The 49,800-nt window shown below is 68.3% G+C and carries 49 protein-coding genes, 2 tRNA genes and 1 riboswitch (1 of these 52 cut by a window edge); of the genes, 32 read left to right on the plus strand and 19 right to left on the minus strand.

All coding sequences use genetic code 11. The features are described 5' to 3' along the window. A protein-coding gene (locus E3O47_RS15960) for a hypothetical protein (protein WP_174722139.1) crosses the window boundary here: on the plus strand, nucleotides 1-1,189 show its 3' portion. 614 nt of this gene lie to the left of the window's left edge; the window shows 1,189 of its 1,803 coding nt (coding positions 615-1,803); its start codon lies beyond the left edge, outside the window; the stop codon is at nucleotides 1,187-1,189. Next, nucleotides 1,186-2,187: a tetratricopeptide repeat protein gene (locus E3O47_RS07730; protein WP_104103201.1), complete on the plus strand. Its 1,002-nt coding sequence runs from the start codon at nucleotides 1,186-1,188 to the stop codon at nucleotides 2,185-2,187. The genes E3O47_RS15960 and E3O47_RS07730 overlap by 4 nt, the downstream gene beginning before the upstream one ends. A gap of 126 nt (nucleotides 2,188-2,313) precedes the next feature. Here the strand turns inward: E3O47_RS07730 and glgB are convergent, their stop codons facing one another. After that, entirely contained in the window at nucleotides 2,314-4,659 is a 2,346-nt protein-coding gene (gene glgB / locus E3O47_RS07735) for a 1,4-alpha-glucan branching protein GlgB (protein WP_134420097.1), read from the minus strand. Beyond that, nucleotides 4,656-6,605, minus strand: a complete 1,950-nt coding sequence (locus tag E3O47_RS07740) for a maltotransferase domain-containing protein (protein WP_241986124.1) — start codon at nucleotides 6,603-6,605, stop codon at nucleotides 4,656-4,658. The genes glgB and E3O47_RS07740 overlap by 4 nt, the downstream gene beginning before the upstream one ends. A gap of 206 nt (nucleotides 6,606-6,811) precedes the next feature. On the opposite strand from E3O47_RS07740, the gene glgP reads away from it, so the two are divergent. Continuing rightward, nucleotides 6,812-9,385 (plus strand): alpha-glucan family phosphorylase, encoded by a 2,574-nt coding sequence (gene glgP / locus E3O47_RS07745; RefSeq protein ID WP_134400917.1) that lies wholly within the window; start codon nucleotides 6,812-6,814, stop codon nucleotides 9,383-9,385. Nucleotides 9,386-9,443: 58 nt separating this feature from the next. On the opposite strand, the gene ybaK is transcribed toward glgP, so the two are convergent. Beyond that, nucleotides 9,444-9,959, minus strand: a complete 516-nt coding sequence (ybaK, locus tag E3O47_RS07750; protein WP_241973148.1) for a Cys-tRNA(Pro) deacylase — start codon at nucleotides 9,957-9,959, stop codon at nucleotides 9,444-9,446. A 40-nt stretch (nucleotides 9,960-9,999) separates the two neighbouring features. Further along, the gene (gene glgX, locus E3O47_RS07755; RefSeq protein WP_104103214.1) at nucleotides 10,000-12,042 is read right to left on the minus strand and encodes a glycogen debranching protein GlgX; all 2,043 of its coding nucleotides are present in this window, start codon (nucleotides 12,040-12,042) and stop codon (nucleotides 10,000-10,002) included. A gap of 95 nt (nucleotides 12,043-12,137) precedes the next feature. Here glgX and E3O47_RS07760 point away from each other — a divergent pair, with 95 nt between their 5' ends. From E3O47_RS07760 to ligA, 5 genes are all read left to right on the plus strand, one after another. Continuing rightward, complete coding sequence (locus E3O47_RS07760) at nucleotides 12,138-13,322, plus strand: cysteine desulfurase family protein (protein ID WP_134420099.1); 1,185 nt, start codon at nucleotides 12,138-12,140, stop codon at nucleotides 13,320-13,322. Between the two features lie 127 nt (nucleotides 13,323-13,449). Beyond that, a complete protein-coding gene (locus E3O47_RS07765) occupies nucleotides 13,450-13,782 on the plus strand; it encodes a winged helix-turn-helix domain-containing protein (RefSeq protein WP_233191536.1) in 333 nt (110 codons plus the stop codon). Continuing rightward, nucleotides 13,782-14,021, plus strand: coding sequence for a hypothetical protein (locus E3O47_RS07770; RefSeq protein WP_104103220.1), 240 nt, complete (start codon nucleotides 13,782-13,784; stop codon nucleotides 14,019-14,021). The genes E3O47_RS07765 and E3O47_RS07770 overlap by 1 nt, the downstream gene beginning before the upstream one ends. Before the next feature lie 155 nt (nucleotides 14,022-14,176). After that, a complete protein-coding gene (gene mnmA / locus E3O47_RS07775; RefSeq protein WP_174722141.1) occupies nucleotides 14,177-15,346 on the plus strand; it encodes a tRNA 2-thiouridine(34) synthase MnmA in 1,170 nt (389 codons plus the stop codon). Further along, a complete protein-coding gene (ligA, locus tag E3O47_RS07780; RefSeq protein ID WP_134420103.1) occupies nucleotides 15,339-17,630 on the plus strand; it encodes an NAD-dependent DNA ligase LigA in 2,292 nt (763 codons plus the stop codon). Before mnmA ends, ligA begins: the two co-directional genes overlap by 8 nt. A gap of 1 nt (nucleotide 17,631) precedes the next feature. On the opposite strand, the gene E3O47_RS07785 is transcribed toward ligA, so the two are convergent. Continuing rightward, complete coding sequence (locus E3O47_RS07785) at nucleotides 17,632-18,426, minus strand: alpha/beta hydrolase (RefSeq protein WP_134420105.1); 795 nt, start codon at nucleotides 18,424-18,426, stop codon at nucleotides 17,632-17,634. Then, nucleotides 18,423-18,968 carry a PadR family transcriptional regulator gene (locus E3O47_RS07790; protein WP_134420107.1) on the minus strand — a complete coding sequence of 182 codons (546 nt, stop codon included), beginning with the start codon at nucleotides 18,966-18,968 and terminating at the stop codon, nucleotides 18,423-18,425. Before E3O47_RS07790 ends, E3O47_RS07785 begins: the two co-directional genes overlap by 4 nt. A gap of 298 nt (nucleotides 18,969-19,266) precedes the next feature. Between E3O47_RS07790 and E3O47_RS07795 the strand changes: the two genes are divergently transcribed. The 8 genes from E3O47_RS07795 (at nucleotide 19,267) to E3O47_RS07830 (ending at nucleotide 26,652) form a co-directional block, all read left to right on the plus strand. After that, a complete protein-coding gene (locus E3O47_RS07795) occupies nucleotides 19,267-20,595 on the plus strand; it encodes an alpha/beta hydrolase (protein ID WP_134420109.1) in 1,329 nt (442 codons plus the stop codon). 38 nt (nucleotides 20,596-20,633) lie between these two features. Continuing rightward, a complete protein-coding gene (gene gatC / locus E3O47_RS07800) occupies nucleotides 20,634-20,930 on the plus strand; it encodes an Asp-tRNA(Asn)/Glu-tRNA(Gln) amidotransferase subunit GatC (RefSeq protein ID WP_166784587.1) in 297 nt (98 codons plus the stop codon). 3 nt (nucleotides 20,931-20,933) lie between these two features. Continuing rightward, nucleotides 20,934-22,508 carry an Asp-tRNA(Asn)/Glu-tRNA(Gln) amidotransferase subunit GatA gene (gene gatA / locus E3O47_RS07805; protein WP_134420111.1) on the plus strand — a complete coding sequence of 525 codons (1,575 nt, stop codon included), beginning with the start codon at nucleotides 20,934-20,936 and terminating at the stop codon, nucleotides 22,506-22,508. Next, nucleotides 22,508-24,013, plus strand: a complete 1,506-nt coding sequence (gene gatB / locus E3O47_RS07810) for an Asp-tRNA(Asn)/Glu-tRNA(Gln) amidotransferase subunit GatB (protein WP_134420113.1) — start codon at nucleotides 22,508-22,510, stop codon at nucleotides 24,011-24,013. The genes gatA and gatB overlap by 1 nt, the downstream gene beginning before the upstream one ends. Then, on the plus strand, nucleotides 24,013-24,327 hold the full coding sequence (locus E3O47_RS07815) for a hypothetical protein (protein ID WP_134420115.1): 315 nt from the start codon (nucleotides 24,013-24,015) through the stop codon (nucleotides 24,325-24,327). The genes gatB and E3O47_RS07815 overlap by 1 nt, the downstream gene beginning before the upstream one ends. Nucleotides 24,328-24,332: 5 nt before the next feature. After that, nucleotides 24,333-25,430, plus strand: coding sequence for a VIT1/CCC1 transporter family protein (locus tag E3O47_RS07820; RefSeq protein ID WP_233191537.1), 1,098 nt, complete (start codon nucleotides 24,333-24,335; stop codon nucleotides 25,428-25,430). Nucleotides 25,431-25,964: 534 nt separating this feature from the next. Then, nucleotides 25,965-26,129 carry a hypothetical protein gene (locus E3O47_RS07825; RefSeq protein WP_198411617.1) on the plus strand — a complete coding sequence of 55 codons (165 nt, stop codon included), beginning with the start codon at nucleotides 25,965-25,967 and terminating at the stop codon, nucleotides 26,127-26,129. Between the two features lie 337 nt (nucleotides 26,130-26,466). Continuing rightward, nucleotides 26,467-26,652 carry a hypothetical protein gene (locus E3O47_RS07830; RefSeq protein ID WP_174722142.1) on the plus strand — a complete coding sequence of 62 codons (186 nt, stop codon included), beginning with the start codon at nucleotides 26,467-26,469 and terminating at the stop codon, nucleotides 26,650-26,652. Nucleotides 26,653-26,681: 29 nt separating this feature from the next. On the opposite strand, the gene E3O47_RS07835 is transcribed toward E3O47_RS07830, so the two are convergent. Continuing rightward, nucleotides 26,682-27,245 carry a TIGR03086 family metal-binding protein gene (locus tag E3O47_RS07835; RefSeq protein WP_104103241.1) on the minus strand — a complete coding sequence of 188 codons (564 nt, stop codon included), beginning with the start codon at nucleotides 27,243-27,245 and terminating at the stop codon, nucleotides 26,682-26,684. A 197-nt stretch (nucleotides 27,246-27,442) separates the two neighbouring features. On the opposite strand from E3O47_RS07835, the gene E3O47_RS07840 reads away from it, so the two are divergent. Together E3O47_RS07840 and E3O47_RS07845 are read left to right on the plus strand one after the other, a co-directional pair. Next, nucleotides 27,443-28,663 (plus strand): DNA polymerase IV, encoded by a 1,221-nt coding sequence (locus E3O47_RS07840; RefSeq protein ID WP_134343104.1) that lies wholly within the window; start codon nucleotides 27,443-27,445, stop codon nucleotides 28,661-28,663. A gap of 54 nt (nucleotides 28,664-28,717) precedes the next feature. Continuing rightward, nucleotides 28,718-29,050, plus strand: coding sequence for a hypothetical protein (locus E3O47_RS07845; protein WP_134343105.1), 333 nt, complete (start codon nucleotides 28,718-28,720; stop codon nucleotides 29,048-29,050). 438 nt (nucleotides 29,051-29,488) lie between these two features. On the opposite strand, the gene nhaA is transcribed toward E3O47_RS07845, so the two are convergent. Further along, nucleotides 29,489-30,862: a Na+/H+ antiporter NhaA gene (gene nhaA, locus E3O47_RS07850; protein WP_104103249.1), complete on the minus strand. Its 1,374-nt coding sequence runs from the start codon at nucleotides 30,860-30,862 to the stop codon at nucleotides 29,489-29,491. A gap of 360 nt (nucleotides 30,863-31,222) precedes the next feature. Continuing rightward, nucleotides 31,223-31,332: riboswitch (TPP riboswitch) on the plus strand. 37 nt (nucleotides 31,333-31,369) lie between these two features. Between nhaA and E3O47_RS07855 the strand changes: the two genes are divergently transcribed. The 5 genes from E3O47_RS07855 to E3O47_RS07875 are packed head-to-tail and all read left to right on the plus strand — an operon-like array spanning nucleotide 31,370 to nucleotide 35,213. Next, nucleotides 31,370-32,002 (plus strand): ECF transporter S component, encoded by a 633-nt coding sequence (locus E3O47_RS07855; RefSeq protein ID WP_104103251.1) that lies wholly within the window; start codon nucleotides 31,370-31,372, stop codon nucleotides 32,000-32,002. Nucleotides 32,003-32,012: 10 nt separating this feature from the next. Beyond that, nucleotides 32,013-33,536 carry an ABC transporter ATP-binding protein gene (locus tag E3O47_RS07860; RefSeq protein WP_134420119.1) on the plus strand — a complete coding sequence of 508 codons (1,524 nt, stop codon included), beginning with the start codon at nucleotides 32,013-32,015 and terminating at the stop codon, nucleotides 33,534-33,536. Beyond that, the gene (locus E3O47_RS07865) at nucleotides 33,533-34,315 is read left to right on the plus strand and encodes an energy-coupling factor transporter transmembrane component T (RefSeq protein WP_134343107.1); all 783 of its coding nucleotides are present in this window, start codon (nucleotides 33,533-33,535) and stop codon (nucleotides 34,313-34,315) included. The genes E3O47_RS07860 and E3O47_RS07865 overlap by 4 nt, the downstream gene beginning before the upstream one ends. Next, nucleotides 34,302-34,925: an ATP-binding protein gene (locus tag E3O47_RS07870; RefSeq protein WP_233191538.1), complete on the plus strand. Its 624-nt coding sequence runs from the start codon at nucleotides 34,302-34,304 to the stop codon at nucleotides 34,923-34,925. Before E3O47_RS07865 ends, E3O47_RS07870 begins: the two co-directional genes overlap by 14 nt. Nucleotides 34,926-34,952: 27 nt before the next feature. Beyond that, nucleotides 34,953-35,213, plus strand: coding sequence for a hypothetical protein (locus E3O47_RS07875; RefSeq protein WP_104103259.1), 261 nt, complete (start codon nucleotides 34,953-34,955; stop codon nucleotides 35,211-35,213). A gap of 44 nt (nucleotides 35,214-35,257) precedes the next feature. Here the strand turns inward: E3O47_RS07875 and E3O47_RS07880 are convergent, their stop codons facing one another. The 5 genes from E3O47_RS07880 to orn form a co-directional block, all read right to left on the minus strand. Further along, nucleotides 35,258-36,559 (minus strand): hypothetical protein, encoded by a 1,302-nt coding sequence (locus E3O47_RS07880; RefSeq protein ID WP_104103261.1) that lies wholly within the window; start codon nucleotides 36,557-36,559, stop codon nucleotides 35,258-35,260. Nucleotides 36,560-36,582: 23 nt separating this feature from the next. Further along, the gene (locus E3O47_RS07885; RefSeq protein ID WP_134420121.1) at nucleotides 36,583-36,933 is read right to left on the minus strand and encodes a metallopeptidase family protein; all 351 of its coding nucleotides are present in this window, start codon (nucleotides 36,931-36,933) and stop codon (nucleotides 36,583-36,585) included. A gap of 42 nt (nucleotides 36,934-36,975) precedes the next feature. Then, on the minus strand, nucleotides 36,976-37,860 hold the full coding sequence (locus E3O47_RS07890) for an ABC transporter substrate-binding protein (RefSeq protein WP_158250309.1): 885 nt from the start codon (nucleotides 37,858-37,860) through the stop codon (nucleotides 36,976-36,978). A gap of 160 nt (nucleotides 37,861-38,020) precedes the next feature. Next, nucleotides 38,021-38,096 (minus strand) — tRNA-His (locus E3O47_RS07895). Nucleotides 38,097-38,138: 42 nt separating this feature from the next. Beyond that, on the minus strand, nucleotides 38,139-38,759 hold the full coding sequence (orn, locus tag E3O47_RS07900) for an oligoribonuclease (protein WP_104103271.1): 621 nt from the start codon (nucleotides 38,757-38,759) through the stop codon (nucleotides 38,139-38,141). Between the two features lie 91 nt (nucleotides 38,760-38,850). Between orn and E3O47_RS07905 the strand changes: the two genes are divergently transcribed. The 3 genes from E3O47_RS07905 (at nucleotide 38,851) to nadE (ending at nucleotide 40,102) form a co-directional block, all read left to right on the plus strand. Further along, nucleotides 38,851-39,111: a thioredoxin family protein gene (locus tag E3O47_RS07905; RefSeq protein ID WP_104103273.1), complete on the plus strand. Its 261-nt coding sequence runs from the start codon at nucleotides 38,851-38,853 to the stop codon at nucleotides 39,109-39,111. Nucleotides 39,112-39,152: 41 nt separating this feature from the next. Then, nucleotides 39,153-39,225 (plus strand) — tRNA-Arg (locus E3O47_RS07910). 55 nt (nucleotides 39,226-39,280) lie between these two features. After that, complete coding sequence (gene nadE / locus E3O47_RS07915) at nucleotides 39,281-40,102, plus strand: ammonia-dependent NAD(+) synthetase (RefSeq protein WP_104103276.1); 822 nt, start codon at nucleotides 39,281-39,283, stop codon at nucleotides 40,100-40,102. Nucleotides 40,103-40,166: 64 nt separating this feature from the next. On the opposite strand, the gene E3O47_RS07920 is transcribed toward nadE, so the two are convergent. The 4 genes from E3O47_RS07920 to E3O47_RS07935 form a co-directional block, all read right to left on the minus strand. Then, entirely contained in the window at nucleotides 40,167-40,865 is a 699-nt protein-coding gene (locus E3O47_RS07920) for a hypothetical protein (RefSeq protein WP_104103279.1), read from the minus strand. A gap of 73 nt (nucleotides 40,866-40,938) precedes the next feature. Then, the gene (locus E3O47_RS07925; protein ID WP_104103281.1) at nucleotides 40,939-41,178 is read right to left on the minus strand and encodes a DNA mismatch repair protein; all 240 of its coding nucleotides are present in this window, start codon (nucleotides 41,176-41,178) and stop codon (nucleotides 40,939-40,941) included. 76 nt (nucleotides 41,179-41,254) lie between these two features. Then, on the minus strand, nucleotides 41,255-42,211 hold the full coding sequence (locus E3O47_RS07930; protein WP_134420123.1) for a DMT family transporter: 957 nt from the start codon (nucleotides 42,209-42,211) through the stop codon (nucleotides 41,255-41,257). 5 nt (nucleotides 42,212-42,216) lie between these two features. Beyond that, on the minus strand, nucleotides 42,217-43,224 hold the full coding sequence (locus tag E3O47_RS07935) for an aldo/keto reductase (protein ID WP_134343112.1): 1,008 nt from the start codon (nucleotides 43,222-43,224) through the stop codon (nucleotides 42,217-42,219). Nucleotides 43,225-43,241: 17 nt separating this feature from the next. On the opposite strand from E3O47_RS07935, the gene msrA reads away from it, so the two are divergent. The 5 genes from msrA (at nucleotide 43,242) to E3O47_RS07960 (ending at nucleotide 47,526) form a co-directional block, all read left to right on the plus strand. Next, nucleotides 43,242-43,763, plus strand: a complete 522-nt coding sequence (gene msrA / locus E3O47_RS07940; RefSeq protein WP_134343113.1) for a peptide-methionine (S)-S-oxide reductase MsrA — start codon at nucleotides 43,242-43,244, stop codon at nucleotides 43,761-43,763. Nucleotides 43,764-44,195: 432 nt separating this feature from the next. Next, entirely contained in the window at nucleotides 44,196-44,678 is a 483-nt protein-coding gene (locus tag E3O47_RS07945) for a single-stranded DNA-binding protein (RefSeq protein ID WP_134416598.1), read from the plus strand. 123 nt (nucleotides 44,679-44,801) lie between these two features. Further along, entirely contained in the window at nucleotides 44,802-45,335 is a 534-nt protein-coding gene (locus tag E3O47_RS07950) for a hypothetical protein (protein ID WP_241986123.1), read from the plus strand. Nucleotides 45,336-45,340: 5 nt separating this feature from the next. Then, complete coding sequence (ettA, locus tag E3O47_RS07955; protein ID WP_104103296.1) at nucleotides 45,341-47,023, plus strand: energy-dependent translational throttle protein EttA; 1,683 nt, start codon at nucleotides 45,341-45,343, stop codon at nucleotides 47,021-47,023. A gap of 8 nt (nucleotides 47,024-47,031) precedes the next feature. Next, the gene (locus E3O47_RS07960) at nucleotides 47,032-47,526 is read left to right on the plus strand and encodes a thioesterase family protein (protein ID WP_134420125.1); all 495 of its coding nucleotides are present in this window, start codon (nucleotides 47,032-47,034) and stop codon (nucleotides 47,524-47,526) included. Between the two features lie 22 nt (nucleotides 47,527-47,548). Here the strand turns inward: E3O47_RS07960 and E3O47_RS07965 are convergent, their stop codons facing one another. Together E3O47_RS07965 and E3O47_RS07970 are read right to left on the minus strand one after the other, a co-directional pair. Continuing rightward, nucleotides 47,549-47,968 carry a Rieske (2Fe-2S) protein gene (locus E3O47_RS07965; RefSeq protein WP_134420127.1) on the minus strand — a complete coding sequence of 140 codons (420 nt, stop codon included), beginning with the start codon at nucleotides 47,966-47,968 and terminating at the stop codon, nucleotides 47,549-47,551. A 63-nt stretch (nucleotides 47,969-48,031) separates the two neighbouring features. Further along, complete coding sequence (locus E3O47_RS07970; RefSeq protein WP_233191540.1) at nucleotides 48,032-48,907, minus strand: acyl-CoA thioesterase II; 876 nt, start codon at nucleotides 48,905-48,907, stop codon at nucleotides 48,032-48,034. A gap of 78 nt (nucleotides 48,908-48,985) precedes the next feature. Here E3O47_RS07970 and E3O47_RS07975 point away from each other — a divergent pair, with 78 nt between their 5' ends. Then, on the plus strand, nucleotides 48,986-49,663 hold the full coding sequence (locus E3O47_RS07975; RefSeq protein ID WP_104103304.1) for a hypothetical protein: 678 nt from the start codon (nucleotides 48,986-48,988) through the stop codon (nucleotides 49,661-49,663). Nucleotides 49,664-49,800: the final 137 nt, after the last annotated feature.

Here is a 49,800-nt window from a genome sequence, read left to right on the forward strand (position 1 = left end):
GGCGCTCCTGCACCTGCGCCGCTCCCGCGGCCCCCGCCGCAATCTGCCCCGCGGGCCACGGATGCCCCGGCTCCCGCGCGTGCCCCGTCCGAAGGCCATCAAGCCGAGCCAGATCAACGGATCCGGTAAGTCGATCGCTCGGTCCATGGTCGCCATGCCCCTGATCCTGGTCAGCGGTTTGGTGCTCAGCGGTTGCTCGGCCGATTTCTGGCCGGCCACGTCCGCTCCCGACGCCGCCACCAGCGGGACGCCGACTCCGACCGACACCGCCGGCCCGGCCCAGGACGTGCCGCCGCCCGCCGTGACGGTGCCGCAGCTCGAACGCATCGTGGCCGATATCGCCTCGCTGACCGCGGATGCCGATGCGAACCTCAACGCCGACATCCTCGCCACCCGGTTCACCGGCCCGGCACTGGAGAAGCGACTGGCGAACTACAAGATCCGGGGGGCCGACCCGGCCATCGCCGCGCTGCCGGCGCTGCCCACGTCACCCCTCCGGCTCACGCTGCCGCAGCAGTCCTCCACCTGGCCGCGCGTCGTCATGACGGTCCTCCAGGACGAGGCTGACACTGCCGCCGCGCCGACGGCCCTCGTGCTGCGACAGGAGTCGCCGCGGGCCGACTACCTGGTCGAATACATGATTCAGCTTGAAGCGGCCGCCACGGTTCCCAAGGTCGCCCCGGCGACCATCGGCGCCCCGATCATTGCACCCGACTCCACGTTCCTCCTGCTCTCACCCGACCAGGTCGCCGCGGCCTACGCCGACGTGCTCCAGCTGGGGGAGGCCAGCCCCTCCTACGCCCTGTTCGAGGCGGAGGGCGACAGCTTCCGCACCCAGGTCACCGAACTGAAGACCTCACGCCAGGCCGGCCTGCCCTCGACGGCGTCGATCGAATTCGGTGCGGCCGCCGGCACCGGGCGCACCGTGGCATTGGCGACCAACGACTCCGGCAGTATCGTCGCCGTGAGCCTGACCGAGACCGAGACGGTGAAACCGGTGGATGCCGGCGCGACCGTGAGCCCCGAGGGTGCCAGCAAGGCCCTCTCCGGCATCACCGCCACGGCCAAGGGCATCACCAGCACCTACGGCGACCAGCTCCTGTTCCATGTTCCGGCCGCCGGTTCGAACGAAAAAATCGTCTTCCTTGGTTTCTCCCAGGGTCTGATCTCATCAACGGAGCTTCCATGAGTGTTGTCCCCCCGTCCCTGTCCGGCATGAACCTGCGCGGAGCCGTCGACCTGTCTACGCTGGTGAACCGTCCACCGGCGCCGGCCGCGGGCGCACCGCCGGCGCCGGGCGCACCGCCGGCGCCGGGCGTGCCCGGTACACCCGCGGCGGGTCCGGTCGCGGTACCCAGCCTCGTGCTCGAGGGCACGGATGCGAATTTCGGCGAAATACTGGAACTCTCGATGAGTGTTCCGGTCATCGTGGACCTCTGGGCCGAATGGTGTGAGCCGTGCAAGCAGCTCACGCCGATCCTGGAAAAGCTCGTCCTGGAATACGCCGGCCAGTTCGTGCTGGCCAAGGTCGACGTGGACTCGAACCCGCAGCTCACCCAGGCCTTCCAGGCGCAATCGATCCCGACCGTGGCCGCCGTGATCGGCGGTCAGCCGGTGCAGCTGTTCAGTGGCGCACTGCCTGAGGGCCAGGTGCGCGAGGTTCTGCACCGGGTCTTCGAGCTCGCGGCGCAGCACGGCGTCACCGCCATGGCCGCCGCCCCGGAGGCCTCCGGCGACGCCGAAGCGGAGGCGCCGGCCTCCGGAGAACCCGAGCTGCCGCCGCTGCACCAAGAGGCCTACGACGCCATCGACCGCGGAGACTATGACGCGGCGATCGCTCTCTACAAGACCGCGCTGGCGCGGGACCCCCGGGACCAGATGGCCGTCGCCGGCCTGGCCCAGGTGAGCCTCCTGGCCCGGTTGCACGGCAAGACCATGGCCGAGATCCGCTCAGCCGCCGCGGCCGCGCCCGACGACCTGCTAACGCAGCTCGCGGTCGCCGACCTCGACCTCTCCGGCGGTCACATCGAGGATGCCTTCGATCGGCTGCTCGCCCTCTTTCCCGCGCAGGAGCCGGCCGGCCGCAACCTGATCCGCGAGCGCATCCTGGAGATGTTCGAGGTCATCGGCCAAGACGACCCGCGGGTGCCGCCCACCCGCTCCCGCCTCACCGCGCTGCTGTACTAGACGACGGCGTCGAATTCGTTTGGAATGGAGTCGCTCAGGCCCACGCGTCCGAAGTGGCAAAAAAATGGCCCCGTCGGCGTTTTGACGGGGCCATTTCCGCGCTCTCGCGAACTGGGGCGAAGCGGGTCAGCGTTGCAGGCGCAGCCAGAGACCGGCCAGCGGGGGCAGGGTCACCACAGCGGATGCCGGGCGTCCGGCCCACGGCACGTCGAGCGCGGTCACGGCACCCAGGTTTCCGACCCCGGAGCCGCCGAAGTCCGCGGCATCCGTGTTCAGAATCTCCTCCCACACCCCGGCGAACGGCAGGCCGACCTGGTAACCGTTGTGCGGCGCCCCGGAGAAGTTGAACAGGCAGGCAATGGGGTTGCCGTCGGCGTCCCAGCGCAGGAACGAGACCACGTTCTGGGCGGCCGCGCCGCCCTCGAGCAGCTCGAAGCCGCTCGGGTCGTTGTCCTTAGCCCAAAGGCTCGGGTTCGACCGGTACACCCGGTTCAGTTGACCGACAAGCGTGAACAGGCCGCGGTGAGCCGGCTGGTCGAGGGTCCACCAGTCCAGGCCGCGCTCTTCGCTCCACTCAGAGCGCTGCCCGAATTCCTGGCCCATGAACAGAAGTTGCTTGCCGGGGTGCGCCCACATGAAGGCGAGGTAGGCGCGCACGTTGGCGAGCTGCTGCCAGGAGTCACCGGGCATCTTCGCGACCAGCGAGCCCTTGCCGTGCACGACCTCGTCGTGGCTGATCGGCAACAGGAAATTCTCGCTGAACGCGTAGACGAATGAGAACGTGATCTGGTTGTGGTGGTGCGCCCGGTACATCGGGTCGACCTGCATGTACTCAAGCGTGTCGTGCATCCAGCCCATGTTCCATTTGAAACCGAACCCGAGACCACCGGCACTGGTCTGCGCCGTGACCCCACCCCAGTTAGTGGACTCTTCGGCGATCATGACCGCTCCGGGATTGCGCTTGTAGGCGGTGGCCGTGATCTCCTGCAACAGGCTGATCGCCTCGAGGTTCTCGTTGCCGCCGTGGATGTTCGGCTCCCACTGACCGTCCTCGCGGGAGTAGTCCAGGTAGAGCATCGAGGCCACGGCGTCGACCCGCAGCCCGTCGATGTGGAACTCCTCGAGCCAGTAGAGGGCGTTCGCGACCAGAAAGTTGCGAACCTGCTTCTGGCCGAAGTCGAAGACGTAGGTGCCCCAGTCCATCTGCTCGCCGCGGCGAGGGTCGGGATGCTCGTACAGTGCTTCGCCGTCGAAGCGGGCCAGCGCAAAGTCGTCCTTCGGGAAGTGCCCGGGCACCCAGTCCATCAAGACGCCGATGCCGGCCTGGTGCAGCCGGTCGATCAGGTAGCGCAGGTCGTCGGGGTGGCCGAACCGGCTCGTCGGCGCGTAGTAGCCGGTGACCTGGTAGCCCCACGAGCCGCCGAACGGATGCTCGGTGAGCGGCATGAACTCCACGTGCGTGAACGCCAGTTCGTTCAGATAGTCGATCAGCTGGTCGGCGAGGTCGCGGTAGCTCAGCCCCGGACGCCACGACCCGACGTGCATCTCGTAGATGCTCATGGCCCGGTTGTGGGGGTCGGTGGCCGAACGGTCGGTGAGCCAGCGGGCATCCGCCCACTCGTAGCTGGTCTCACCGATGACGGAGGCCGTCTTGGGCGGGATCTCGGTGTAGCGGGCCATCGGGTCGGCCTTACGCACCCAGTCGCCCGAGCGGGTCATCAGCTCGAACTTGTAGTTGGAGCCGGCGGTCAGCCCGGGCACGAACAACTCCCAGACCCCGGTGCTGCCCATGTTGCGCATGGCGTGCAGCGTGCCGGTCCAGGCGTTGAAGTCGCCGATCACGCGGACGGCCCGGGCATGCGGGGCCCACACGGCGAAGGATGTGCCAGACGTGGTGCCGAGCGGGCCCGCGTTCGGCCGGTAGTGGGCGCCGAGAACATCCCACAGGCGTTCGTGTCGACCCTCGCCGAGAAGGTGCAGGTCGAGCTCGCCGAGGGTGGGAAGGTAGCGATAGGGGTCATCGACGATCCAGGTGGGGGCGTCGCTGTAGCGGGCCTCCAGCAGGTAGTCCTGAAGGCCGAGAGTGCTCACGCCCTGCCAGATACCGTGGCCCAGGTGAGCCAGCTCCACATGCGCGCCCGTGGGCAGCACGGCGAAGACCTCGGTCGCGAGCGGGCGGAGGGCACGGATGACGGTGAGCGGGTCCGCGATACCGGCCTGCTCGATCAGGTGCTGGCCGAGGACCTCGTGCGGGTTGTAGTAGCTGCCGGTGGAGACGGCCTGGAGGACGTGGTCGGCGATGACCGGCAGCTCGAACGGCGCGGGGGAGTGCAGCGCTCCGGCAGGCTTCGGCACGCTCGCCTTGACGGTTCCCTGAGGCTGGGCGGCGCCCGCCTTGTCCAGGGTCTTCTTGTCAGCGGTCTTCTTGTCTGCGGCCCTTTTGGCCGCCGGACCTCCCTGTGCGTGCTTCATTGAGCTGGTCCTTTCACGTGCAGGATGTGCACCGGTTCGGTGAATGCGTTGAGGCGCACGAAGTTGTCGGCCGACCAGGTCCAGATGGCACCGGTGATCAGGTCCTCGACCTCGAACACGGAGCCGTACGGCAGACCGAACCGGGCGACGTCGAGGTGCACGACGGTTTGGCGCACGGAGTGGGGGTCGACGTTGGCGACGATGATCAACGCGTCCGAGTGCCCGCTGCCTGTGAACGGCGCGTCGAGGAATTTGCTGTAGACGAGGATCCCCTCGTCTTCGCTCTCGTGGAGATCGAGGTTGCGCAGCTGTCCGAGGGCCGGGTGCTCGGCGCGGATGCGGTTGAGGAGGGTGAGGTAGGGCGCCAGGGACGCGCCGGCCGCTTCGGCGCCCGCGAAGTCACGCGGCCGGTACTGGTACTTCTCGTTATCGATGTTCTCCTCGGCGCCGGGCCGGGCCACGCACTCAAACAGGTCGAAGCCCGTGTACACGCCCCAGGTCGGCGCCGCGGTGGCCGCGAGGGCCGCCCGGATCTTGAACGCCGCCGGGCCGCCGAACTGCAGATACTCGGAGAGGATGTCGGGAGTGTTCACGAACAGGTTCGGTCGCAGGAAGTCGGCGGTCTCGTGGGCGAGGCCATCGAAGAATTCCGCAAGTTCCTGCTTCGTGTTGCGCCAGGTGAAGTAGGTGTACGACTGCTGGAACCCCACCTTGCCCAGGCCCTGCAGCAGGGCCGGCCGGGTGAAGGCCTCGGCGAGGAAGAAGACATCGGGGAATTCGGCGTTGATCTCGAAAATCAGCCACTCCCAGAAATCGAGCGGCTTCGTGTGCGGGTTGTCGACCCGGAAGATATTGACGCCCACTCCGATCCAGTACCGCACGATCCGCAGCACCTCGGCGCGGATACCCAGAGGGTCGTTGTCGAAGTTGACCGGGTAGATGTCCTGATACTTCTTCGGCGGGTTCTCGGCGTAGGCGATGGACCCGTCGGGCAGCGTGGTGAACCACTCCGGGTGCTCGGTGACCCAGGGGTGGTCGGGCGACGCCTGCAGGGCCAGGTCGAGCGCGACCTCGAGGCCGTTCTCGCGAGCGACCGCAAGAAAGAACTGGAAGTCGGCGACGGTGCCGAGGTCCGGGTGGATGGCGTCGTGGCCGCCGTCCGCCGACCCGATCGCCCAGGGCGAGCCGGGGTCGTTCGGTCCGGCGTTGAGGGTGTTGTTGGGTCCCTTGCGGAAAGCCAGGCCGATCGGGTGGATCGGCGGCAGGTAGAGCACGTTGAAGCCCATCGCGGCGACGGCCGGAAGCCGGTTAGCCGCGGTGCGGAAGGTGCCGCTCTGCCAGGAGCCGTCGGCGCGCTTCACGGCGCCCTCCGACCGAGGGAAGAACTCGTACCAGGAGCCGACGCCGGCCCGGGTGCGTTCGACCAGCACGGTCCGGGATTCCGAGACCGATTCGAGGCTAGCCATCGGGCGCACGGCGGCCGCGGCAGCCAGCTTCGGGCTGCTGAGCACATCGAAGCGGGCGGCGACGGACTTGGCCGGGTCGACGAGGGACTTCGCGGCCGCGGTGAACGTGCGCCGCTCGTTCAGAGGGCGGGTCTTGACGGCGCTCTCTCGGAGGAGCAGCTCAGAGCCGATCAGGAACATGAGTTCCACATCGACCTCGGCGGGGATCTTCAGCGAGGCGTTGTGCCGCCAGGTGGCCCAGTCGTCGGCGTAGGCGCGCACGCGGTAGGTCCAGCGGCCCTGGGTTCCGAGGGTGACGAGCGTCTCCCAGCGGTCGGTGCCGGGGGAGTTCAGGGACATCGGATGCTGCGACTCGGTTCCATCGGGAGCGGTCAGCAGCAGCATGACGCCGATGAGGTCGTGTCCCTCCCTGAACGCGGTCGCGGCGAACGGAACCGCTTCGCCCACGAACGCCTTCGCGGGCCAGAGGTCGTCGTTCAACTGAGGGGACAGATCGAGGATCGGGATACGGCCGATCCGGGGTTCTGCCGGGTCTGTCGTCTGGACTTCCTGAACCGCGCCGAGGGTTTCAGGAGCCGCGCCTGTGCGTTTTACTGTCTTAGCCACCTACTGACCGTAGCGCGGATTGGGGGTGTAATGCTGCCTCTATTCACCCGCCGGACACGCCCCACGCCTAGGCTGAGGATGTGAAAGCGATCCGCAAATTTACCGTCCGAACCGTGCTGCCCGAGTCGCTCGCCGCGCTCGACGAGCTTGCCGGCAACCTGCGCTGGTCCTGGCATGAGCCGACCCGCCAGTTGTTCGAGCACATCGCCCCTAAATTGTGGCGTGAGAGCGGTACCGACCCGGTCGCGTTGCTGGGGGCCGTCGACACGGCCCGCCTCGAAGCCCTCGCCCAGGACAACGACTACGTGGCGTGGGCGAACGCCACCCGCGACGAACTGCGCGAGTACCTCGAGAAGCCCCGCTGGTACCAGGGGCTCGAGGGCGACAAGCCGGCATCCATCGCCTATTTCTCCCCGGAGTTCGGCATCGCCGCCGCGTTGCCGCAGTACTCGGGCGGCCTCGGCATCCTCGCCGGCGATCACCTGAAGAGCGCCTCGGACCTTGGCGTGCCGCTGGTCGGTGTTGGCCTGTTCTACCGTGCCGGGTACTTCAGCCAGGCCATCTCACCCGACGGCTGGCAGCTGGAGAGCTACCCGCTGCTCGACCCCGACGGCCTGCCGCTGTCGGTGCTGCGCCGGGCCGACGGCTCGCCCGTGCAGGTCTCCCTCGCACTTCCCGACGACCGGACCCTGCACGCGCGGGTCTGGCAGGCGATGGTCGGTCGCATCCGGCTCTTGATGCTCGACACCGACATCCCCGAGAACACCGACGACCTGCGACTGGTCACCGACCGCCTGTACGGCGGCGGCGGCGAACACCGTCTGCTGCAGGAGCTGCTGCTCGGCATCGGCGGCGCGCGCGCCGTGAAGAAGTGGAGCAGCCTCAACGGCCAGGCCGACCCTGAGGTGTTCCACACCAACGAGGGTCACGCCGGTTTTCTCGGCCTCGAGCGCATCTCCAGCCTGATCGGCGAGGGGCTCAGTTTTTCGGAGGCGCTGCAGGTGGCCCGGGCCGGAACGGTGTTCACGACCCACACGCCGGTCGCCGCCGGCATCGACCGGTTCGAGCGCAGCCTGGTGCGGCGCTACTTCGAGACCGACCTGCTTCCGGGCGTCGCCGTCGACGACCTCCTCGCCCTCGGCGCGGAGAACTTCCAGGATGGCAACCCGGACGTCTTCAACATGGCGCTGATGGGCCTGCGACTGGGGCAGCGCGCCAACGGCGTCTCGAAGCTGCACGGCGAGGTCAGCCGGGTGATGTTCAAGGGTCTATGGCCAGGTTTCGACGCCGACGACGTGCCGATCGCCTCGATCACGAACGGTGTGCACGCCCCCACCTGGACCGACCCGGCCCTTCTCGCGCTCGCGCAGAGCCGTCTGGGCACCAGCGACACGTCCGACGCCGATTGGGCGTCGCCCGCCGTGTCCGACACGGACCTGTGGCAGGTGCGCGGCCAGATGCGCCTGCAGTTCGTCGAGGACGCCCGCCGACGGATCGCCGCGGCCTGGGAGGGCCAGAACCCGGGCGGCATCGTGCCGTCCTGGATCGGGCGGGTCTTCGACCCGAACGTTCTCACGATCGGGTTCGCCCGCCGCGTGCCGACCTACAAACGTCTGACCCTGATGCTGCACGACCCCGAGCGGTTGCGCGCGCTGCTGCTGCACTCCGAACACCCGATCCAAATCGTAATCGCAGGCAAATCGCATCCGGCCGACGAGGAGGGCAAGCGCCTGATCCAGAGGATCGTGCAGTTCGCGGCCGACCCGGCGCTGCGCACCAAGATCGCGTTCCTGCCCGACTACAACATCGGTATGGCCCAGCTGATGTACCCAGGCACGGATGTCTGGCTCAACAATCCGCTGCGCCCGCTCGAGGCGTGCGGCACGTCCGGCATGAAGGCGGCCCTCAACGGCGCCCTCAACCTGTCGATCCTCGACGGCTGGTGGCCGGAATACTACGACGGCAACAACGGTTGGGCGATCCCCACCGCAGACGCCGCCGGTGACGCGGCCGAACGTGACCGGCTCGAGGCGGACGCGCTGTACGAGCTGATCGAGCACCAGGTCGCACCGAAGTTCTACGACCGCAACGCCGACGGAGTGCCCGAACGCTGGGTCTCCTCGATTCGGCAGACGCTCGCGAAGCTCTCACCGGAACTCAACGCCGGTCGGATGGTGCGCCAGTACGTGCAGGAGCTGTACCGGCCTGCCGGCACGGCCGCGGCCCGCCTGTCCGAGAACAACTACCGGGCCGCCCGGGAATTGGCCGCCTGGAAGGGGCGGATCGTCTCGGCCTGGCCCGGCGTCGCCGTGACCCACGTCGAATCCGGCGGCGTCGCCCCGGTGCCGCAGGTCGGCGACGAACTGCACCTCCGCGCACACGTGCAGCTGAACGGTCTTGCGCCCGAGGACGTCACCGTCGAGGTCGTCTACGGCAAGAGCCTCACCAATGACGACCTGAGTGACGTCAACACCCTGCCGCTCAATACGGAACCGTTGGGGACCGGTGCGACGGATGCCAGTACGCCGACGCTCTTCACCGGCACGATAGAACTCGACCGTGGTGGCGCATTCGGCTACACGGTGCGGGTCGTGCCGCACAACGCGCTTCTGGTGAGCCCCGCCGAGATGGGTCTGATCGCCGTCGCCGGCTAGCGCTGACCGGCCTCACGAAAAAGCACCTTCGTTCCGACGGAGGTGTTTTTTCGTGCGGTTACGGGCGCGCGATCGCCGCGAAGACCGCGGAGGCGGCCCGGGCCAGATCGGCCGGCGTCAGCTCGATGTCGAAACCGCGGCGCCCGCCGGAGACGAAGACGGTGTCGAACGTCAGGGCGCTCTCGTCGACCACGGTCGTGAGCCGGCTCTTCTGGCCGATCGGGCTGATACCGCCCACCACGTAGCCGGTCTTGCGCTCGGCGAGCGACGGGTCTGCCATCACGGCCCTCTTTGCACCCACGGCGGTGGCCAAAGCCTTGAGGTCGAGCTGGCCGGTGACCGGCACGACGCCGACGACCAGCCGGCCGTCGACATCCGTCAGCAGAGTCTTGAACACCCGGCCGGCGGCGACGTCGAGTTTCTCCGCCGCTTCCAGGCCGAAACTCGTCGACGACGCCTCGTGCGGGTAGGCGTGCGGGGTGAACGGGATGCCGGCGCGCACCAGCGCCACCGTCGCCGGAGTACCGGCGCTTCCCTCCACCCGTTTGGCCACGGTCAGCGGCCCCCGGTCCAATTGCCCATGGTCCGGTTGCCCATGGTCCGGTTGCCCACGCTCAGTGCGCCCGGAGCAGCTGCATTGAGGCGGCCGGTACGAGGAACCGGTCGCCGGGGGCGTGCTCGATGACGGCGTCGCTCAGGTCGTCGTGGCTGGAATCCCAGAGCAGCGAGTACGAGGTGACGCCCGTGTGCAGGGGCAGCGTCACCGTCACCTCCTCCTCACGGCCCTGCACGATCAGCAGGATACGGTTGAAATCCTCGTGCTCCGGGGTGCTCGCCGCCAGGTACTGCAGAGTGCGCTCACCGGACGAGTGCCAGTCGTCCTCGGACATGGACCGGCCCTCCGCGTTGTACCAGTTCATTTCGCTGGCGCTGAGGGTCGTCTCACCGGGGCGTCCGAACCGTACCGGGCGCAGCGCCGGGTTCTCGCGGCGCAGCTGGAGCAGGCGCCGAGTCACCCGGTGCAGGTCCTCCTGCCAGTCGTCGAGGTCCCAATTCAACCAGGTGAGCTCACTGTCGTGGCAGTAGGCGTTGTTGTTGCCGCGCTGGCTGCGACCGAATTCGTCGCCCGCGGTGATCATCGGCACGCCGGCCGACAGCAGCAGGGTCGCGAGCAGGTTGCGCATGGCCTTGCGCCGGGCGGTCAGGATGTCCCGGTCCCGGGTCGGACCCTCCGCGCCGTGATTGAACGAGTTGTTGGAGTCGGTGCCGTCGCGGTTCGACTCCCCGTTGCCGACGTTGTGCTTGACGTTGTACGAGGTCAAATCGGCCATCGTGAAACCGTCGTGGGCCGTGATGAAGTTGAGCGAGGCGAGCGGGCCGCGCTCCCGGGAGAAGGTGTTCGCGGAACCTGCGAGGCGGGTCGCAAAGCGCCCGATCCCGCTCCCGGCGTGCCCGTCGCGGGCGGCCGCCAGGTCGGTCAGCCAGAACGACCGCATGCGGTCGCGGTAGCGGTCGTTCCACTCGGTCCAGCCGTCTGGGAAATTGCCGGTCTGCCAGCCGCCCATCCCGATGTCCCAGGGCTCGGCGATCAGCTTGACCGTCGAGAGTTCCGGGTCGGCCGTGATCGAGGCGAGCAGCGGGCTGTCCGCCTGGAAGTCGACGTTCTCGTCCCGGGCGAGCGTGGCGGACAGGTCGAAGCGGAAACCGTCGATCTGCACCTCGTTCGCCCAGTAGCGCAGCGAGTCGAGCACGAGTCGGCGGGGAACGTCGTGGGAGACGTTCAGGGTGTTGCCGCAACCCGTGACGTCGATGTATCCGCCGGCGCTGTTCTGCCGGTAGTAGGCGGCGTTGTCGATGCCGCGGAGGCTGCTGACGGGGCCGTTCGGGCCCTCCTCGGCGGTGTGGTTGTAGACCACGTCGAGGATGACCTCGAGGCCGGCCTCGTGCAGGAGCTTGACCATGCCCTTGAATTCCCGGAGCACCGCTTCGGGACCGGCGGCCTGGGACTTCTGGGTGGCGTAGTCGGCGTGCGGTGAAAAGAAGTTGAAGGTGTTGTAACCCCAATAATTGCTCAGACCCTGCTTTATCAGGCGCTGCTCGGACACGAACGCCTGCACCGGCAACAGTTCGACGCTGGTCACGCCGAGGTTCTTCAGGTAGCCGATGGTCGACTCGTGGGCAAGGCCCGCATAGGTGCCGCGGAGGTTCGCCGGCACCGAGGGGCTGAGGTTGGTGAGGCCGCGAACGTGGGCCTCGTAGACCACGGTGTGGTCCAGGGCGATCCTCGGTTTGACCGAACCGGCCCAGTCGAAATCGCCGTCGACTACGGAAGACTGCCACTGGTCGGGGCCGACCCGCACGAGTCCCCGGGAATAGGGTTCGATCAGTGTCTTCTCGGGGTGGAAGGAGTTGCGGGGGGCGGTGGGACCAGAGACGCGGATGCCGTAGCGGCGTCCGGGGGAGAGGGTTCGGGAGTGTCCGGACCAGACGCCGTGCTCATCCTTGACCATGGGCACGGTCTTGATGATCCAGTGGGGGTCGGTGGCGTCGAAGATGCACAGGTCGATGGCGTCGGCGGTCTCCGACCACACGCGGAGTTCGCCGCCGTGGGTCGTGACTCGCACGCCGAGGCTGCGCAGGGGATCAGGCGGGGTCATGCGTTCTAGAGTAATGAGTACAGAAGCCGTGATTTACCACCAGGAGACCCGCCGGTGGGACCTGGCGAAACTCGAGCGAGCGCGAAAGGAGCGAGATGGCGATCTATCTGGACCATGCGGCAACCACCCCCATGCTGCCCGCAGCCATTGACGCCTACGTTCGGGCGATGGGGGTGGTGGGCAATCCCGCATCCGTTCACAGCCAGGGTCAGAACGCAAAACGGATGCTCGAGGAGGCCCGCGAGCAGGTCGCTGCCAGCCTCGGCTGCGACCCGATCGAGGTAGTCTTCACCGGCGGCGGCACCGAGGCGATCAACCTCGGCATCAAGGGGCTGTTCTGGGCCAGGCAGCCGCGCACCCGCATCCTCGTTCCCGGAGGCGAGCACCACGCCACCATGGACACGGTCGAGTGGCTCGATCGGCACGAGGGAGCCGTAGTCGAGTGGCTGCCGCTGGACGCCGTCGGCCGGATCGACCTGGCAGCGGTTGCCCAATCCATCGCCGCGAACCCCGACGACATCGCCCTGATCACCTGTCTCAGCGCCAACAACGAGGTCGGAACCCTGCAGCCGGTCGCCGAGGTGGCCGCGCTCGCCGCGGCGCACGGCATCCCGGTGCACGTCGACGCGGTGGCGGCGTACGGCCACGTTCCGATCGATTTCCACGCCCTCAGCCAGGCCGGCGTGGCCGCGCTCAGCGTCTCGGCACACAAGATCGGCGGCCCGGTGGGGATCGGGGCGCTCGCCCTCTCGCGCCGGGCCACGGTCGAGCCGCTGCTGCACGGCGGCGGGCAGCAGCGTCAGGTACGCAGCGGCACCCAGGACGTCGCGGCGGCCGTGGCATTCGCGGTCGCGGCAAACGCCCTGCACGACCTTCCAGCGGAGAACGCGCGGATCTCCGCGCTGCGCGAGCGACTCGTCGTCGGCGTCTCTTCGGCCGTACCCTCCGTTGTGGTGAACGGCGACCCGGACCCGCAAAACCATCTGCCGGGCACCGCGCATTTCAGCTTCCCGGGCTGCGAGGGTGACTCGCTCCTGTTCCTGCTCGACGTGGCGGGCATCTCGGTGTCCACGGGGTCTGCCTGCCAGGCGGGCGTGGCCGAGCCCTCCCACGTGCTGCGCGCCATGGGCCGCAGCGAAGTGGAGGCGCGCGGCGCCCTGCGGATCACCCTCGGCCGCACCAACACCGAGGCCGACGTCGACGCTCTGCTCGCCGCTCTCCCGGCCGCCCACGTCCGGGCGACCCGGGCCGGCCTGGCCGACCGGATGCCGGGCCGCTGAGCCGCGCCGCGGCATCCGTGCTCTGCTGCACGTCGTCGCTCCTCACCCGCGGCGCAGCTGCCGCGCGGCTGACGTGGCGGTGCTGGACGGCTTGGGCCTACACGTGTAAGGTATTTATTGCAGGTAGATGGATGTCGAGGGGAGCGTGGGCACGATGACGCTCGACGAGGAGATCGCCCGGCTGTCCGCCCTCGCCAACCCGCACCGGTTCCGCATCATCGCCCTGCTGGCGGAGGAGTCCCTCCATGTGAGTGAGCTCGCCCGCCGGCTGGGGATGTCCCGGGCCCTGCTGTACATGCACCTGCAACGACTCGAATCGGCCGGTTACGTGACCGGGCACCTCGAACTCTCCGACGACGGCAAGGCCCTGAAATTTTTCGAGGTCGTTTCGTTCGAGGTCACCACCAACGTCGCACGCATCGTTGCGGCGGTCGCAGCCGACACAGAAAGCACACATTGATGGACAACATTCCCTGGTTCGCCTGGATCGCCATTGTCGGCATTATCGCCGGCGTCACATCGAGCATCGTGGCGGCCGTGCTGCGGTCGCGCGAGAAGCAGGCGGAGTTCGCCGAAGCGGCGGACCTGCGCGGCCTCGTCGAGCAGAGCACCGCGAGCAACCAGGCCGTGCTCGACCGGCTCGCCCTGCTGGAGCTTCGCCTCGCCTCGATTGAGCGAACCCTGACCGATATCCCCTGACACTGGCCCTGGCCCTGGCTGGTGCCGCGGGCGTCTGTCGTCGCTCGTCCCGGCCCATCGTTTCGTTGCGCGGGAGCTGCGCGAGGGCTGCGCGAGGGCTGCGCGGGGGCTGCGCGAGGGCTGCGCGGGGGCGCTCACCCGATTACACTCGTCAAGTGAAGGTTTTGGCAGCAATGAGCGGTGGGGTGGACTCCGCCGTCGCCGCAGCCCGCATGGTCGAGGCGGGACACGAGGTGGTCGGGGTGCACCTGGCCCTCAGCCGGATGCCCGGAACCCTGCGCACCGGCAGCCGCGGCTGCTGCACGGTCGAGGACTCGATGGATGCCCAGCGGGCGGCCAACATCATCGGCATCCCGTACTACGTCTGGGACTTCTCCGAGCGGTTCAAGCTCGACGTGGTCGACGACTTCATCGCCGAATACGCCGCTGGCCGCACCCCGAACCCCTGCATGCGCTGCAACGAGCGCATCAAGTTCGCCGCCCTGCTCGAAAAGGCCCTCGACCTGGGCTTCGATGCCGTCGCCACCGGTCACTACGCCACGATCGTGACGGATGCCGACGGCAACCGCGAGCTGCACCGCGCCAGCGCCTGGGCCAAGGACCAGTCCTATGTGCTCGGCGTGCTCACCCAGGACCAACTGGCGCACTCGATGTTCCCGCTCGGCGCGACGCCGTCCAAGGCCGAGGTGCGAGCGGAGGCCGCGGCGCGCGGTTTCTCGGTGGCGAACAAGCCCGACTCCTACGACATCTGCTTCATCCCCGACGGCGACACCCGAGGCTGGCTGGCCGAGCGCGTGCCGCCGGCGACCGGGGACATCCTCGACCGGGACGGCAACACCCTCGGCACGCACGACGGGGCGGCCGCGTTCACCGTCGGGCAGCGCAAGGGGCTGCAGATCGGCACCCCGGCCGCCGACGGCAAGCCCCGGTTCGTGCTCGAGGTGCGCCCGATCTCCAACACCGTCATCGTCGGGCCGAAAGAGGCGCTCGCGATCAAGAAGATCGCCGGCACGAAGTTCACCTGGTGCGGCGTGGCCCCCGCGCACCCGGAGATCGCCTTCGACTGCGACGTGCAGATCCGCGCCCACGCCGACCCGGTTCCCGCCGTGGCCCAGGTCGTTCCGCTCAAGGCCGGCTCGTCCGCCGAGACCAGCGCGAGCCGCGGGAGCGGCGCCACCACCGAGCTCGTGATCATCCCGGCCGAGCCGCTCACCGGCGTCGCGCCCGGGCAGACCGCCGTCGTCTACCTCGGCACCCGCGTGCTCGGGCAGTGCACCATCGATCGCACGGTTAGTGCCGTCAGTGTGGTCGCCGTCGATGCATAGCCCGGCGCCCGACCCGGCGGCAGACGCGCCCCTGCACGTCGCCGCGGCCGAGGTCTCCGACCTGACCCAGCGCATCCTGGAAGCCCGGGACGCGTACTACGACCGCAACGAGGCCGTCATCACCGACGCGGAATACGACGCGTTGGTGCACCGCCTCGCCGAGCTCGAGCGGGAATTCCCCGAGCTGGCCAGTCAGGACAGCCCCACCCAGACCGTGGGCGGCCGCGCCGAGACCAGCCTGTTCGATCCGGTGCAGCATGCCGAACGCATGCTCAGCCTCGACAACGTCTTCTCGCTCGACGAATTCGGCCTCTGGGCCGCGAAGGTCGAACGGGACGCCGGGCGACCCGTGCACTACCTCTGCGAGCTCAAAATCGACGGACTCGCGATCAACCTGCGCTACGAGCAGGGGGTGCTGGTCAGCGCCGCCACCCGCGGCGACGGGGTGGTCGGCGAGGACGTCAGTGAGAACGTCGCCTTGGTGCCCGGCATTCCGAGAAAACTGCGGGGCACCGGGCATCCGCCCCTGATGGAAGTGCGCGGTGAGGTGTTCTTCCCGGTCGCCGAATTCCTCGAGCTCAACGCGCAGCAGGTCGCCGCCGGCGAACGCGTCTTCGCGAATCCGCGCAACGCGGCGGCCGGCTCCCTGCGCCAGAAGGCCGAGGGTAAGGCCGCGGAACCGCTGCGCCTGATGCGGGCCAGGCTCGGCCGGCTCCGGATGCTGGTGCACGGCATCGGCGCGTGGTCCACCCCGCCGGTCGCGTCCCAATCCGGGGTCTACGAGCTGTTGCAGGGCTGGGGTCTGCCTACCAGCAGCTACTACCGGGTGGAACCCTCCGCGGCTCTCGCGGCGGACTTCGTCGCGTACTACGGCGAGCACCGCGCCAGCGTCGACCACGAGATCGACGGCATCGTGATCAAGGTCGACGAGCTGGCCCTGCACGCCGAACTCGGTGCCACCAGCCGGGCGCCGCGCTGGGCGATCGCCTACAAGTACCCGCCCGAGCAGGTCAACACCAGGCTGCTCGACATCGTCGTCAGCGTCGGCCGGACCGGCCGGGCCACGCCGTTCGCCGTCATGAAGAAGGTGCGGGTCGCCGGTTCCGAGGTGCGCCAGGCCACCCTGCACAACCAGGACGTGGTCCAAGCCAAGGGCATCCTGATCGGCGACATCGTCGTGCTGCGCAAGGCCGGCGACGTCATCCCCGAGGTGCTCGGCCCGGTGGTCGAGCTGCGCGACGGCACCGAGCGAGCCTTCGTCATGCCGGTGAACTGCCCGGAGTGCGGCACGCCGCTCGCCCCGGCCAAGGAGGGCGACATCGACCTCCGCTGCCCGAACGCGCGCAGCTGCCCGGCTCAGGTGCGCGGCCGGGTCGAGCACATCGGCTCCCGCGGCGCCCTCGACATCGAGGTGCTCGGCGAGGTGGCCGCCGCCGCTCTCACCCAGCCCACCCGTCCGGTGGAGCCGCCCCTGCCCACCGAGGCCGGCCTGTTCGACCTCACCCTCGACGACCTGCTGCCGATCGAGGTCATCGTGCGGGACGCCGAGACCGGGCTGGCCAAGGAAGAGGATGACGGCTCCGTGCGGCTGCGCACACCGTTCCGGCGCAACCCCACGGCCGCCGAGAAGAAGAAGGGCGTCGAGGGACCGCAGCCGTCGTCGAGTGCGCAGAAGCTCCTGCGCGAGATCGAGCTGGCGAAGACCAAGCCGCTGTGGCGGCTTCTGGTGGCCCTCAACATCCGTCACGTCGGGCCGGTGGCGGCGCGCGCCCTGGCCGGCCACTTCGGTTCTCTCGAGCTGATCCGGGCCGCGTCCCGCGAGGAGCTCGCCGAGGTCGACGGGGTGGGCGGCATCATCGCCGACGCCATCATCGCGTGGTTCGAGGTGGACTGGCACCAGGGCATCGTGGAGCAGTGGACGGTGGCCGGCGTTCAGTTCCGCATATCGGAACACCCCGGTCCGGGAGCCGCTGCGGCGGCCGGGGGAGTGCTGGCCGGGCTCACGGTGGTGGCCACCGGCTCGATCGAGGGCTACACCCGGGAAGAGGCGCAGGAGGCGATCATTTCCGCCGGGGGCAAATCCGCCGGGAGCGTGTCGAAGAATACCGACTTCGTGGCCGCCGGTCCGGGCGCGGGGTCGAAGCTGGCCAAGGCGGAGGCGCTCGGCCTGCGGATCCTCGACGCCGCAGAATTCCACCTGCTGGTCACGAGCGGCCCGGAGTCCCTGGCCGAGACGACGGCCGACGCCGACGCCGACGCCGACGCCGACACTGACCCGGTTTGATTCAACGGCTCTTCTCACCCGGCACCTCTGACGCGTCGACCCAACCGAGCACCATCCGGGTGAACAGGTCCACATCCTCGATGCTCCAGACATGGTGCATGCCGGGTGCGGTCCAGGCGCGAGTCTGCGGCAAATGGGCGAGCAGCGCGGGAAAGCTGTCCCGGACGAGGCGGGACTCCCGTTCGCCCGCCACCGCCAGCAGGGGGCCGCGGTAGTCCTGCAGCCTCTCCGGGACGCCGCCGCGGTTCACCTCGGCGAAGACGCGCCGGGCGTTGTCGGTTCGGAGGCTCAGACCGTGCTCCACAAACAGGTCGACCGCGTCAGCGGGCAAGCCGAAAGCCTTCGCCTGGGCCCGCCAGTACCAGGGGCGGTCCCAGAGCCGCAGTTGCATCGTGCTCAGGAACCGGGCCGTGCCGTGCACCCCGGTGAGCGGCACGCCGGACACCAGGCACGAGTGCAGCAGTCCCGGGTGCCGGGCCATGACGTGCGTGGCCACGAGGCCGCCCAGGGACAGCCCCACCAGATGGGCCCGGCCGCCGCGCGCGTGAGCGGCGATGATGCCGGCCACATCGTCGGCGGTCTGACCGAGGGAAAGCCAGTCCTCTCCGGCCCGGTCGCCGAAACCGGGCAGGTCGGGGGTGAGCAGATGCCGGTCTGGCATTCCCTCCACCTGCGGTCTCCAGGACCACGACGCGACGCTGCCGCCGTGCAGGAACATGATCGTGTCGGTCCCCGTGGTGTCAACGCCGTGCTGCAGGGGATAGCGGAATTTCAGGCGCTGGCGGGGACGGCTCATCCGAGGGCCTCCTTCGTCTCGACCAGCCACGCGAGTTCCGCCTCGGCGTGGAGGATTCCGTTCCGCAGCGTTGCGAAGCGCAGCCTGCGTCCGAGGTCGTCCGGGGCACGATCGTCGGGCTCGCGGTGGGCCTGCTCCTGCTCGGCGACGGAACGCAGTGCGGCCAGCATCGCGGTGGCCTGGCCGCGCCGCGCCCGCAGCAGTGCCCGGGTAGCCGGCACCCCCAGGGTGCCGACGAAGAACAGCCGCATCAGGAACGCGTCGTGCGAGGTTTCGGGTTCCAGCGGCGCCCGCAGCCAGTCGCCCAGGGCCGCCCGGCCGGCCGAGGTGATGTGGTGCTCGCGCCGGTCGGGGCGTCCCCCCTGCGGAATGACCTCGACGTCGGCGAGACCGTCGGCGACCAGTGCCGCCAGCGTGCGGTAGATCTGGGATTGGTCGGCGGACCAGAAATGGGCGACGGATGCCTCGATGCTTTTTTTGAGGTCGTATCCCGTCATCGGTGCGAGGTCCAGGATCCCGAGGAGGGCGATTTTCAATGACATGTTTATATGGGATCACACCTATATAGGTTTATGCAAGTATCAACTTTGGCGCGATTGACCCTCGATCGGGGGTCTCCCAGACCCACTGTGGGGGCATGGCCGCACCATCCGTTTCAGTAGTCTGGAGACGCAATGCTTGTCTGTTAGGGGCCGGGTTGTTTTGCTACTCGGTGTTCGTGAGGGGACGTGCCCAGGTTTGCTGTTAGAAGCGGCGGTTCTAACGCTCTCCCTGGCTCTCAATGGAGTCAGTGAGACCTCTGGCGCGCACGCTCTCAGCACCACAGTCCAGGGCCAGCCGGTGCCGAACCGGGGCGCCGAACCCGCCGCGGCGGAACCGTTGTGGCTGAACCTGTCGGCGCGCACCGGCACCTCGGTCGCGGGGCCCGGCGCCGGCGACCCGCGGGTGTCCGCGCAGCCGATCGCATCCGTGCCGAAGTCCGCCACGGTCGCCACCGTCGAATCCGTGCGGGGACTGACCGGAGCCAACCTGCTGGCCGGGCTGTCCACCCTCTCCGTGGCCGACATGGCCGCGTTCGTGGAGCAGTCCCCCGGCCAGGTCGACGCCCTGTTGACGGCGCCGCCCGCAGCCTCCGCGGTGGCCGGCCTCTGGACGGAACTCGGCGCCTCCGAGCGGTCGTCGCTGCTGGCTGCCGCACCCAAGCTCGTGGGCAACCTGGAGGGTGTCCCCTTCCGGGAGCGGGGCAGGGCCAACGCCCGCTACCTCACGCAGAGCCTGGCCGACGTCACCCAGCGGCTGGCCGACGCGACCGACGACAGCGAGCGCACGCTGCTCAACCGAGAACTCGCCGTCCTGACCCAGGTCAAGGCGGCACTGAGCACCCCCGACGGCGCCCCGCGCCGTTCCTTGATCCTCCTCGACCCCGCAGGCGGCGGGCGTGCCGCGATCGCCCTCGGCAACCCGGACACCGCCGCATTCGTCACCTATCTGGTACCCGGCATGAACTACACCGTCGAGCAGCAGATCGTCAACTGGGCCGACACCGCAGACGCCGTGTACACGGAACAGATCGCGGTGCTGCGCGGGGGGGCGCCGTCCGGGCACGCCCTGACCGGCGGCATCCGCGCCGCCGGCGTCGCCACGATCGCCTGGATCGGCTACGAGGCCCCCACGGTGTTCACCGTGGGCGGGACGGGCCTCGCGGAGGTCGGCGCCGACTTCCTGGAGCAGTCGGCTCTGGGCATCGCGGCCGACCGAGGCACGCGTCGGCCCTTCGTTTCGGTGCTCGCGCACTCGTACGGGTCGACCGTGGCGCTCACGGCGCTGGCCCGCGGCACGTTCGGGGTGGACGCCCTGGTGCTGGTGGGGTCCCCGGGCAGCCAGGTGCAGTCCGTCGACAGCCTGAGCGTCGCGCCGGGCAGTGTCTATGTGGGCAGCGCCGACTGGGACCCGACCGTGAACAGCGCTTTCTTCGGCAGCGATCCCGGTGCGGAGTCGTACGGCGCGAATACCCTCGGCGTGTCCGGCGGGACCGATCGGATCACCGGCTCCTGGCTGAACGGATCGGTCGGCCACAACGCCTACTTCGACGTTGGAAGCGAGTCCCTGCACAACATGGCGTTGATCGGAACCGGCAACGCGGATCTTGTCACCGACGGCTCCGAATAGAATTGGGGAATCCACCCTCGACGATCGTACGGAGCAACATGTCTGAAATCACGGCCGAGCAGGTTGCCCATTTGGCCAACCTTGCCCGGATCGACCTCAGCTCGGAGGAGATCGCCCGCCTCACGACTGAACTCGGTCAGATCGTTGACTCGGTCGCGAAGGTAGCCGAAGTGGCCACGCCGGATGTGCCGGCGACGAGCCACCCGATGCCGCTGACCAATGTCTTCCGCGCCGACACGGTGGTCCCCTCGCTCACGGTCGAACAGGCGCTCTCCGGGGCTCCCGACCGGGACGGCGACAAGTTCCGCGTGCCCGCAATCCTGGACGAGGAGTAATCCATGACCAACGTGATCAAGCTGTCCGCCGCCGACCTCTCGGGTCTGCTTGTCGAACGGTCCATCAGCTCCGTCGAGGTGACCCAGGCTCACCTGGACCAGATCGCGGCCGTCGACACCGGTGTGCACGCGTTCCTCCACGTGGCCGGCGAGGCCGCGCTCGCCGCCGCAGCCCGCGTCGACGCCCGGCGTGCCGCCGGCGAGGTGCTCGGGCCGCTCGCCGGGGTTCCGATCGCCATCAAGGACGTGCTCGCCACCATCGACATGCCCTCGACCGCCGGTTCCAAGATCCTCGAGGGCTGGATCCCCCCGTACGACGCCACCGTGGTCAGGCGCGTGCGCGACGCCGGGCTGATTTTGCTCGGCAAGACCAACATGGACGAGTTCGCGATGGGCTCGTCGACCGAATTCTCCGCCTACGGCCCGACGCACAACCCGTGGGACTACGACCGGATCCCCGGCGGCTCCGGCGGTGGCTCCGCGGCCGCGGTCAGCTCCTTCGAGGCGCCGCTGGCGCTCGGCAGCGACACCGGCGGCTCGATCCGCCAGCCGGCCGCCGTCACCGGCTCGGTCGGTGTCAAGCCCACCTACGGCGGTGTGTCCCGCTACGGCTCGATCGCTCTCGCATCCTCGCTCGATCAGGTCGGCCCGGTGACCCGCACGGTGCTCGACGCCGCCCTGCTGCACGACGTGATCGGCGGGCACGACCCGCTCGACTCGACGTCGCTCACGGACACCTGGCCCTCGATGGCGGCCGCCGCACGCGCCGGCCTCGCCGACGGGGCGCTCACGGGGGTGCGGGTCGGCGTGATCAAGGAGCTGAGCGGCGACGGATTTCAGGCCGGAGTTGCGCAGCGCTTCACCGAGACCCTCACGTTGCTTTCCGCGGCGGGCGCCGAGATCGTCGAGATTTCCGCCCCCAGCTTCGAGTATGCGATCGCTGCCTACTATCTGATCCTCCCGGCGGAAGCGTCGAGCAACCTGGCGCGCTTCGACTCGGTGCGCTTCGGCATCCGGGTCAACCCGGAAGACGGCCCGCTGACCAGCGAACGGGTCATGGCGGCCACGCGCGACGCGGGCTTCGGCCCCGAGGTCAAGCGCCGCATCATTCTCGGCACCTACGCCCTCAGTGCCGGCTACTACGACGCCTACTACGGCAGTGCGCAGAAGGTGCGCACGCTGATCCAGCGCGACTTCGACGCGGCCTTCTCGAAGGTCGACGTGCTGGTGTCGCCGAGTGCGCCGACCACCGCGTTCAAGTTCGGCGAGAAGATGGCCGACCCGATGGCCATGTACCTCAACGACGTCACCACGATCCCGGCCAACCTTGCCGGGGTCCCCGGCATGAGCCTGCCGATGGGACTCGCGCCCGAGGACGGCCTGCCGGTCGGCCTTCAGATCATGGCGCCCGCGAAAATGGATGCTCGTCTCTACAACTTCGGAGCCGCCGTCGAGGCGCTGCTCGAAGCATCCTGGGGGCACACCCTCCTCAGCCGGGCGCCGGAGCTGGCGCGGAGAGAAATGTTCGCCGGCACAGCCACAAGCACAGCGTTCACGAGCACAGAGGGAGCCGTCTGATGAAGAAGGCCGAACTGATGGACTACGACAAGGCCCTGGAGCTGTTCGAGCCGGTGCTCGGCTTTGAGGTGCACGTCGAGCTCAACACCAAAACAAAGATGTTCTGCGGCTGCGCGAACGAATTCGGCCAGGGTGCCAACACCAACACCTGCCCCACCTGCCTGGGTCTGCCCGGAGGGCTGCCGCAGGTGAACGCGAAGGCCATCGAATCGAGCATCCGTTTAGGGCTCGCCCTCGGCTGTGAGATCGCGGAATACTCGCGGTTCGCCCGCAAGAACTACTTCTATCCGGACACCGCGAAGAACTTCCAGACTTCGCAGTACGACGAGCCGATCGCGTTCAACGGTCAGCTCACGATCGAACTCGAAAGCGGACGCCTGGTCACGGTCGACATCGAGCGCGCCCACATGGAGGACGACGCCGGCAAGCTCACCCACGTGGGTGGGGCGACCGGTCGCATCCAGGGTGCCGACTACTCGCTGGTCGACTACAACCGCGGCGGAGTGCCGCTGGTCGAGATCGTCACCCAGATGATCGAGGGCGGTGAGGCGGACTCACCCGAGATCGGCCGCACCTACGTTGCCGTCATCCGCGAGATCGTGAAAGCGCTCGGCGTCTCCAACGCCCGGATGGAAGAGGGCAACGTGCGTTGCGACGCGAACGTGTCCCTGCGCCCGCGCGGCTCGAATGTGCTCGGTACGCGCACCGAGACCAAGAACGTGAACTCGCTGCGTTCGGTCGAGCGGGCCGTGCGGTACGAGATCCAGCGTCAGGCGGCCCTGCTGCACGCCGGTGGAACCATCACTCAGGAGACCCGGCACTGGCATGAGGACACCGGCATCACTTCGGCCGGCCGGCCCAAGTCCGACGCCGACGACTACCGGTACTTCCCGGAGCCCGACCTCGTTCCCGTGGCCCCGTCGCGGGAATGGGTGGAAGAACTCCGCGTCACCCTGCCGGAGCCTCCGGCCGCCCGCCGCAAGCGGCTTCAGGCCGAATGGGGCTTCGCCAACCTCGAATTTCAGGATGTCGTCAACTCCGACCTCCTCGACGTCGTCGAGGCAACCATCGCAGCCGGCGCCGCAGCCCAGGCCGCCCGCAAGTGGTGGACCGGCGAGGTTGCCCGCCTTGCGAACGCCTCCGGTGTGTCCGCCGACTCGCTTGTGCAGCCGGCGCAGGTCGCCGCACTGATCGAACTCGTCGTGGCCGGAACGCTCACCGACCGCCTGGCCCGGCAGGTGCTCGAGGGCGTCATCGGCGGCGAGGGCACTCCGCTCGAGGTCGTCGAGTCCCGCGGTCTCGCGGTCGTCTCGGACGATGGCGCGCTGATCGCGGCGATCGATGAGGCTCTGGTCGCCCAGCCCGATGTTCTGGCCAAGATCCGCGACGGCAAGGTTCAGGCGGCCGGAGCCGTGATCGGCGCCGTTATGAAGGCCATGCGCGGACAAGCGGATGCCGCGCGCGTGCGCGAGCTCGTGCTCGAGCGTGCCGGAGCGGCCGAGTAATGGGCCTCGGGAACACGCGCAAACCTGCCGCCGACGGGTACCCCGGTTCCCAGCCGGGTGCCCTCGGTGTGGGAGCGCAGGTCGTGGTGCGCTTGGACCGTGGTCGGTATCCGGACGCCGACGCCGAAGACCCGAGCGGCGTGATTGTGGCGGCCGGAGAACTCCAGGGCGCGGCCCTGTACGCCCCCGTTTCCGGACGGGAAACCGTATGGATCGTGGAATTCGACGAACCCTTCTACGGTCTCGACGGTTCTGGCCCGCACGCGTCGGCTCGGGTGGCGCAGAGCTCGCTCGAAGCCGCCCCCGAGGCGTAACCATCGTGGAGCAGAAGCGCCCGGCCACCGCGCGGGACATCCGTCGCTGGCGCCGCTACCTGGCAGACGAACGGGCCGAAGCGACGGTGTACCGCGACCTCGCCGGACGCCGTAGCGGCGAGGAGCGCGAGATCCTGCTGGCTCTGGCCGACGCCGAGGGGCGCCACGAACAGCACTGGCGGCACCTTCTCGGTGACCAGGTCGGAGCCCCACACCGGGGCGCGATCCGCACCCGTTTCCTGGGGTTCCTGGCCCGCAGGTTCGGATCGGTTTTCGTGCTTGCCCTCGCCCAACGTGCCGAGGCCCGCTCCCCGTATGACGCCGATGCCGACGCCACAGACACCATGGCCGCCGACGAGCGCATCCACGAGGAGGTCGTGCGTGGGCTGGCCGCTCGCGGCCGGCAGCGGCTGGCTGGCACGTTCAGAGCCGCGGTCTTCGGGATCAACGACGGCCTCGTCAGCAACCTGGCCCTGGTGCTGGGCATCGGCGCCACCGGAGTGCCCGCCGCCACGATCCTCTTCACCGGTATCGCCGGTCTTCTCGCCGGGGCACTCTCGATGGGTGCCGGCGAATATGTCTCGGTACGGTCCCAGCGTGAGCTGCTCGAAGCCTCAACGCCGAATCCGGCCTCCCGGAACGTGCTGGCCCATCTCGATTTGGCTGCGAACGAACTGACCCTGGTCTATCGCGCGCAGGGGATGCCCCCGGAGAAAGCGGAGATCCATGCACGCGAGGTTCTGCGCACGGTGGCCATCGCGACCGGCCCGGTCGACGTCAAGAAGACCGGCGGCCTGGCTCCGGCGGTCGACGAGCACGAAGCCATCGGCACGGGAATCGGAGCGGCCACGTCGAGCTTCTGCTTCTTCGCCTCCGGGGCGATCCTGCCGGTGCTGCCGTATCTGTTCGGCCTCGACGGGATCACCGCGGTCATCGCGGCAGCCGTGCTCGTGGGGCTCGCCCTGCTGGCCACTGGCGCCATCGTCGGGCTGCTCTCGGGCGGGCCGCCCTGGCGGCGCGCCATCCGTCAGCTCATCATCGGTTTCGGTGCCGCCGGCGTCACCTATCTGCTGGGTCTTCTCTTCGGAACCTCGATCGCCTAACGCTGCTCCCGAGCCGCCGTGCTTGAGGTGGCCGCAATTCCGCTCAGAACGGCGCCGGTTGCTTCGTGTGCGCCTGCCGCACGGCCGGCTCCGATTCGGCCCTTTTTCCGGTGCACGGATGTTCGTGGCCGGTTCGCTGAGGAGGGTGCGCCCGGTCGGTGAGGTCCACTGCAGGGTTCTGCCGGGCAGGGGCACGAAGCTCCACCGGGTCTCGGACTGCTCGCTATATATGGGCTTCATGAGGGAGACGTTACGGGTACCCACTGACATTCAATGCCCCAGGTCGGCGACCGTCAGCGCCCTGTGGATAACCCGATCAAACTCATATTGCGGAGGAGGAGTGGTGCTCGCTGCGGGGCCTGCTTCGGGCATCCGTGATGGGGCGCGCCACCCGCATCCGTCCTCACGGTATTACGGAGATTTTTGGGGAAACGCCGGTCTGGGCGGCGTGTTGCGACAATCTCCGAAGTAAGTGACTACGGCCGCGACGGGTGCTCCGGGCTGGGCGGCAACCAGAGCCCCTGCGACTTCACGGTGAGCCCCGACCAGTGCGAGATCTCCCACGCCGGCGACGAGGAGTACGCGGCGCAGATCTGGTACTGGTCCACTCCCATTGAGGACTGCCTCGACGGCCGCACCGATGTGAAGTGCACCGACTACTCCGACTGGACGACCGCCTGGCAGGAGATCAAGGGTTAGCGCGGCATCCCCATCCGGCCGAGCCGAATCGGAGGAATCATGACGGGTGACACGGCGTCGCCGGGGCAACGGATGCCGGTGCCGCCGCACCGGGACACGCTCGCCCGGCGGGGTTCGATCACGCTGAGCCGGCATCCGCGGCTTCGCCTGACGCTGATGCTGTCCACCCCTCTGCTCTGGCTCGGCCTGATCTACATCGTTGCCCTCGTTGCCCTCGTTGCCCTCGCCACCCCGCTGATCACCTCTCTGTGGACGGTCGACAGCTTCACGGGCACCACCACACGGTCCTGGACGCTCGATAACATCATCACCGTGCTCCGGTTCGCTCTACCAGACGGTGACGACCTTCACCGCGGGGGCGGGCATCAAGACCCTGCCGATCTGGATTCTGGACAACCTGTTTCGCCCCAGCCAGGTACCGATCGTCAACGTCATCGCCGTGGTGCTGGTGCTGGTGCTGGTGTCGATCGTTTCGATCTACATCGCCCAACGCATTACCGGCTCGGAAAAGGAGAGCCGCTAGCCCCACGCCTGGCAGGTGCAGCCCGCGGGCTACGGCCGGCGCGGATCCCGGCCGGTCAGGGCGAGCAGCCGCGTCTGCAGGGGCGCGTTCTCGTCGGATGGTATCGGGGAGGCGAAGAGGCCGCTGGCCTCGAGGGTGTCCCGCTGGGGCTCGAACACCGTCCAGACCGCCTCGATCAGGGCCGGGTCGAGGGACTCGTCGGCGGCCGTTGCCCGCGCCAGGTCCCAGGAATGGATCGTGACGTCGGAGACCTGCTCGCGCAGGTAGTCGGATGCCGCTACCGTGTCATACGACAGGGTCACCGGTGCGTCGGCCGGGGTCGTTGCCCAGGCTGCGGCCGCCAGCGCCGAGTAGATGGCCCATTCCTTCGCGAGGTCCGGGCCCAGCGGGGTGAGTGAGCGCCGGGCGTCGAGCACCGAGAGGCCGCGCAGCAGCGCGGGGACCCACTGCTGTTCCAGCACCACGTGGCGCACCAACTCGGTCACGGTCCACTCGGTGTCCGGTGTGGCGGCGGCCCAGTCGGTGATCATGTCGACGCGGGCCCCGAACTCTTCGGCGGCCTGTTTCTGCAGCGCAAGCCAGTCATGCGTCATGGGACTCCCTCGGTAGAACGGGTGGAACGGATGCCCCTGCAACGCTACAACCGGCATCAGTCACCGTGCATTCCGTCACCGTGCATTCCGCCCCGGCGCTGTTTACGTTCTCCCGTCGCGGAATCGGTCGCGGCCTGTCGCCGGTCCGGGTTAGGGTCTCTCCATGAGCAGGCAGGACGCATGAGCAGGCAGGACGCATGAGCAGGCAGGACGGCAGCGATCGCACGGTCTCGACAGGCGCGGTCGACGACAGCACCGCGACCCTGCTCCACATCGACCTGGACGCGTTCTTCGCGTCAGTCGAACTTCTCGATCACCCCGAACTGGTGCACCGCCCGGTGATCGTGGGGCACCGGTCCGGGCGCTCGGTGGTCACGGCGGCGAACTACGTGGCCCGGCGCTACGGCGTCAATTCGGCCATGCCCATGGCGCTCGCCCTGCGGCGCTGCCCGGAGGCGGTGGTGCTCGAACCGCACATGGGGCGGTACAAGGAATACTCCGACCGGGTGATGCGCATCTTCGAAGAGTTCACGCCGCTGGTCGAGCAGCTGGGCATCGACGAGGCCTTCCTCGACGTGGCGGGTGCCCGGCGCCTGCATGGCACCCCGGCCGAGATCGGCGCGAAGATCCGGGCCCGGGTCAAGGCCGAAACCGGGCTCACCTGCTCGGTCGGCGCGGCGAGCACGAAGTTCGTCGCCAAGATGGCGTCGGGCCGGGCGAAACCCGACGGCCTGCTCGTGATCCCCGCCGACGAGACCCTCGCATTCCTGCATCCGTTGCCCGTCGGCACCCTGTGGGGGGTCGGCGCCACGACCGAGCAGGCGCTTCTCGGGCAGGGCCTGCGTCAGATCGGTGACCTCGCCCGCACCCCGCTCGCGGTGTTGCAGAAGTGCGTGGGCGACGCGTCGGGCCGCAAGCTGCACGAGCTTGCCTGGGGGAGGGACCCTCGGGTGGTCACGGTGGAGCACGAGGAGAAAAGTGTCGGCCACGAGGTCACCTTCGAATACGACGTGACGGATGTCGCCCGGCTCCGTAGCGAACTGCTGCGGCAGTCCGTTGCGGTGGCTGCCCGGCTGCGCCGCGCAGGCCTCGTCGGCCGCTGCGTGGTGCTCAAGGTGCGCTACACCGACTTCAGCACCGTCACCCGCTCCCGCACCCTGTCGGAACCGACCAGCGTCGGACGCCGGATCTACGAGGAGGTGGCTGCCAGCTTCGAGGCTTTGGCGGCCTCCGGCATCCGGGTGCGCCTCATCGGCGTGCGCGTTGAGCAGCTCAGCGGTGGCGACGGCACTGGCACCGGTCTCTGGGACCCCGACGATGACTGGCGGGGAGCCGAACGGGCCGTGGACTCGGTCACCGCAAGGTTCGGGCGCGGCACGGTGCGCCCGGCGTCGCTGCTGGATCCGGACACACCCTGATCAGGCCCACTCTGATCAGGCAACCGCAAACCAGACAGGGGGTAGCCTGAATCCATGACTAGCCTTCCAGAGAAGCTCGCAGATATCTCTCGTACCGCCGGCGTCAGGTCGGCCTACGGTGATCCGGTCCAGGTGGACGGCGTCACCCTGATTCCCGTTGCTCTCGTCTACTACGGCTTCGGCGGTGGCGAGGGTGACTCCGCCGCCACCGGCAGCGGGTCCGGCGGCGGGGGCGGCGGGGCATCCCTGCCGATCGGCGCCTACGTCAAATCGGGCACGACGGTGCGCTTCGAGCCCAACGTCATCTCGTTGCTCGCGGTCGGCATCCCGTTCCTCTGGGTGGCCGGCAAGGCGATCTCCCGCGTCGTCCGCGCCCTCAAACGCTAGCAGCGAAGGCTCCCAGCCGCCCGGTCGCCCAGCCACTCCGACTGAGGATGTCGGGCTGCTGACTGCGCTCCGGCGCTATCAGTGCCCGCCGGCCAGCTCGATGAATGAGTCTCCATGGCCGAGGTTGAGGGGGGTTCGCGGATCGCGGGCTCCGTTGCGCTTGTTCCCGATTCCGACGCGCGTTTTCCCGCGGACAGCGACGCGGTGGATGAACGTAGGCTCTAACCGCCGCGTCTTTCGAGTCCGCGGACCTGCGGCACATCCGTCCCGAACGAATTCGACGGAGATTGTGCCCTGAACAGCGCGTTTGGGCTCAAAAACGGGTGTTGATCGATGAATCTCCGTCGAATTGGTTCGGTGCCGGGCACGGCGTTCCGCCCGTGACGACCAGCAGACACTCCGGCTGAGGGAGTTGGGCCTGGGTGCGCTCCGGCCCTGTCAGTGCCCGCCGAACCGCTCGTCGCGAGCCGGATCGGCCCCGAACACGTCTGGGACGCCGTCGTTGTCGGCGTCGAGCGCCTCTTTGGCGGCGATGCGCCCGTAGTGCCGGTTGCGGCTCCGCAGCACCACGGTCGCGAGTAGTGCCGCCAGCAGCGAACCGGTCAGGATAGCCACCTTGGCGTGTTCGTCGTGCGGACTACCCTGCCCGAAAGCCAGCTCGCTGATCAGCAGCGACACCGTGAAGCCGACACCGGCGAGCATGGCGACGCCGATCACATCCACCCAGGCCAGGTCCGGGTCAAGGGCGCCCCGGGTGGTCTTGGTGACCAGCCAGGTGGCGAGCATGATGCCAACCGGCTTGCCCACCACCAGGGCTACGACGATTCCGATCGCGACCGGGTCGGTGAGGGCCGTTGTCAGGCCTGACACGCCGCCGATCGTGACCCCGGCGGAGAAGAACGCGAACACCGGCACGGCGAAACCGGCCGAGAGCGGGCGGATGCGGTGCTCGAGGTTCTGCGCCAGGCCCGGGCCGGCGTCGGGTCCGCCGCCACGTCGGCTGCGCAGCACGGGCACGGCGAAGCCGAGCAGCACTCCGGCCACCGTGGCGTGGATGCCGGAGCCGTGCACGAGAACCCAGGTGGCGAGGCCGAGCGGCAGCAGAACGGCGCCCGCGGCCCACCTGGTGGTGCCGAACAGATAGGAGTGCGTATGCGCCAGAAAGGCGAAGAGGCTCAGCGGCACGATGGCGAGCAGCAGCAGAACAGGCTGGAGGTCGCCGGAATAGAAGAAGGCGATGATGGCGATGGCGAGCAGGTCGTCGACCACGGCCAGGGTCAGCAGGAAGATGCGCAGAGCGCTGGGCAGTTTGGAGCCGATCACGGCGAGCACGGCCACGGCGAAGGCGATGTCGGTGGCGGTGGGGATGGCCCAGCCTCGTAACATTTCCGGCCCCGAGCTGAACACGATCGCGGTGAAGATCACAGCCGGAACGATGACGCCGCCGACGGCCGCGGCGACCGGGACGACCGCGCGGCTGAAGGTGCGCAGATCGCCGGCGACGAACTCACGCTTGAGTTCGAGCCCGGCAATGAAGAAGAAGATCGCCAGGAGTCCGTCGGCGGCCCACGCGCCGAGGCTCAGATTGAGGTGCCACGGCTCGTAGCCGATCTGAAAGTCCCGCACCGCATAGTAGAAATCGGAGGCCCCGGTGTTGGCCAGGGTCAGCGCGAGAACCGTCGCCACCAGCAGGAGAGCGCCGCCCACGGTCTCTTTGCGCAGGATCGTCGAGACGTGCAGGTACTCGGGATAGCTGCTACGGCGAAAGACGTTAAGTTTCGGGGTGGGAGGAAGAGGTGATGGTTTCGGCATGGACGAGCCTCAGTCAATCAGGATTTTGTGGCACACGGACATTGCTGTCGACCAGACTTCCCGACACACCACGTCGAGCGTACCGCGTTCGGGCGGTCAACGCCGCCCGCGCCAGCTACACCGCCAGCGTCCCAGCCGCTGGCGGGAGCCCGGCCCTTCCCGCCAGCTGCGGGGGATGTGCCAGGGTCCGCGCACGGGTAGCCCGCGTCGCATCCGTCGTCGCCGCAAAATGAAGTGGCGCAGCAACAGAAGCAACAGCCCGGCGAGGATCAGGGGAACGGTGAACGTCATTCGCGCCCGACAGTGATGCGGGGGCGAGGCGAGGACTCCATCCCGCGAGTCTAGGCCGAGGTCTATACTTGAATCGAACACGGGAGTCCGGTCAACCGGGCTGAGAGGAAGCTTCTGAAGCTTCGACCGTCGAACCTGATCTGGATCATGCCAGCGCAGGGAGGCAAATTTTCTCGTTCCCGTGCCCTGGAACCATCTACGGAAAGGGCACGACCAGTGCACGCTACAACAACTCTTCTCACCTCCACCACGTCCCGCCAGCCGCGTAACTTCCGGTGGCGGGTCGTCGACATCGTCATCGCCAGTGTCATCGGCGTGGCCAGCGGGCTCATCTTCGTCGTCTGGAACCAGGCGTACAACCCGCTCAGCGGCCTGCTCACCCCGCTGCTGCCGGGCCTGCAGGCTCTCCTGGGCGGCGGATGGCTGTTCGCCGGCGTGCTCGGCGGCCTCATCATCCGCAAACCCGGCGCCGCGCTCTACACCGAGCTGCTGGCGGCGGTCGTGTCGACTCTGGTCGGCGGCACCGCCTGGGGAGCCACCATCCTGGTCTCCGGCCTGGTGCAGGGTCTCGGCGCGGAGCTGGTCTTCGCGCTGTTCTTCTACGCCAACTACCGCCTCGTCGTGGCCCTGCTCGCCGGCGCGGGTGCCGGCCTTGCCCTCGCCGTCAACGACCTGTTGCTCTGGTACCCCGGATCGGCCGTTCCCTTCATCACCATCTACACCGCCTCCTCGATCGTCTCCGGCATTGTCGTGGCCGGACTGCTGTCCTGGCTGGCCATGCGTGGCCTCGCCCGCACCGGGGCACTGTCGCGGTTCGCCGCCGGGCGATCGAACCGCACCCAGGTCTAGGGGGACGGCGATGACACCGGCAGCAGCGGCATCCGTCTCGGGAGCGTCCGTCGTGGCCCGCGGCTGGGGATGGCGGCATGCCGGGCGGCGGGGCTGGGCCGTCAACGGCCTCGACCTGAGAATCGAGCCGGGCGAGCGCGTGCTGCTGCTCGGCGCCTCCGGGGCCGGCAAATCCACTCTGCTGCACGCCCTCGCCGGGGTTCTCGGCGGCGACGAGGAGGGCGAGCAGCGCGGTCAGCTGCTTGTAAACGGCGCCGAGCCGACCGCAGCGCGCGGCCAGGCCGGGCTGCTGCTGCAGGACCCTGACTCCCAGGTGATCCTGGCGCGGGTGGGCGACGACGTCGCCTTCGGCTGCGAGAACCTGGGGGTGCCCCGCGAAGAGATCTGGCGCCGGGTGAGCGACGCCCTGGACATGGTCGGCCTGAACCTGCCGCTCAGCCATCCGACGTCGTCGCTGTCGGGTGGACAGAAGCAGCGCCTCGCCCTCGCTGGGGTGCTGGCGATGCGGCCGGGGCTGCTGCTGCTCGACGAACCCACAGCGAATCTCGACCCTGGAGGCGTGCTGGATGTGCGCGATTCCGTTGCCCGCGTGCTCGAGAACTCCGCGGCGACGTTCATCGTGATCGAACATCGGGTCGCCGTCTGGCAGAACCTTGTGAACCGGGTGATCGTGCTCGACGCGGCCGGGGGAGTGCTGGCCGACGGCCATCCCGACGACGTGCTGACCAGGCAGGGGGAACGGCTCGCGGCCGCGGGTGTCTGGGTGCCCGGGCGGGGCAACGGCCTGACTGCATCGCGGCGCGAGACCAGCTCGGCGTCGGCGCCCGGCTCGGTCCCTCTGCTCCGCACGCCCGGCCTCGCGGTCGCGCGCACGCGCGCCGACGTGCTCGCCCGGGACATCGACCTCACGGTGCACGCCGGCACCGCTCTGGCAGTCACCGGACCGAACGGCGCCGGCAAATCGACCCTGATGCTCACCCTCGCCGGCCTGCTGAAACCGGCCGGGGGAGCGGTTCTCGCGAGCCCGGAGTTCGCCGGCGGGGCCGACGAGGAACCGATCCGCTGGAAGTCCCGCCAGCTGCTCACCCGCATCGGCACCGTGTTCCAGAGCCCGGAGCACCAGTTCGTGGCCGCCACCGTGCGGGCCGAACTCGCCGTAGGGCCGCGCGCCCTCAAACGGCCGGAGGCGAACATCAATGCCCGGGTCGACGAGGTGCTGCAGCGCCTGCGCCTGGACCACCTGGCCGAGGCGAACCCGTTCACCCTCTCCGGCGGAGAGAAACGTCGGCTGTCGGTGGGCACCGTGCTGGCCACCCAGCCACGACTGCTCATGCTCGACGAGCCCACCTTCGGCCAGGACCTGCGCACCTGGCGGGAGATCGTGGCCCTGCTCGACGAACTCCTGCGGGAGGGCACCGCGGTGGTCGCCGTCTCGCACGACACCGACTTCGTGGTCGCCCTGGCTGACCGGGAGTACCATCTGGCCGGGCGGGCCGGCCGCAGCGTCACGCCGCGGGCGGCGGTGTCCCGGTGAGCGTGCTGACGCCTGCCCGGGGAACCCAGGCCATCTTCCGGATCAACCCGGTCGCGAAGCTGGCCGCCGCGCTGCTGCTGGCGGGCGTGCTCATCCTCACCATCGACTGGGTCTCCGCAGTCGTCGCCCTCGCCTGCGAGTTCGTGCTCTTCTTCTGGGCCGGGCTGTCCCTGAAGGCCTTCGCGGTGCGCACCCTGCCGGTCTGGATCGCCGCACCCACCGCCGGCGTCACCACCCTGCTCTACGGGCAGGCGGCCGGGGCGGTCTATTGGTCTTTCGGGCTGGTGAACGTGACCGAGGGATCACTCGAGCTGGCCATCGCCACGACCCTGCGCATCCTCGCCATCGGACTGCCGTCGGTCGTGCTCTTCGTGACCGTCGACCCCACCGACCTGGCCGACGGCCTCGGCCAAGTCGTGAAACTGCCGGCCCGCTTCGTGCTTGGCGGTCTGGCCGGGCTGCGCCTGGTCGGCCTGTTCCTCGAGGACTGGCGCGCCCTCGAACTGGCTCGGCGGGCCCGCGGCATCGCGGACCGCGGCGTCCTGCGCCGGCTGCTCAGCCAGGCCTTCGCCCTGCTGGTGCTGTCGATCCGGCGCGGCAGCAAACTCGCGACGGCGATGGAGGCCCGCGGGTTCGGCGCCTCGGTGCGGCGCACCTGGGCCCGCCCCTCCAGCTTCCGGGGGCGCGAGGTGGCCCTGGTCGGCATCGGTCTGGCCGTGGCCCTGCTCTCGGTGAGCGTCTCCGTGGCGACGGGAAGCTGGAACTTTGTCCTCACCTGATCTGCCCACGGCCGCCCTCGAACCGGCCGCCCCCGATCCGGTCGGTGACCGACGGATGCTGCTGGCCCCCGTGCTCCGCGACCTTGCCGCCGCCGGGGTGGCGCCCGTCGTTCTCATCGACGGGCCGAGCGGCGCCGGCAAGAGCACCCTCGCCGACGCGCTCGTCGTCGCCTGGCCGGGACCGCTCCGGCCCACCCTGGTGCGGCTGGACGACATCTACCCCGGCTGGCAGGGGCTGGACGCCGCCGTCACGCACCTGCGCGAACAGGTGCTCGCCCCGAGAAGACTGGGCCGGCCCGCCGCCTGGCGGCGCTATGACTGGGAGCGGCGCGAGTCGGCAGAATGGCACCCGGTCGACCCGGCCCGCCCGCTGATCGTGGAGGGCTGCGGAACCCTGGCGGCCGCCCACGCGCCACTCAGCGACATCCGGGTCTGGCTGGCCGCCGACGACCGCATCCGCAAGCAGCGGGCCCTCGCCCGGGACGGCGAACTGTTCCGGTCGCACTGGGACCAGTGGGAAGCGGGCTGGGACGCTTACCGAGAGCGGGAGGCGCCCGAGCGGCAGGCGACGATCCGGCTGGCCGGGACCCCGGACATCCGTCGCCCGTAAGTCGGTGCCCGGGACTAGGTTGGAGGTATGGCTGATCAAGGTGCTGAAAATGTCGTTTACACCGCGGAATTCATTGACGGTCCCCTCGCGGGCCAGGTCGACACCCGGGTGCTGATCCAGGGCAAACATGACGCCCGGGTCAGCATGATGGCCGCCGTCGAGGGGGTCGAAACGCTGTTCTGGTACGACGAGGAGGACGTGCGCGATGTGCAGGGCCGCGTGCACGTGCGCTACCGGTTCGACGCGGGCGAGAGCGACCCGTTCCTGCCGACCGGCGAGCGCGAGTAGCCGCAGACCAGTAGCCGGCGGGCGGTCGCGGCAGCCTTTCGCCGCTAGCGGTCCGCGGCGATCAGCGCCGAGATCATCGGCACGGGGTGCAGGAGCCGCCAACCGAGGCCCGGCGCGCTGATCGTGCGGTCGAGCACCAGCGTCGACGTCACCTCGGTGCCCCCGGTCTCCACCGTGACCCGGCCGACGGTCTTGCCCGCCCGGCCGGTCGACACCGTCTCCAGGATCACCTCCGCGTCGCCCGGCGCCTGGGCCAGCCAGCCGTACGTCGTCGTGGCCGTGCGCACGGTTCCGGAGGCCTCGGCCCCCCACGGTGTGCTGAACTCCACGTAGGCGTCACCCTGGGCGAGGGTTGGCAGCTCGCGTACCCCGGCGCGGGCGCTCTCCATCAGGACGGTGACGTCACTGGTCAGGGTGTCGTAATCGGGTTCGCCGAGCAGGGCACCGGCAAAGGTGTAGGTCGAGTCCGGGCCCTGCACCTGACCGGTGAAGAGAAAACAGACGCCCGCCCCGTCCGTGTAGCTGCGGGTGATGCCGGTGACGCCCTCCTCGGCCAGGAACGCCGTGGTGTTGTCCACGCCGCGCTGGCCCACCAGGGCGGAGGCCGGCTGGGAGAGGATGGCACCGATCACCGGGTCGGCGGCGGCCAGGCCGGCCAGCCGGGCAAGGTCGGTGGCCGTTCCGACGCTTTCGTCGTTGAGCCCGGTGGCGTCGGCGACACGAGTGCCGTCGAGGCCCTGCTTGCCCAGCCAGGCGTTGGCGGCGGCGCTGTAGGCGTCGAGGGAGCCGAAGGCCCAACGCGCCAGCGTGTCGGCGTGATTGTTGCTGGAGCCGAGGATCATCGCCTGGAGCAGCTCGGTCTCGGTCCACAGTTCGCCCGGGAAGACCACGACGGTGCGGGCACCGGAATTGCCGTAGTCGATGTAGTCCTGGTAATCCGCGGCCGTGATCGGGATCTGAGGCCCCGTCTCACCAAGGGTCAGCGGTTTCGCGTCGAGCACGACCAGGGCGGTCACGATCTTCGTCGCCGCGGCCATCGGCAGCGGTTCGGCCGTGCCGGCCACGGCGAGAGGCAGGGTGGTGGCGAGAGCGTCGGCGTCCAGCGCCGTCGTCTCCGGGAAGGCCGGATCGGGTGTGACCGTGGCCAGGCCGATGACGGCGCTGCCGCCGGTGGCCGGCAGCGCGGGCGGGAACGGAACCGACTCGCCGGCCGCCGGCGTGACCAGCGTGGCGGTGGCCTCAGGCAACGGCCCCAGTAGGGTGGCCGGCCCGTAGACGCCGACGGACAGGATGACGAGGGCGCCGACCGTGGCGCCGATGACGCGGGCAGGCCGGGATCTACTCATGACGCAAGGCTAACGGTGGTTGGTCATCCCCAGCCGAGGTCGTGCAGCCTGTCGTCGTCGATGCCGTAGAAATGGGCGATCTCATGCACCAGAGTGATGTGCACCTGGTCGCGCAACTCCTCGAGATCCGCGCAGAGGTCCAGCAGCGGCTCCCGGTAGAGCACGATCCGGTCCGGCATCTCACCGAAGCCGTACTGCCCGCGCTCCGTCAGGGCAACCCCGTCATAGAGCCCGAGGGTGTCCATCGTGCCGTCTTCGGATCGGTCCTCGACCACGAAGATCACGTTGTCCAGGCCGTCGACCATGTCGTCGGGCAGGAGGTCGAGCTCGTCGACGACGAGACGCTCGAACTCCTCGTGAGTCAGCTGCGGCATCCGTTCAGCATCTCACATTCGTTCAGCCTCTCAGGGAGCCGGTCAGCCGTTGATCGTGATGGTGCTCAGGCCGCCGTCGGTGACGCCCCAGGTCTTGAGGATCTCGCCGTAGGAGCCGTCGTCGACCATGGACTGCAGGGCAGCCTGCACGGCCGCTGCCATCCCGGAGTCCTTCGCCACGGCCATGCCGTACGGTGCCTCGTCGAAGGAGGTGCCGGCCTTCTGCAGCTTGCCCGCGGTCTGCTGGATCGCGTAGAGGGTGACCGGGGAGTCTGCGCTGAAGGCGTCGGCCTGGCCGAGCACAGTGGCGTTCGTGGCCAGGTCCTGGGTGTCGAACTTGAGCTTGTCGATCGGGGGCTTTCCGGCGGCGACGCAGGCGGCGCTCTTGGCCGGGATTTCGTCGGTGTCCTCGTAGGTGGTGGACTGCACGGCGATCTTCAGGCCGCAGGCGTCGTCGGGGTCGACGGTGGTGCCGGTGGCGGAGGCCCACTGGATGCCGGCCGTGTAGTAGTTGACAAAGTCGACCTGCTCCTGGCGCTTCAGGTTGACGGTGAAGGACGAGTTTCCCAGGTCCATCTCGCCGCCGATGATGCTCGGGATGATGGTGTCGAAATTCGCGACCTTGTAGTCGGCGGTCAGACCCAACTTCGCGGCAACCGCGGCGCCGAGTTCGACTCCCCAGCCGATCGGGTTGCCGGAATCGTCCTTGAACTCGTTGGGGGAGTAATTCGGGCTCGTTCCGATCACGAGCGTGTCGGAGGCGCGGACCTTCTCCGGGAGCAGCGCCGAGGCGGCGGCATCTTCGGTCACGGTCTTGGCGGGCGCGGTGGCGTCGGCTCCGGGAACCGGCACAGTGTTGTCGACGCAGCCGGTGAGCAGGAGGGCGGCCACCGCAGCGACGGCGGGGAGGGCGAAACGAGCACGCATGGAGAGATCCCTTTCAGCTGTCCCGGACGCCGTTGGACCGCGGGGAGGCCGAGGCGAGGACACCATTTCGGTGCGGCGTTTCGATGCCGGAAATGCGAACGCGCGGCCGAATCCGAGGGCCCGGTCGCGCGTTCGATGGACTGTTTCTGCGTGTTTCAATTGGGGTGAGTAACGGGGCTTGAACCCGCGGCCTTCCGGACCACAACCGGATGCTCTACCAGCTGAGCTATACCCACCATGCGCTGCTTTCTCACAGAGAAGGCAACTTGACAAGTGTATTACATGTTCGCAGCGAAAATGTTCACGGCTTCGGCCGCGCTGTTCTTCGCCTGTTGGCTGGACGGCCCGGGGTCGGCCACGAACACGGTTTGGCGGTAGTACGCCAGTTCGCGGATGGATTCGAGGATGTCAGCCAGGGCGCGGTGTCCGCCGTCTTTCGCGGGGGCGTTAAAGTAAACCCGCGGGTACCAGCGGCGTGCGAGTTCCTTGATCGAGGACACGTCGACGTTGCGGTAGTGCAGCTGGGCGTCGAGGCGAGGCATGAATTTCATCAGGAAGGCCCGGTCGGTGCCGATGGAATTTCCCGCCAGCGGAGCCCTCTGCTCGGCCGGGATGAACTGCAGTACGTATTCCAGCACCAGGGTCTCGGCCTCGGCGGCGCTGATTCCGTTCGGGATCTCGTTGATCAGCCCGCTGGTCTCGTGCATGTTGCGCACGAAGTCGTTCATGTTCTCCAGCGACGCCTGATTCGGCTTGATGATGAGGTCGAGTCCCGGGTCGATGATGTTCAGGTCGTAATCGGTGATCACTACAGCGATCTCCACCAACTCGTCGGAATCAATGTCCAAACCGGTCATCTCGCAGTCAATCCACACCAACCGGTCACTACTTTTTTTCATGTGCCGAGTCTAACGGCGGACGCCGACCGGCCCTGTTGCGCTGATCCCGGCAGCGGTGCGACTGAGACGTTCGCTCCGTAGACTACCTCGCATGGAATTGACGTACTTCTCCTCCGCCTTCTGTGAGCCCTGCATGCAGACCCGGGCAGTCCTGGCCGAGGTCGAACGCCTCGTGCCCCAGGCGACCGTGCGTGAGCTCGACGTGGTGCGGGACGTCGCGGAAGCCGAGGCCGACGGCATCCGGATCACCCCCACGGTGATCATCCGGGACGCGGCCGGGATCGAGGTCTTCCGGGCCACGGGTGTGCCGACACTCGCCCAGGTGCTCGTGGCGGCCGCGAAGGCCGTTTGAGCGCCGGCGGGCCGGGTCTGCGGTATTGTTGATCGTTCTTCGCCCCCGTAGCTCAGTGGATAGAGCAGCGGCCTTCTAATCCGCTTGTCGTAGGTTCGATTCCTACCGGGGGCACCGCACAACACCCGTGAATCCTGTTGCTCTACCCTCGGTTTGGTAGATTCGGGAAATGCGAGAACTACAGGCGCGAATCATCGCGGAGCTGAACGTGTCCCCCCATATCGATGCATCCTCCGAGGTTCGCCGCAGAGTGCAGTTCCTCGCGGACTACCTGGTCCGAACGGGGGCACAGGGCCTCGTGCTCGGCATCAGCGGGGGTCAGGATTCCAGCCTGGCCGGCCGTCTGTGTCAGCTGGCCGTGGAGCAGCTCGCCGAGGCGGGACATTCGGCCATCTTCCAGGCCGTGCGCCTGCCGTACCGGGTGCAGCGGGACGAGGAGGACGCGCAGCTCGCCCTGGAATTCATTCGTCCTGCGTCGACCGTCACCTTCGACATCAAGCGGGCCGTCGACGGTATCGAAGCGGAATTCGCCGATGCGACGGGCCGCCCGCTGCCGGACTTCGACAAGGGAAACGTCAAGGCCCGGGTGCGCATGGTCGCCCAGTATGCCCTCGCCGGCTCGGCCGGCCTGCTGGTCGTGGGCACCGACCACGCCGCCGAGGCGGTCACGGGATTCTTCACCAAGTACGGCGACGGCGGCACGGACATCCTGCCGCTGACCGGACTGACCAAGCGTCAGGGGCGAGCGCTTCTGGTCGAGCTGGGGGCGCCGGACCGGTTATACCTCAAGGCGCCGACTGCCGACCTTCTCGACGACAACCCCGGCCAGACCGACGAGGCCAACCTGGGGTTGCGGTACGAGCAGATCGACGACTTCCTGGAAGGGCTGCCCGTCGACGATCTCGTCGCCGAGACGATCGAGAACCGCTACCTCGGCACCGAGCACAAGCGCCAGGTCCCGGCATCGATGTTCGACGAGTGGTGGCGCTGACTCGTGAGAGCTGTGAGCCGCCGCCGCCGCCTCGCTCGGGAGCGCGGCGGCGGCTCACGGACGTCTAGCTCTGGAGCGGGGTGGGGCGCACTTCCAGTGCCTGCACGTCGTCGAGGAGGCGCTGGGTCTCCGTCGACGCCGAGGCCGTTCCAGACGCATATTGTAGCGGGGCAGGCACGGGCGCGGCCGGCGCGGCGGTGAACTGGTCGTGGTGCTGCTGGGCGGTCCAGGCATCCTGCTCGGCGAGGAGGTTCTTCTCGGTGCTGTTCTTGGAGACCTTCCACCGGTCGAGGTCGCTCTGGAAGATCTTGCGGGTGCGGCCCGGCTTGTCCTGCCATTCGACCAGGCGGTCGCGGAACTCGAGCAGCGCGGGCTCGAGCTGGTACCCGAACGTGGCCGAGGTGCGCTTGAGCTCAGCGAGTTGATGCGCGGCCCAGTTCGCGGCGACGCCCGAACCCTTGATCGGCAGGAGGCGCAGCTGCACGTCGGCCTGGCCCACCGCGCGGTCCGCCATGACCTGCTCCTGCGGCGTGAGCGAGTTCCAGACGGATGCCTCGGTCGCGGCATCCACGAGGGTGCCGATCACGGCCGCCTTGAGAGCCCGGTCGTTCTGCGCCAAGAGGCGTTTGATCGCCCCGCGGGAGATCACCGCCGCCAGAAGGCTGGCGACGACGATCGAGACGATGAGCACCACGGCGCTGAAAACCATGGACTGATTGCTGGCTGCCGTGAGCCAGGATACGAAACTATTCCACCACTGCATGAGCGCACTTTACCGGCGTCTCGTCCCGATCTCCGGGAGCGGCGCGGCGTGCCCTGCGGGGAGGTGCGCGCAGTCAGCGGAAGCAGTCGGCCGCGTCGTCAATGCGCCAGAACGAACCGACGTTCATTGTGCGGGTGGCGGCGAGCAGGCGCCGCGCAGCGAAGTGGTCGCCGTCGACCTCGGTGCGCCGCTCGATGTGCCCGAGCACCATGCCGGACCGGTTCGAGACCCGCCAGAGGCCGTCTTTCACGGGAACAAACTGCAGACCGCGGATGACCGGCAGTCGGGGAAGTGGGGACGCTGGTGTGGACATGGAATTCTCCGAGATCGACCGTACGCGGGTGAGGGTCCCCTCAGGCTACGGAGAGCCACCGACAGTGGTTTCGGCGCTACCGCAGAGGTCCGTTCAGCAAAACCATGTCCTGGCTGGCCAGGTCGAGGTCCACAACCCGGTTCGGACGTGCGGTCTGGGCGACGACGATGCCCGCGAGCACAAGGACCACCCCCGCCGTCTGCAGCCCGTCGAGGGACTCGCCGAGCCAGAGGAACGCGAACGCGAAGGCGAAGATCACCTCCGAGGCAGACACGATGCCGGCCGCCGTGGCAGTCAGTCGGCCGAGCGCCATGTACGAGAACAGATACGGGGCGAAGGAGCCGAACACGCCGTTCCACAGCGTCAGCAGCCACAGCGGGAGAGACACCGCCCCGAGGTTGCCGTTCAACGCGACATCCTGAACCAGGGTCTGCGGCTCGACCTGCCACCAGGCGCTGAACACGAGCCAGAACGCGCTGGCGAAAAGCATGGACCAGAACGACACGGCCAGTGGCGAGGTCGCGGCGACCTGCCGCTCCCCGACCAGGAAATACACTGCCAGGCAGATTGCGGCGAGGATTCCCGCCAGCACACCCAGTTCAGAGAGGGTGCTGGCCCAGATCTGGGCGACGACGGCCATGCCGATCAGAACGCAGCCGATGGCCAGCCAGATGCGGGATTTGACCCGCTCCTTGAAGACGAACCGGGCGACCAGGGCGACGATCAGCACCCCGGTGTACTCGAGCATGAGCGCGATGCCCACCGGCAGCAGACTGATCGCCACTGCGTAGAACCACTGGATCAGGGCGACCCCGGCCACCCCCAGGATGGCCATTACCGCGAGCTGGCGCAGGCTGATGCGGAACGCCCGCCGGTTGGTCACGAGCAACAGACCGCCGGCCAGGAGGGCGACGACCGTGACCCGGAAGAAGGTCAGCTGAGCCGGGGACAGGCCCGCATCCACGATCACCTTGGTGGTGCTGCCGTTGAGGCCGAAAAGCAGCGACGCGAGGAGAGCGTAGAGATAGCCCACTTCGCTCAGCCCAGACCGGTGCCGTGCACGGCGTACGGTTCGATCTCGTCGATTTCGATCTGGGTGAGAGGCGGGGCATCCAGGGCCGCCACGGTCTGCTCGAGCTGGTTCAGGCTGCTCGCGCCGACCAGCACGCTGGTCACCGACGGCTGGCGCAGGATCCAGGTGACCGCCAGCTGGGCCAGCGTCTGGCCGCGCGCGGCGGCAATCTCGTTAAGGGCGCGGGCACGGCCCTGGTAGGTGTCGGTGAGAACGTCCTCCGACAGGAAATCGCTCGTCGCGACCCGCGAGCCTGCCGGAACGGTGCCGTCCAGGTAACGGTCGGTGAGAAGTCCCTGTGCGAGCGGCGAGAAGACGATGCTGCCCATGCCGAGCTCGTCGAGCACGGGGAAGAGCCCGTCTTCGATGTGGCGATCGAACATCGAGTAACGCGGCTGGTGGATCAGGAGGGGGATCTTGTGCTCGGCCAGCGCCGCCGCCGCGGCCCGCGTCTGCTCGGGGGTGTAGCTGGAGATGCCGACATAGAGGGCCTTTCCCTGCTGCACCGCCGACGCCAGCGCGCCCATGGTCTCCTCGATGGGAGTCTCCGGGTCCGGCCGGTGGGAGTAGAAGATGTCGACGTAGTCGACGCCGAGCCGGCCCAGGCTCGCGTCGAGGGAGGAGAGCAGGTACTTGCGAGAACCGAAATCGCCGTAGGGGCCCGGCCACATGTCGTAGCCGGCCTTGCTGGAAATGATCATCTCGTCGCGGTAGGCCCGGAAATCTTCGGCGCAGATGCGGCCGAAGTTGGTCTCGGCGGCTCCGGGAGGAGGACCATAGTTGTTGGCCAGGTCGAAGTGGGTGACCCCCAGGTCGAAGGCACGGCGCAGGATGGCGCGTTGGGTCTCGATCGGGCGCTCGTGGCCGAAGTTGTGCCAGAGGCCGAGAGACAGCGCCGGCAGTTTGAGGCCGCTCCGTCCGACGCGTCGGTAGGTCATGTCGGCATAGCGGTTCGGAGCTGGCACGAAGGTCATGCCGTTACTCTAAGGGTGTGCAAACTTTTGTGGTCGCAGGTGGATGTTTCTGGTGTCTCGATGCCGTGTATCGGGTGTTGCGTGGCGTGAGCGAGGTGGTTTCCGGGTATACCGGGGGAGGGGCTCAACGGCCAACGTATGAGTCGGTGTGCACGGGCCGTACCGGCCACGCCGAGGCCATCGCCGTGACGTTCGACCCGGAGGTCATCCCGGCCAGCGTCATCCTCGACGTGTTCTTCTCGCTGCACGACCCGACCCAGCTGAACCGCCAGGGCGCCGACGTGGGCACCCAGTACCGGTCGGCGATGTTCTATGCCGACGACGCGCAGAAGCGGCTCTTCGAAACCGCTCGCACTCGCGCCGCCGAATGGTGGGGCGGCGGCGTCGTCACCACGATCGATCCGCTCGGCGAATACTTCGTGGCCGAGGACCACCACCAGGACTTCTTCGCCAAAAACCCTGGTCAGGGCTACTGCATGGCCGTCGCGCTGCCCAAGGTGAACAAGATCCGCAAGTCCTACGCCGAATACCTCCTCTAGCAGCGCGAGTTCGTGTACTCGTAGGCGGCGAGTATCGCCGAGCGCGGCGAAATGAACGGGTTTTCTAGCTGCCGTGCCAGCGCCGCCGAGACCGCCGTGCGGAAACCCGGAGCCAAACGAATTCGACGGAGATTTTGCCCAAAGCGGCACTAGAAACTGGGAAAGAGCGCTTTCACAGAAGAATCTCCGTCGAATTGGTTCGACACCGACCGCGGCGCGCACCCGGACCCTCTCCGTCAGAAGCGAGCCCAGCCCTCCCCAGCTGCGGGGGGCGGTCATTCGGCACAGGTTCCGGATGCCGCGGCCGCGCGTCGTCCTGCCGCCGCACACTCGGAGTACGCGATCTGGGGCGGCGGAGACGGGCACGAGCCGTCGCTCCAGGTCGCGTGTTCCGGGCATTCGTCCGGGGCTCACAGGATGAGGGAGACCGTAATGAGCGACAGCATCACCGTGACCGGAATCGTGGCCACCACGCCCCGTCACCTTGTGACCAGTGCGGGGCTGGCCATCACGTCGTTTCGGCTGGCATCAAGCCAGCGTCGCTTCGACCGTGTGAAACAGACCTGGGTTGACGCCGAGACCAACTGGTACACGGTGTCCTCCTTCCGGCAGCTCGCCCACAACGTGGAGCGCTCGGTGCAGAAGGGTGAGCACGTAGTCGTGGCGGGGCGGTTGCGCATCCGGCCGTGGGAAAATGCCGACCGCAACGGTACCTCGGTCGAGGTCGAGGCAGAGACCGTCGGGCACGACCTGGCCTGGTGCAGCACCGTCTACACGCGCTCGCCGCCGCCCGGCGCAGCGTCGGCGCCACATCCGACCGAGCCCACGGACGGCTTCCTACCTGCCGATACTGACGACGCACCCCCGATGCGCGACGAGGCAGAGTCCGCGGCGCTAGTCGGGGTCGATTCCTGATGGCGGCAACTCGGCACAGTGTCCGGCACAGTCACCGGGACAGTCACCGGAATAGACTCTCGGGGACACGGGGCATCTGGCAGACTCAGAGGTCTGACCGCACCGCGGTCGCGGAAGGACCACGTGCCGGCACCATCAGATCGGGAAACCCGGAGACGTCGAACCGGCATCCGTTCCCCACGCACCGGTAGCGCGTTGCTGCTCGGGCTGGCCGTCACGGTCAGCCTCGCGGCCTGCTCGGCGGCACCGGCCGCGACTCCCTCGAGCACGGCCACGGCGTCGGCGTCGGCTCGTCCGACCGCGAACGCGGCGCCGATACCCGCGCCGCAGCTACAGCCGGAGAAGGATGCCGCGGCGAACCTGGCCTACTTCGACAGCGTCGCCACGGCAGTCGTCACCGCTGACGAGAATGCCGGCGGGCGGGCATTCGTGGACGCGCTGGGGGCCTCCGGCTTCGACCGGGCCCAAATGGAGGTTACCTTCGACGAGACCAACATCGACCTCCCAGCGGACTCTATCCAGTTCTCCGTTCGGTTCAACGGCGAATGCCTGATCGGGCAGAACGGACCGGCCACGGGCGGGTACCACAGCGCGGTCACGGCGATCCTCGCATCCGGAACGTGTCTGGTCGGGGCCACGCGGCAAATAGACTGGTAAGCACTATGGCTGAATTTATCTACACGATGGTCCGCGCTCGCAAGGCGGTCGGCGACAAACTGATCCTCGACGACGTCACCATGTCGTTCTTCCCCGGCGCCAAAATCGGTATCGTGGGGCCGAACGGCGCCGGAAAATCCACGATCCTGAAGATCATGGCCGGGCTGGACACCCCCAGCAACGGCGAGGCGAAGCTCTCGCCCGGCTACTCGGTCGGCATCCTGATGCAGGAGCCCGAACTCGACGAGACCAAGACGGTCCTCGAGAATGTGCAGGAGGGCGTCGGCCCGATCAAGGCCAAGGTCGACCGGTTCAACGAGATCAGCCTCGCGCTCGGCGAACCCGACGCGGACTTCGACGCACTGCTGGCCGAAATGGGCACGCTGCAGGAGGCCATCGACGCCGCCGACGCCTGGGACCTCGATTCCCAGCTGGAGCAGGCCATGGACGCCCTCCGCACCCCGCCGGGCGATTACTCCGTCGCCGACCTCTCCGGCGGTGAGAAGCGCCGCGTGGCGCTGACCAAGCTGCTGCTGCAGAAGCCCGACCTGCTCCTCCTTGACGAGCCCACCAACCACCTCGACGCCGAAAGCGTGCTCTGGCTCGAGCAGCACCTGGCCCAGTACCCCGGCGCCGTTCTCGCCGTCACCCACGACCGGTACTTCCTCGACCACGTGGCCGAGTGGATCGCCGAAGTCGACCGCGGCCACCTGTACCCCTACGAGGGCAACTACTCGACCTACCTCGAGAAGAAGCAGGAACGGTTGCTCATCGCGGGCAAGAAGGACGCGAAGATGGCCAAGCGCCTCGCGGACGAGCTCGAATGGGTGCGCTCGAATGCGAAGGGCCGCCAGGCAAAGTCGAAGGCGCGTCTCGCCCGCTACGAAGAGATGGCGGCAGCGGCCGAGAGCACCCGCAAGCTTGACTTCGAAGAGATCCAGATTCCCGTCGGCCCGCGCCTCGGTGCCCAGGTCATCGACGCCAAGAAGGTCAAGAAGGGCTTCGGCGACCGGGTCCTCATCGAGGATCTCTCCTTCACCCTCCCGCGCAACGGCATCGTCGGCATCATCGGCCCCAACGGCGTGGGCAAGACCACGCTGTTCAAGACGATTGTCGGACTCGAGCCACTGGACCTGGGTGAACTGAAGATCGGCGAGACGGTCGACATCTCCTACGTCGACCAGAGCCGCGCGGGCATCGACCCGAACAAGTCGCTTTGGGAGGTCGTCTCCGACGGCCAAGACTATATCCAGGTCGGCAAGACCGAGATCCCGTCGCGGGCCTACGTGTCCACATTCGGCTTCAAGGGTCCCGACCAGCAGAAGAAGGCCGGCGTGCTCTCCGGTGGTGAGCGCAACCGCCTCAACCTGGCGCTCACCCTCAAGCAGGGCGGCAACCTGCTGCTGCTCGACGAGCCCACCAACGACCTGGACGTCGAAACCCTCGGCTCGCTCGAGAACGCGCTCCTTGAATTCCCCGGCTGCGCCGTGGTCATCACCCACGACCGGTGGTTCCTTGACCGAATCGCCACGCACATCCTCTCCTATGAGGGCACCGACGAAGACCCGGCGAACTGGTACTGGTTCGAGGGCAACTTCGAGTCGTACGAGCAGAACAAGATCGAACGCCTTGGCCCGGATGCCGCGAAACCGCACCGGTCCGCGTACCGCAAGCTGACCCGCGACTAGGACCCGCGGTGAAGCTGCGCGTGCCGGTGAAGTTGCGCTGGTCGGATCTGGACGCCTACGGCCACGTCAACAACGCCGAGTTGTTGCGTGTGCTCGAGGATGCGCGCATCCAGGCGTTCTGGCCGGATGAAGACGGCGACGGCCCCGGGGCGTTCGCCGGCACCGCCGTGCTGGACGGGCGCCCGGGCGCGGCGACGCTGGCCCTGATCGCGCGGATGGAGGCCGAGTATCTGGCTCCGATTCCGTATCTGAGGCAGCCTCTGGACATCCGTCTCTGGCTCGGCAAGCTCGGCGGCGCCAGCCTCGAGGTCTGCTACGAGGTCTGGACTCCGATCGGCCTGGAGCCAGCGGTTCTCTTCGCGCAGGCGAGCACCACAATCGTGTTGGTGGACGCCGCGACCGAGCGGCCGCGCAAGATCAACGAGGTCGAGCGCGCCGCTTGGGCTCCATACGTAGACGAACCCATCCGATTCACCCGGCGCGCGTCCCTGCCGGCTGAGTAGGCCGGCCCGGACGCAGTCCGCCTCAGCCGGCGGTGACGGCGTCGCCGGTGACGGTGACCTTCACCGACGCCAGCGGTTCGGTCGCCGGTCCGGCGAGGGCCTCGCCGGTGGCACGGTCGAACTTCGAGCCGTGGCAGGGGCAGTCGAACTCGTCCTTTACCGCTTTGACCACGCAGCCCTGGTGGGTGCAGATCGCGCTGAACGCCACCACGGTGCCGGCCTTGGGCTGGCTGATCAGGATGGGCTTGCCATCGAGGGAGGCCTCGATCGAACCGCCCACGGGGATGTCGGCGAGCTTGGCTAACTCCACCGGGCCAATGTTGCCGGTGCCGGTGCCGGAGTCTGCGGCGCCGTCGGTGCTGCAGCCGACCAGCGCGACGGCGGTGCCAGCGGTGCCGAGCAGGAGCGCGGTGCGGCGGGAGATGTCGGTGGCGTTCGTCATGGTTCTCCTCGATCGGGCGGGCGTTCAGAGATGCTCAGAGACGCTCAGAGCATGTGAGAGAGGCTACTCTGCGTTCGTGGGCACGCGCAGCATGCCCTCCTGCGCGACCGTGGCGAGAAGCAGGCCCGCCCGGCTGTAGATGCTGCCGGTGGAGAGCCCGCGTCCACCCTGGGCGGTCGGGGAATCCTGTACGTAGAGCATCCACTCGTCGACCCGGCCGAAGCGGTGGAACCACATGGCGTGGTCCAGGCTCGCAACCTTGAGCCCGGGTGTGGCCCAGGCCACGCCGTGGCGACGCATGACAGGCTCCATGATCGAGTAGTCGCTGGCGTATGCCAGCGCGGCGCGGTGCAGGTCAGGGTCGTCGGGCAACGGGCCCATGGTCTTCATCCACACGGCCTGGCGAGAGGTGTGCTCGCCGTCCACCTTGAGGTAGATCGGCGACGGCAGGTGCCGCATGTCGAACGGACGCTCGTTCGCCCAGTAGCGGGCGATGGAGTGGTCGACCTGGGCCAAAGCATCCGCCGCCGTCGGCAAGGACTCCGGGTCGGGCATATCGGTTGGCATCTCGATCTGGTGCTCGAGGCCTTCATCACCGTCCTGGAACGAGGCGATCATCGACAGGATCGGATGCCCGTCCTGATAGGCCTGCGTGCGGCGGGTGGAGAAGGAGCGGCCGTCGTGGATGCGATCGACGGAGAAGGTGATCGGCTGGCCCACGTCGCCGGGGCGCAGGAAATAGCCGTGCATCGAGTGCACATGGCGGTCGTCGGGAACCGTGCGCATCGCGGCGACCAGTGACTGGGCGAGCACCTGCCCGCCGAAAACGCGGCCGAGCGGCATCCACTGCGACGGCCCGGTGAAGATGTCCTCGCTGGTGCGGGCGCCCGTGTCGGTGAGGTCCAGGGCGGTTAGAAGGCCCTCCATCGGCAAGTCCATGTGGCCTCCTCAGGCGCGTGGCGGAGCAGACGCGCGCACCGGTGTGACGCGCGCCGTACCTTGGTAGTTTAGGAGCAGATGAGTAAGTCATTTTCTCTCCCAGAGTCCCTGTCCCTTCGCGACCTCCAGGTCTACCTCTCCCGCGCTAGCCGGGTGGAGGACGGTTCCGTGCGCCTCATTCAGGCCGCGGGGGTGCTCGCTGTCTACACCGCGATCCTCTACCCGCGCGGTCTCCTCGACTCCAGCCCGACCGTGCTGGGCCTGCGCACCTTCGCGCTCACCGCACCGGTCGAGCTCGACGCGGTCGTTCCCGTGCGCTCCCTGCTGGACCGCCTCGCCCGCCTCACCGCGGCCGTGCTGGAGGACGAGGCGACAGTGACCGTAACCGTGCCGCTGGAAGTGACCACCGTGACCTGGGCCGGTATCTCGCCGCCCCAAGGCGGCTGGACCCTGCTCGGTGAAACGGATGCCGCCCTGCTCGACGGTGCGGCGCAGGCCGGCATTGAGGAAGTCGCCGCCGTCATCCCGGCGGGAACCGGCGGGCAGATCGTGCAGCGGGTGCGCTCCGAAGTCTGGAGCCGCCCGATCCCCGGCCTGGAAATCGTGCCGGCCGGCGCCGCCTTCGCGGCCGTCAGCCTCGGTTTCCTGCCGAAAAACGAGCCCGTGCGCCTGTTCGAGACGGGCCTGTGGACCCGGCTGAGCACGAGCCGCGGCCACATCCTCGTGCGTCGCAAGCCCTGGTCGCTGAGCCGCTGACTATTCACTGGGTGTTCGCACCGTGCCCCGAACGAATTCGACGGAGATTTTGGCTCTCCTGCTTCATCTGTGGGTGTTTCGGAGCGCCTTAACGGCCGCACGCCGCTTCCTGTCTAGGTTTCTGACTGTCTAGGAAC

Origin of the sequence: Cryobacterium sp. TMT2-17-1, from assembly GCF_004402765.1 — a bacterium.
GTDB lineage: Bacteria > Actinomycetota > Actinomycetes > Actinomycetales > Microbacteriaceae > Cryobacterium > Cryobacterium sandaracinum.

Bases quoted from the DNA above. Each gene is read 5' to 3' on its own strand.
- E3O47_RS07920 (WP_104103279.1), bottom strand. From the start codon at position 40,865: ATGCAGTGGTGGAATAGTTTCGTATCCTGGCTCACGGCAGCCAGCAAT.
- E3O47_RS07765 (WP_233191536.1), top strand. From the start codon at position 13,450: ATGGATGTCGAGGGGAGCGTGGGCACGATGACGCTCGACGAGGAGATC.
- ettA (WP_104103296.1), top strand. From the start codon at position 45,341: ATGGCTGAATTTATCTACACGATGGTCCGCGCTCGCAAGGCGGTCGGC.
- E3O47_RS07890 (WP_158250309.1), bottom strand. From the start codon at position 37,860: ATGCGTGCTCGTTTCGCCCTCCCCGCCGTCGCTGCGGTGGCCGCCCTC.
- E3O47_RS07905 (WP_104103273.1), top strand. From the start codon at position 38,851: ATGGAATTGACGTACTTCTCCTCCGCCTTCTGTGAGCCCTGCATGCAG.
- E3O47_RS07880 (WP_104103261.1), bottom strand. From the start codon at position 36,559: ATGAGTAGATCCCGGCCTGCCCGCGTCATCGGCGCCACGGTCGGCGCC.
- E3O47_RS07835 (WP_104103241.1), bottom strand. From the start codon at position 27,245: ATGACGCATGACTGGCTTGCGCTGCAGAAACAGGCCGCCGAAGAGTTC.
- gatC (WP_166784587.1), top strand. From the start codon at position 20,634: ATGTCTGAAATCACGGCCGAGCAGGTTGCCCATTTGGCCAACCTTGCC.
- E3O47_RS07925 (WP_104103281.1), bottom strand. From the start codon at position 41,178: ATGTCCACACCAGCGTCCCCACTTCCCCGACTGCCGGTCATCCGCGGT.
- E3O47_RS07790 (WP_134420107.1), bottom strand. From the start codon at position 18,968: ATGTCATTGAAAATCGCCCTCCTCGGGATCCTGGACCTCGCACCGATG.
- E3O47_RS07945 (WP_134416598.1), top strand. From the start codon at position 44,196: ATGAGCGACAGCATCACCGTGACCGGAATCGTGGCCACCACGCCCCGT.
- E3O47_RS07785 (WP_134420105.1), bottom strand. From the start codon at position 18,426: ATGAGCCGTCCCCGCCAGCGCCTGAAATTCCGCTATCCCCTGCAGCAC.
- ligA (WP_134420103.1), top strand. From the start codon at position 15,339: ATGCATAGCCCGGCGCCCGACCCGGCGGCAGACGCGCCCCTGCACGTC.
- E3O47_RS07845 (WP_134343105.1), top strand. From the start codon at position 28,718: ATGACTAGCCTTCCAGAGAAGCTCGCAGATATCTCTCGTACCGCCGGC.
- E3O47_RS07770 (WP_104103220.1), top strand. From the start codon at position 13,782: ATGGACAACATTCCCTGGTTCGCCTGGATCGCCATTGTCGGCATTATC.
- E3O47_RS07970 (WP_233191540.1), bottom strand. From the start codon at position 48,907: ATGGACTTGCCGATGGAGGGCCTTCTAACCGCCCTGGACCTCACCGAC.
- E3O47_RS07935 (WP_134343112.1), bottom strand. From the start codon at position 43,224: ATGACCTTCGTGCCAGCTCCGAACCGCTATGCCGACATGACCTACCGA.
- E3O47_RS07730 (WP_104103201.1), top strand. From the start codon at position 1,186: ATGAGTGTTGTCCCCCCGTCCCTGTCCGGCATGAACCTGCGCGGAGCC.
- nadE (WP_104103276.1), top strand. From the start codon at position 39,281: ATGCGAGAACTACAGGCGCGAATCATCGCGGAGCTGAACGTGTCCCCC.
- gatB (WP_134420113.1), top strand. From the start codon at position 22,508: ATGAAGAAGGCCGAACTGATGGACTACGACAAGGCCCTGGAGCTGTTC.
- orn (WP_104103271.1), bottom strand. From the start codon at position 38,759: ATGAAAAAAAGTAGTGACCGGTTGGTGTGGATTGACTGCGAGATGACC.
- gatA (WP_134420111.1), top strand. From the start codon at position 20,934: ATGACCAACGTGATCAAGCTGTCCGCCGCCGACCTCTCGGGTCTGCTT.
- E3O47_RS07965 (WP_134420127.1), bottom strand. From the start codon at position 47,968: ATGACGAACGCCACCGACATCTCCCGCCGCACCGCGCTCCTGCTCGGC.
- glgB (WP_134420097.1), bottom strand. From the start codon at position 4,659: ATGAAGCACGCACAGGGAGGTCCGGCGGCCAAAAGGGCCGCAGACAAG.
- E3O47_RS07840 (WP_134343104.1), top strand. From the start codon at position 27,443: ATGAGCAGGCAGGACGGCAGCGATCGCACGGTCTCGACAGGCGCGGTC.
- E3O47_RS07860 (WP_134420119.1), top strand. From the start codon at position 32,013: ATGACACCGGCAGCAGCGGCATCCGTCTCGGGAGCGTCCGTCGTGGCC.
- E3O47_RS07875 (WP_104103259.1), top strand. From the start codon at position 34,953: ATGGCTGATCAAGGTGCTGAAAATGTCGTTTACACCGCGGAATTCATT.
- E3O47_RS07885 (WP_134420121.1), bottom strand. From the start codon at position 36,933: ATGCCGCAGCTGACTCACGAGGAGTTCGAGCGTCTCGTCGTCGACGAG.
- E3O47_RS07975 (WP_104103304.1), top strand. From the start codon at position 48,986: ATGAGTAAGTCATTTTCTCTCCCAGAGTCCCTGTCCCTTCGCGACCTC.
- glgX (WP_104103214.1), bottom strand. From the start codon at position 12,042: ATGACCCCGCCTGATCCCCTGCGCAGCCTCGGCGTGCGAGTCACGACC.
- nhaA (WP_104103249.1), bottom strand. From the start codon at position 30,862: ATGCCGAAACCATCACCTCTTCCTCCCACCCCGAAACTTAACGTCTTT.
- E3O47_RS07815 (WP_134420115.1), top strand. From the start codon at position 24,013: ATGGGCCTCGGGAACACGCGCAAACCTGCCGCCGACGGGTACCCCGGT.
- E3O47_RS07760 (WP_134420099.1), top strand. From the start codon at position 12,138: ATGGCGATCTATCTGGACCATGCGGCAACCACCCCCATGCTGCCCGCA.